Here is a 57671-nt window from a genome sequence, read left to right on the forward strand (position 1 = left end):
GGGTAGCCGATGCCGTCGCAGATCAGATCGCTCTGCGCCATGATCGGCTCGAACAGCGCGCGCAGCGGCTCCAGCAGCGGTCCGTCATTCGTTGCCCAGGAGGCTTTTTCGGCGGCCAGCACCGGCGCGAGGCGCTGCGCCATCCGCTCGATGTACTCGGCCTTGTTGTCGTAGATCAGGCCCGGCTCGAACGGATGGGTGAGCTCGAGCTCGCGGCCGCGCACGTCGGCGACCGAGCCTGGGATCATCAGGATCCCGCCCTCGTTGCCGTGGATGCGCATCTGCTCCAGGAACACCATCTGGTCCGGGAAGATGTTGCCTTCGTCGCCGCGATCGTCGTTCAGGTAGCGCAGCTCGTCGTCTAGGAACACCGGCGGGCCGGCCGACGGCACCACCCAGGTCGCGCCGACCTGCTCGATGTAACTGCGGCAGCGGTCCATGCCGCGCTGGCGCTTCTGCTTGCCGAAGTTCGCCTTGGTGCGGTTCGGGATGTCGTAGACCATCGGGTACCAGATCGCGCCCGAGTACTGCAGCAGATGGATGTCGATGTGGCCGAACGCGTCGTGCAGCACGTCCATGTCCACCGGGCGGGCGTCGTTCATGTTGAAGCAGGTGGTCTCGCCGTCGGAGACGACCAGCCCGGAGTCGCCGATCGGGCCGTCGGCGGGGGCGCGCAGCGCGATGATCATGATGTCGAGGTCGCCGCCAGGACCGGTGACGGTGTGCTTGACCGAGTCCTCGGTCTCGAAGAACTTGGTGAAGCCCAGCTTCTCCAGCTCCCGCTTCAGATCCGGCACCGGGTAGTCCGGCAGCAGCACGGTCGCGTCCTTGTTGACGTGCTCGGCCAGGTTCTTCGCGTCGAAGTGGTCGCGGTGCAGGTGCGAGACGTAGAGGAAGTCGCAGTTGCCCAGCTCGTCCCAGTCCAGCTGGGTGTTGTCGGGAAAGGGGAACCACGAGCCGAAGTAGGCCGGATTGACCCACGGATCGCAAAGGATCGACCCGGCCGCGGTGCGGATGTGGAATCCGGCGTGTCCGACGCTGGTGATCTGCACGAGCTGCTCCTCCTGAAGCGTTGCCAGCCATCCAGGGTAATGGCTGCGCCGAGCGGCCCGTCCGGCGGCGTACCGGCGTGGTCACGCCGCATCGGGTGACCACGCCGGTACGCGCGCTAGGACGTCACGTCGCCGATGCAATAGCCCTGCGCCCCCGCGAGCACCGTGAAGGTGCGTGTCTGGGTCACACCGGACGAATTCGTCACCGGCGCTTCGACGGTGAGGTAGTTCCCGCGCAGCGGCTCGGAGCTGATCTCCTGGTCCGCGAACTCGGTCACGCCGGTGAGCTTGCCCGGGTTGTTCGCCAGCGGCGCGGCGACCGGCTTGCCGGTGCCCCGGGGATCCCAGGCCGCGGGTGTGGCCTTGCACACCAGGGGATAGGTGCCTTCCTTGTCGGCCGGGTCCAACGGCTTGCCGACGAATCGGGCCAGGTAGCGGCGCACGGTGTGCCTGGCATCGGCGTCGTTGTACTCGATCTCCGCGCCGCCGCTCGACACCCGGGGACAGGCGTAGCCGGTCTCCAGCGCCGCGCGCTCGACGGTGACCGTGGTGCCGCGATTACGCCAGGTGATGCCGTTCGGGGTGGCCGTGCCCGGCTGCGCGAGCGCGGCGAGCACGGCCTGCTCGTTGCCGTACATCTCGGCGACGTTGCGTGGCGCGACCGTCCAGCACTTGGCCTTCAGCTGCTCGACGGTGCTCGTCGGTAGATCCTCGGCCCAGCGCCGCACGGCCTGCGGTAGTTCCCGCACGGTGCCCGAAGTCGGCACGAGCATCGCGGGCGTGGTCGACGGCGGCACGCTCGGCGTCGCGGCGGCAGGCGTTGTGGTGGCCGCGGCGACCGCGCTCGGTACGTCGTCCTGGGGAATGCCGACCGTGGAGTCGCAGCCCACCAGGGCGAAAGCGCTGGTCACGGCCAAAACGCCGAGCACGGCACGGCGCACGCCCGCCACCCGATGTCCATCCCCCGCTGATTTCTGTTCGCGTCCACACGGTTTCGGTTGGGCGCAGTGCACTTCGACGATCCTCTTCTCTGCCTCCGGCGGCGGGCCGATCAGTCTGTCCCTTGCCGGGCGCGACGCACATGACGAAGGCGCACTGCCGGATGGGACAGTCTGCGACTACGCTAGCGGAATTGTGGAACCCGTCTACCGCACGATCATCGGCCTGGCCCGAACCGTCTTCTTCGTCGAGGGGCTGAAGTTCACCGTCAAAGGCGATGAACATATCCCCGCGCAGGGTGGTGCCGTGCTCGCGGTCAACCACACCGGCTATATGGACTTCACCTACGCGGGGCTGCCGGTGCGCACGCCCAAGCGCTATATCCGGTTCATGGCCAAGAAAGAGGTCTTCGACGACAAGATCTCCGGCCCGATCATGCGTGCGCTCAAGCACATTCCGGTGGACCGGAGCGCGGGGGCCGACTCCTACAAGGCCGCCGTGGCGTATCTGCGCCGCGGTGAGTTGGTCGGCGTCTATCCCGAGGCCACGATCAGCCGCAGCTTCGAGATCAAGGAGTTCAAGTCCGGGGCCGCGCGCATGGCGCTCGAGGCGGACGTGCCGATCATCCCGATCGTCATCTGGGGCGCGCAGCGGGTATGGACCAAGGGCTTCCCGAAGCGTCTGGGTCGCACCAACACACCCATCTCGATCGCGGTCGGCGCGCCCATCGCGCCGTTCGAGCCCGCGTCGGAGCTGACCGCCACGCTGCGCGCGACCATGCAGGAAATGCTGCTCGACCTGCAACAGGACTACGTGCACGAGCCGGGCGCCTACTGGGTGCCCGCTCGCCTCGGCGGTAGCGCTCCTACCCTGGAGGAGGCCGACGCGCTCGACGCCGCCGAGGCCGCGGAGAAGGCCGCACGCAAGAAGTCGGCCACGTAGGCAGCGGAGAGTTCGGATGGCGCGGGAACCGGTTTACGACGTACTCACCGGCCTGGTCCGCACCATATTCCTGGTGCAGGGCCTGCGGATCGATATCGCCGGGCAGGAGCACATCCCGCGCACCGGCGGCGCCGTGCTGGCCGTGAACCACACCGCGTACCTGGATTTCATGGAGGTCGGGCTGGTCGGGCGCAAGTCCGGCCGCAACGTCCGCTACATGATGAAGGCCGAGCTCGAGCACGGCATCGTCGGTTTCTTGATGAAGCACTGCAAGGCGATCGGGGTGGATCGCAGCGCGGGCGCCGAGTCCTACGGCCGTGCGGTGCGGGCGCTGCGCGACGGCGAGCTGGTCGTGGTCTATCCCGAGGCCACCATCAGCCGCAGTTTCGAGCTGAAGGAGTTCAAGTCCGGGGCCGCGCGCATGGCGCTCGAGGCGGACGTGCCGATCATCCCGCTGGTGATCTGGGGCGCGCATCGGGTGTGGACCAAGGACATCCCGAAACGGCTGGGCCGCCACAACTTTCCGATCAACATCCGGATCGGCGCACCCATCCCCGCCACCGAGCCCGCCGAAACCCTCACCGCCACACTGCGTACCGAGATGGGTGAGCTGCTCACCCAGGCTCAGCGTGACTATGCGATGGAGCCCGGCGCCCGCTGGGTACCCGCCCGGCTCGGCGGCACCGCGCCGACCCCCGACCGAGCCGCCGTCCTGGAAGAGGAAGAAATGGCTCGTCGGCGCGCCGCGCGTGAGCACTGACCCTCGAATCACGCAGCCGTGAAACGCCGGACGGGGGCGGCACCTTTCGGTACCGCCCCCGTCCTGGTTCCGGTAGATCACGCGGCGGTGGAACGGAAGCCACGTAGCCGCAGGCTGTTGCTGACGACGAAGACCGACGAGAACGCCATCGCCGCACCGGCCAGCATCGGGTTCAGCAGCCCGGCCATGGCCAGCGGGATCGCGGCCACGTTGTAGGCGAAGGCCCAGAACAGGTTGCCCTTGATGGTGCCGAGTGTCCTGCGGGACAACCGGATCGCGTCGGCGGCGGCACGCAGGTCACCCCGGACCAGGGTGAGGTCGCTCGCCTCGATGGCGACGTCGGTGCCGGTGCCCATGGCCAGGCCGAGGTCGGCCTGTGCCAGCGCCGCGGCATCGTTGACGCCGTCGCCGACCATCGCGACGACCTTGCCCTCGGCTTGCAGCCGCTTGACGGTGTCGACCTTGTCCTGCGGCAGCACCTCCGCGATCACCTCGTCGATGCCGACCTGTGCCGCGATGGCCGCCGCGGCCGCCGTGTTGTCGCCGGTCAGCATGATCGGCGTCAAACCGAGCGCACGCAGCTGCGAAATCGCCTCGGCCGAGGTCGGTTTCACGGCGTCGGCGACGACGAGCACGCCGCGCGCCTTACCGTCCCAGCCCACCGCGACCGCGGTCTTGCCCTCGGCCTCGGCAGCGCGCATGGCCTGTTCGAGGTCGGCATCCAACCGCTGGGACCAGTCCGCGAGCAGCCGGGTCCGCCCGACGAGCACCGCGTGCCCGTCGACCACGCCCTGCACGCCTAGGCCCTCGACGTTCTCGAAGCCCTCGACCGCGGCGAGCGCACCACGTTCTTTGGCGCCCTTCGCAATCGCCTGTGCGATCGGGTGTTCGGACGAATCCTCCAGCGCCCCGGCCAGAGCCAGCACCTCGTCGCTGTCCTCGCCCGCCGCGGCGACCACGTCGAGCAGGGTCATCCGGCCGGTGGTGACGGTGCCGGTCTTGTCCAGCACGATGGTGTCCACCCGCTTGGTTGATTCCAGCACCTCGGGGCCCTTGATCAGGATGCCGAGCTGCGCGCCGCGACCGGTGCCCACGAGCAGTGCGGTCGGCGTGGCCAGCCCGAGCGCGCACGGGCAGGCGATGATCAGCACCGCGACCGCCGCGGTGAAGGCCGCCGCCACGGAACCGCCGGTGCCGAGCCAGAATCCGAGCGTCGCCACCGCCAGGGCCAGCACGATCGGCACGAAGATCCCGGAGATCCGATCGGCCAGCCGTTGCGCCTGCGCCTTGCCGGTCTGCGCGTCCTCGACCAGCTTCGCCATCTGGGCCAGCTGGGTGTCCGAGCCGATCCGGGTGGCGCGCACCACGATTCGGCCGCCGACATTCACCGTCGCGCCGACCACGGTGTCCTCGGGGCCCACCTCGACCGGCACCGATTCGCCGGTCAGCATCGCGGCGTCGACCGCGGACGAACCCTCGACCACCACGCCGTCGGTGGCGATCTTCTCGCCGGGCCGGACCACGAACCGATCGCCGACGACCAACTGCTCCACCGGAATCCGCTGCTCCGTCGCGCCCCGGAGCACCGAGACCTCCTTGGCGCCGAGTTCCAGCAGCGCGCGCAACGCGGCACCGGCCTGTCTCTTGGAACGGGCCTCGAAGTAGCGCCCGGCCAGGATGAAGGTGGTGACGCCCGCCGCGGCCTCCAGGTAGATGCTGCCCGAACCGTCCATCCGGGAGATGGTGAACTCGAACGGGTGCTTCATGCCCGCGGTCCCGGCCGTGCCCCAGAACAGCGCGTACAGCGACCAGCCGAGGGCGGCGAGGGTGCCCATGGACACCAGCGTGTCCATGGTCGCCGTGCCGTGGCGCAGGTTGGCCAACGCCGCCCGGTGGAACGGCAGCGCGCCCCACACCACGACCGGCGCGGCCAGCGTGAGCGAGAGCCACTGCCAATTGGTGAACTGCAGCGCGGGAACCATCGCCATCGCGATCACCGGCACCGTGAGCGCCAGCGAGACCAGCAGTCTGGTGCGCAGTGCGCTGGTCGGATCAGCTTCCGCGGCAGCGGGTTCCGGCTCGGTGGCGGGCAGGGACGCGCGGTAGCCCGCCTGCTCGACGGTGGCGATCAGGTCGGCGGGCGAGACGTCACCGGTGACGTCGACCCGCGCCTTCTCGGTCGCGTAGTTCACCGTCGCCGTGACACCGTCGAGCTTGTTCAGCTTCTTCTCGATGCGGTTGGCGCAGGACGCGCAGGTCATGCCGCCGATCACGAGTTCGACCTGCCCGGTGCCCGGCGGTTGCGTCGCGGTGGTCATTGTGTGCTCCATTCTCTGCGGCACAGTGGTGGATCGGCAGGTCAGTGGCCGTGGCCGGCGGTCTCGTGCGCGCCGTGGCCGTTGGTCGCGGCGGTTTCGTGCCCGTTGGTGGCTGTGCCCGGGGCGACGGTCAGCGTGAATTCCGCGGTGCGGACCACGCCGTTGTGCTGGAAGTCCAGGAACAACCGGTAGTCGCCTGCGGTCGGTGCGGTCACGTAGAACGTGATACCCGGTCCGGCCGGGGTGACGCCGTCGCCGGGTGCGCCCTCCGGGTGCACGTGCAGATAGCCGAGGTCGGTGCTGCGCAGCGCGACCAGGTGACCGTAGGCGCCGAGGTAGGGCTGCAGGTCGGTGACGGGCTTGCCGTCCTTGCCGACGGTCAGCGTGACCTTCGACGCCTGGCCGGGCACGACCGTGCCGTCGAGCGTCGCGGTGTAACCGTCGACCGTGCTGGTCGGCGCGGGCGCGGGCAGCGGCCGCGGGTCGTAGTCGCCCGCGACGCGCAGATCGGTGCCGAGGGTCAGGTTCGCGCCGCCCTCCGGCGTGAAATCGGCGAAGACCCGGTAGTCGCCGGCGCGGGTCAGGTTCAGCGGGACGCTCCAGGTGCCGTCGCCGCCGAGCACCGGGTGCACGTGCTGGAAGCCGGCCATGTCGCGGCGGACCACGATCAGGTGCAGATCCTTGTCGTGTGCGCGGGTGTAGCGGGTGAGCGGCGTGCCGTCCTGGTTCAGAATGCGGAACCGCAGCGGGACCTCCCGTGCCGCGGTGGTGATCGCGGTGTCGAGCCGTAGCGTGTAGCCGTTCTCGGTGTTCATCATTCCTCCAGGTGCTTGGTCGGCGGGGGCAGCGGGCCCGGCCTCGTGCGTCGAATCGGTGGTGGCCGCGTCGGGGCCGAACGCCGCGCCGGTCGCCAGAGCGATACCGAAGACGGCGGCCAGGCCGAGGGCGAAGCCGGCGAACTTGGTGGACGTGTTCATTCGGATGCTCCGTTTCCGGTGTCCAGGTCAGTCGGCGCAGGGGCGGCGCTCGCGGCTCGGGCCGGGAGCGGTCACGGTGGTCGCGGTGCTCATCGGTTTCCTCCTGCGCTGTCGGCTCTCGCCGCTCTCTTCGATGGTTACCATACCCCCCTAGGGTACTAAGTCAAGTCCCGCGCACGACAAAAGACCGCCGCGCGGCACTGCGTGGCGGTCTTTTCGATCGAGGGGGAACTGGTGGCGTGGCCTACTCGGGCGATGCCGCCACCAGTTCCCCCTCGGCGCTACCTGGCGTGGAGGTTGCGGGCCGTCGGGGAGGTCTCGGTGGTCGCGGGGTCGGGGTGGGTGCCGAAGAGGCGATCCGCGGTGCCGGAGGTGGTAACCGTGAACCAGTAGTGCTCGTTCTTGTAGTGGTGGTGCCGATGATTGCGCCAAACCGCCCGATACAGTGCGCCTTTCGGCTTGTAGTCGGTGTGGATCAGGTAGTGGGTCCACTCGTAGCCCAGGCCGAGCACCGTGATGGTCAGCAGGAAGGTCAGCCCGAGCCCGAGGCGCGGAAAAGCGAACAGCGCCAGCGCGATCAGGACCACCACCAGCACCGAGAGGGTCTTGGTCGGGATGAAGATCAGCGGGATGTCGCGCGGATCCACATGATGTTCCCGGTGTTTGCGCGCCAGCTCGCTGTCGATCGCGATCGGGCCGAGCCGGCGCGGCCGCCAATGCAAGACGGTGACGTGCACGACCCACTCGAAAGCGGGGAACACCGCCAGCATCACCACGGGCACCATGGCGTCGCTCACCTGCCAGTCACCGACCAGAATGCGGCCGATCAGCGCCGCGACCAGCGTGCTCCCGATCAGCCACGGCGAGGGATGGCGGAGGAACTCGCGCCACGCCGCGGCGAGCGTGAGGCCCCGGCGCAACGCTCGTTCGTCCCTGCGCACGCGGGCGCGCGGGCTCGTCTCGACCGGATCGCGCTCGGTCGCCGAATCCTGGTCGACGGCGCAATCCGGATGGGGCGGCGTGGGTTTCGTCATGGTTCTTCCTCGATGAAGCGTGATCAGTGGCCGCCGAGGACCTCGATCAGAGCGGTGGTCGCCGGCTCGAGCAGTGCCCGAGCGATATCGGCGGCCTCTTGCGGCCTGCCCGCCGTGATGGCGTCGGCCAATTCGCGATACGCCCCGACATTGCCCACCTCGGCGGACATGATCGGAGCCAACGCCGCGAGCGCGGGTTCATACGCGGCGCGCAACATGTTGAACATCAACCGAAAAACGATCGAATCCGCCGCATCAACCACGTGATCCCAGAAATCCAGCGCCACCCGCTGCCGAGCCACCGGATCCTCTTCCCCCGCAAGCACTTCCACACTCGCCACGAGCGCGTCGAAGGGCGTGGAAGGCGCGCCGTCGGATGTGGTCGGACGAGCGGTGCGCCTTGCGGGCGAAGTTCCCGTGGTGGGTGCGTGTTGGGTCGTGGACCCGGTCGGTGCGGTGGAGGTGGTGGTGACCGAGGCGGCGCGGGCGGCAGGCCCGACGGGTGCGGCTGTGGTGCGGTAGGTCGTGATCCCTTCAGTAGGTGGGGCGGAAGTGGCGCGCACGGTGGGTGCTGTGGTGTCAGCGGTCCCAGTCGATTCGGTAAGTGGGGCCGAGGTGTCGTTACTTGGGGCGGGTTCGGTTGGGGAGGCTGAGGTATCGATGGCTGCGGCGGCACCGTCGACCCCGGGTTCAGTGTGTGCGGGTGAGGTGCCATCGGCTGCGGTGGACAGTGTTGCGGCGTCGGTGGCCGCGGTGGAATCGCTGGCGGTTGGTTCGCCTAGTGCGGTGGGGGTGTCGGAGGCGGAGGGTCCGACGGGTGCGGCGGCACCGTCGACCGCAGGTTCGGTGTGTGCGGGTGAGGTGCCATCGGCTGCGGTGGACAGTGTTGCGGCGTCGGTGGCCGCGGTGGAATCGCTGGCGGTTGGTTCAGCGAGCGTGGGCGAAGCGCCACTGGCGGCGGCGCGGGCGGCGGCCAGCTCAGCGACCTTGGGCCCGTTGTGCAGTCGCGCCTCCAGGATGCTGCGCGCCACGGCGGGGTCCAGCTCACCGGCCTGCACCAGCAGCCGCGGCAACACCTCCAGCCCGGCGCCGCGCCGATAGTCCAGCACGGTCGTCGCATCCCCTTGCCGCACCGACACCAGCCCCGCCGCCGCCAGCCGCTGCAACGCCTCCCGCACCGCTGGTCGTGACACCCCCAATGCCTCTGCCAACTGCCGCTCACTGGGCAGCGTCGCCCCCGGAGCCAGCTCCCCACTCAACACATCCGCCACGATCTGCTCGAAGACATCCCCCGACACCGACCGCTTGACCACAGGTTGCAACGCCATACCCCCACTCTCCGCCAAAGAGGTAAGGAGGTCAAGTGGTCAGACCAATTCACTTCTACCCGCGTCCTCCGTCACCCCGAGGAGGCTCAAAGCGCCTGCACCAGCACAGCCGCAGCTCGACACCACATCGCGACGCCGGAGACCACAAGGGAATTTCGCGGCAGGCAAGGCGCAGGTTTGATCACCGGCTGGCGTTTCGACGCCTCCACCGAGCCGACCACACCGCCGGATCTACCGTGGGTGCGTCCGGTCATCGATCGGGTGAACGTCGAGAGCATCAGCCAACGGACCAGAAATCGCCCCGACCCCCGAAGCCCCAAGCGCATGCGCCCACACGCAGCCCACGGGCGCGCCATCTGTTGGTCAGCTGATCACCAGGTAATGGTGGCGCAGGCTACTCGCACGTTGCCGCCACCATTACCTGGTGATCAATTGTCCAGCAACGCATTCGAGCCCCGACGGTACCCACCGGCCTGGATAGACGCATACCGGCTCACGGACGGATTCAGTGGCTGGCATCCACCGTTCGAGGGCAGGCATGGTCGACCTAGGACGCGTGTGCGTCGGTTCGCCAGGGGAGAAGCACCGCGCTGGTGAGAAGGATGACGGCGGCGCAGGCCAGGGCCGTGCGAACGCTGGTGGCGGCGGCCAGGAGACCGCCGAGCGCGATGAAGAGGGGCTGGCAGGCGCGGGCGCTGATCGACCATGCGAGGCCCACCCGGGACATGTACTGGTCGGCGGTGGCGCGCATGCGGAAGGTGGTGAACACCGGGTTGAAGACACCCGCGCAGAACAGCAGCATTGTTTCCGCGCCGATGATGACGATCAGTCCGACCGGACCGGGTTCGGCGAGCAACAGCAATCCCATCCAGCAGGTGCGCAGTACACCGAAGCCGAGCAGTACCGCGCGCGCACCGAGACGGGTCACAAAGGCGTTGGTCAGCAGCGAGCCGAGCACACCGCCGAAGGTGGGCAGACCGAGTGCCAGACCGTATTGCCATGGCGCAAGGTGCAGTTCACGCAGCATGAGCAGCGCCAGCAGGGGGCCGCTGAGCCGGATCGCCCCGCCGAAGACCATGGCGTTCCAGAACAACGCGTGCAATGTGCGGTGCCGGAAGATGTAGGACCAGCTGCCACCGAGCTCAGCAGTCCATCGGCGTTCGACCGGCGCCACCGGTGGCTCGGGCTCGGGTGCGCGCAGGGAGCGAATCCCCAACGCGGACAACAGGAAGCTGACCGCGTCGAGCAAGACCGCGGCGCCGGCACCGAACACCCCGATGAGTACACCGCCGAGCGGTGCGCCGAGTCCGCCCACCGTCCACGCGGTCGTTTCGAATCTGCTGTTCGCCGTGGTGAGCAGCGAGGTGGGCACCAGAGCCTTGAGGTGGGCGCCGCTGGCCGCACTGAAGACCATGGCGCCCAGTACCTGTGCTGTGGCCACGAAACACAGCTGTCCGTAACTCAATACACCGAACAACATCGCCGCGGGCACCGTCGCGAGCGCGCCGAAGCTCAGCAGATCCGCACCGATCATGATCGGCCGCTTTCGGCGGAACTCGACGAACGGCCCCAGTGGCAGGGCGACCACGGCCCCCACCACTGCCGATAACGCCGCAAGCAGCGCGACCCGAAAGTTCGACACCTCCAACACCGAGATCGCGATCAACGGCAAAGCGCCCATGCTGAGCGCACTTCCGAGCTGGCTGACCGCGAACGCACCCCACAACCGCCGAAAGTCGGTGGACAGTCTCGGTTCCACGCTCGCATCCGACCGCACCACCGAGCCCCCGATCCACTACCGAAACGCGTCAACACGCCACGCTGCCGTCCAGCGGGGACTGTACTGGTGGCGCTGCCTCCGAATCGGCACGCGGCGTGGGGCGCCGCCGTCGAATCGACTTTCCCGCGAAGGACGGCTCAGCACCGGCACGCAGCGTAAGAGCGTGGCAACCGAATCGACTTTCCGCGCGCGCCGCTCAGTCCGACAGCAATGCGCACGTAGGACGCTCGCCGCATGGCGCGCGTGGGCAACAGCCGTGGCGCGCGGGCGGCGCGAGTTCGGCCCCGGACGGGCCGCACCCGCCTGGTTCGAGCGGGAAGAAGTATCGCGGTAGTCCACCGGTAGCGGCGGGGTCAGCTGGGGTCGGAGCCTTGGATGGCGGACAGCCAGAGGGCGGCGGAGGCGGCGACGGTGGTGGCGGCGAAGAAGGTGAGTAGGTCGCCGCCGTCGAGGTAGATCCAGAGGAGGGCGGCGAAGGGGGCGGCGACGGTGGGTTGGGCGTCGAAGAGCAGGCGGCGGCGCAGGCGGGTGGCGGTGTGGACCGGGGCGTCGGGGTCGGGGCGGGACGGGTTGTCGATGAGTCGTCCGGGCGGTTCGGTGGCGCGGATGCGGCCCGAGGGGTACAGGCGGTGGCCGGCGAGATACACGGTGCGGTCGGTGATTTCGGCCCGGCCCTCGGTGCACGTCATGAGTCGCGGGTCGAAGTAGACGGGAAGCCAACGGGGCCTGCCGGTTCCGCTGATCTCCAACCAGGACCGGCTGACCAGCCGATACTGCTGCCGGATCCGCGAAACGCCGACCGTGCGCGCGGTTGCGGCGGGCCAGAAGGCGAAAACCCCACGCGCGACCCCGATCCGGTAGCCGGAGTAGCCGATGATCCCGAGCGCCACCGCCGCGAGCGCCGCCACCTGGTCCGGATCGCCGAACGGCGCCCAGGCGAAGCAAACCGCCAGGGCGCCGATCGTCACTGCGAGGGGATAGGCCAGGGGGTGGCCTGATCCGAATTTCACTTCAAGAAGCCGACTTTCGTGTAGTCGACCGAGGCGAGGCCGAACGCGCCGTAGTTGGCGAGGTTGTCGCGCACCGCGACGGCGCCCGGCGACTGGACGATCGGCAGCGAGAAGCCTTCCTCGAAGATCATCCGGTCGGCCTTGTTCGCCAGTTCCACGGCCTTCTGCGGGTCGAGTTCCGAAATGACCTCTTCGATCAGCGCGTTCAGTTCCGGCGTGCCGATCTTGCCCTTGTTGCTTTGCGGGAGCGCGGGATCATAGGCGTAGATCTGCGGCAGCGCGCCGAGCGGGAAGATGCTTCCGGACCAGGTGAACTGAACGATATCGAAGTTGCCGGGGTCGACGACGTCGGTGAACAAGCCGTTGCCGGGAACCGTCTGAATGACGAGCTTGACGCCGACCTTCGCCAGGTTCTGCTGGGCGATCTGCGCGATCTGCACCCAGGCATCCTGCTGGTACATCACATCGCGGATCTCGAGCTTGCGGCCATCCTTTTCCCGGACGTCTCCGTTGAGTTTCCAGCCCAGCTCGTCGAGCATCCGCGCGGCGGCATCGGGGTCATAGCTCACCGCGGCGGAATTGTCCTGGTAGCCCTTCTGGCCTTCCATGAAGATGTGGTTGTTCAGTGGCTTCGGATCCTGCACCACACCGTTCTGCGTCGCGGTCGCGATGCCCTGCCGGTCGATCGCCTTCGAGATCGCCACGCGCAGTTTCGGATCCTCGAGGATCGAGCCGGGCGCGCCGTTGAAGGTGAAGTGGGAGAAGGTCGGCCGCGGCGCCCGGCGCACCTTGATGCCCGGCGAGTTGGTCGCGGTCTTGACCTCATCGATGCCGGACACGGTGGCGTAGTCGAGCTCGTTGTTCTGCAACGCGCTCATCCGCGCGGAGTAGTCGAGCACGCTGAAGGTGACGGTATCGAGTTTGGGGGTGTCGCCCCACCATTTCGGGTTCCGGCTCAGCACGATTCGCTGCTGCGCCTTGTCGATCGAGGTGATGATGAACGGGCCGGACGACACCGGAAGGCTGTTGCGGTCGACGTCGTTGAACGCCTGCGGCGTCGCCATCGACGCTTTCGGGTAGAGCGGATTGAACAGGCCCTGCCATTCCGCGTAGTGCTTCGCGAAGGTGACGATGGCCTGCCGGTCGTCGACGCCGCGTTCCACCTTCTCGACTCGGCTGTAGCCCTGGGTCGCCGCCACCTGGAATTCGTTGTTGCGTCCGCTCAGCGCCTCGGCTTGCGCCCGCATGTCTTCCCAGGTGATCGGCGACCCGTCCGACCAGATCGCCTTGGGGTTGATGGTGTAGGTGATCTGCTGCGGTTCGGTGCCGGTCAGCTTCACGTCGGTGAAATAGTTGTGGTCGACCGAGATTTCACCGGCCGCGTTCGAGGTGACCGTGCCCGGCAGCGTCCACGAGACCAGATCCGAGGCCTCACCAGTGGAATCGACGTGATGGGCGTTGAACGTCGCCGGGAAACTGGTGAGGGTGAGCCGCAGATTGCCGCCGTCGCGCAGCTCGCTCGCGTCCTTCGGATTGATGTCGTTGACCTGGCCGATGCCGACCGAACTCGTTTCCGGCTCATCGCCCGAACCACAGCCGGCGACGATCAGCGCCAAGGCGATGGCAGGTGCGGCGCACCGCACGCCGATCGAACGGATACTGCGAGACTTTCGTGCGGGTGAATTCATTTCACGAATCCGATCTCCGAGCGGTCGTAGGGGCAAGTCATTTCACGAATCCGATCTTGGTGTAGTCGTAGGACGCCAGCCCGGCAGCCCCATAGTTGGCGAGGTCGGCGCGCACGCCGACGTTGCCCGGGGTTTGGTAGAGCGGCAGCGAGTGTCCTTCTTCGAAGATCTTGCGGTCGACCTCGTTGGCGAGTTCGATCACCTTCTGCGGATCGAGTTCGGACACGGTGCGTTCGATGAGCGCGTTGAGTTCCGGTGAACCGATGCGGCCGTAGTTGCCTTGCAGATCGTCGGGGTTGTAGGCGAAGACCTGCGCCAGGTCGCCGATCGGGAACGCGTCGCCGACCAGCGAGAACTGGGCGACGTCGAAGTTGCCCGGCCGGATGACATCGGTGAAAAGGCCTTGCGCGGGCCGGGTGTCGATGATGAGCTTGACGCCGACCTGGGCCAGGTTCTGCTGCATGATCTGCGCCATCTGAATCCAGCCCTGGCTGTTGAGCATGACGTCGCGGATCTCGAGCTTGCGCCCGTCTTTCTCCCGGACGTCGCCGTTGAGCTTCCAGCCGAGTTCGTCGAGCATCCGCGCGGCCGCCGCGGGGTCGTAGGCGACGGGCGCCGAATTGTCTTGGTAGCCGACCTGTCCGGCGAGGAAGACGTGACTGTTCAGCGGCTTCGGATCTTCCACCATGCCGTTGTGGATGGCGGTGACGATGCCCTGCCGGTCGATGGCCTTCGAGATCGCCACGCGCAGTTGGCGATCGGCGAGGATGGCGCCGGGCGCCCCGTTGAAGCGAAGGTGGCCCCAGAAGTTGCTGGTCGCCCGGCGGATCGCGATGCCGGGGGTGTTCTTCGCGGTGCGCACGTCGTCGATGGTGCCGAGGCCGACGGCATCGATCTCGTTGTTCTGCAGCGCGGGCACCATCGCGGCGGGGTCGAGCACGCTGAAGGTGATGGTGTCGAGCTTCGGCTCGGCACCCCACCATTTCGGATTGTGGCCGAGCACCACCCGTCGCTGGGTCCGGTCGACCGACTGCACGACGAACGGCCCTGCGGTCAGGGTGATTCCGTTGATCAGGCTCTTGTTGAACGCCTCGGGATCCGCGGTCACCGACCGGTGGAACAGGAACGCTTCCCCGGCGAACTGCCCCTGCCATTCGGCGTAGGGCTGCTTGAAGGTGATGACGGCCTGCCGGTCGTCGACGCCGCGTTCGACTTTGGCCACTCGATCGAAGCCGAACGACTGCGCGACCAGGAACCGTTTGTCGGCGCCGTTCAACGCCGCACCCTGAGCACGCATGTCCTCCCAGGTGATCGGCGAGCCGTCGGACCATACCGCCTTCGGGTTGATCGTGTAGGTGACGACCTGCGGGTCGGTGCTGGTGAGCTGGATATCGGTGAAGTAGTCGGTGTCGATGCTGAGCTTGCCTGCGGCATCGGTCCGGTACGCGCGTGGCATGGTCGGCCGCAGGATGCTGCTGATCGTGGCGTCGTTGCCGTCGATGGACAGCGTGTTCCAATTCTCCGGAATCGCCGAGATCGCCAGCCGCAGGTTGCCGCCGTCGCGTAACTCGTCGCGCTCCTTGGGATTGATGTCGTTGGTCGTGCTCAACGCGCCCGTCTCGCCCTGCGCATGACCGGTGTCGTCGGAACTCGCGCAACCGCTGACGAGCAGACCGAGCGCGACCATCGGAACGGCGAATCGGGTTGCGGCCGAACGTCGCCACAGGGACGTCCGACCGCGGGCTATGGTATGGCTCACTGCACGAATCCGATCTTGGTGTAGTCGTAGGACGCCAGCCCCGGCGAGCCGAAGTTGGCGATATCGGCGCGCACGCCCCAGTTGCCTTCGGACTGGGTCAGTGGCAGCGAATGTCCCTCCTCGAACACCTTCCGGTCCACCTCGTTGGCGAGTGCGATCGCCTTCTGCGGATCCAGTTCGGACAGGGTGCGATCGATGAGGTCGTTGAGTTCCGGTGAGCCGATCTGACCGAAGTTGTTCTGCCAGTCGCCGGGATGGAACCCGTAGGTCTGCGGGATGCTGCTGAACGGGAACGCGTCACCGACGTAGATGAACTGCGCGGCGTCGAAGTTGCCCGGGATGATCACGTCGGTGAAGTAGCCCGCGCCCGGTTTGGTGTCGATGATGAGCTTGACGCCGATCTGGGCGAGGTTCTGCTGGATGATCTGCGCGATCTGCACCCAGACGTCGTCCTTGTACATGACGTCGCGGATCTCGAGCTTGCGGCCGTCCTTTTCCCTGGTGTCGCCGTTGAGCTTCCAGCCGAGCGCGTCGAGTTCCTTTGCCGCGGCGGCGGGGTCGTAGCCGAGGCTGTTGTCCTGGTAGCCCTTCTGCCCTTCCAGGAAGACGTGGTTGTTCAGCGGCTTCGGCTGCTCAACCAGGCCGTTCTGCACAGCGCTCGCGATGCCCTGCCGGTCGATCGCCTTCGAGATCGCCACGCGCAGCGCGGGATCGGCGAGGATGGAGCCGGGGGCGCCGTTGAAGGTGATGTGGCGCCAGCGATTACCCGGCGCGCGCCGGATGGCGACGTCCTTGGACCGCCGCAGCGTCGTCACGTCGTCGAGGGTGCGCAGCTGCGCGGCATCGAGCTCGTTGTTCTGCACGGCCTGTACCCAGGCGGTGCTGTCGAGCACGCTGTAGGTGATGGTGTCGAGCCTGGGTTTGTCGCCCCACCAGTTCGGGTTGCGGCCCAGCACGATTCGGCCCTGCCCGCGATCGGTCGACTGGACCAGGAACGGGCCCGCGGTCGGCCCCATGGTGTCGATCAGGCCCTTGTTGAAGGTCTCCGGATCGGCGGTGACCGACTTGGGGAACAGCGACATGTTCCCGGCGAACTGTCCGCGCCACTCGGTGAACGGCTGTTTGAACGTGATGACCGCCTGCCGGTCGTCCACCCCGCGCTCCACCTTCGCCACCCGGTCGAAGCCGACCGTGATGGCGATCAGGTAGCGCTTGTCGGTGCCGTCGAGTGCCTTCGCCTGGGACGCGATGTCTTCCCAGGTGATCGGGTTGCCGTCGGACCACACGGCTTTCGGGTTGATCGTGTAGGTGACCACCTGCGGGTCGGTACTGGTGAGCTGCACGTCGGTGAAATAGTCGGTGTCGACGGTGAACTCGCCCGCGGCGTTCGTGCGGAACGCCCTCGGCATCAGCGGCCGTTCGATGTCGGCGATTTCGGCGTCGTTGCCGTCCACCGACAGCGTGTTCCAGTTCGCCGGGAACGCCGTGGTCGGCAGCCGCAGGTTGCCGCCGTCGCGCAGCTGCGCGGGGTCCTTCGGGTTGATGTCGCTGGTGCTGCCGATCGCGCTGGTCACACCGCTGGCCGAGTCGGCGTCGTCGGTGCCGCAACCCGTCACGACAAGGGCCAGCGCGACCAGCGGTATCGCGCAGCGCAGTGCTAACTCTCGGCTCGATCGGACCCTCATCGCGCTCCCCTTACTATCGGCTGACGGCGGGCACGGGCACCGCGTCGATCAGCTCGCGGGTGTAATCGTGCTGTGGCGCCGCGAAAATCTGTTCCGCGGTACCGGATTCGACGATCTCCCCGTGGAACATCACCGCGATGTCGTGCGCCAGATTGCGCACCACGGACAGATCGTGCGAGACGAACAGATAGGACAGACCGCGCTCGATCTGCAACTCGCGCAACAGGTTCAGCACACCGGCCTGAATGGAGACATCCAGCGAGGACACCGGCTCGTCCAGCACGAGCAGCTCCGGATCCAGCGCCAGTGCGCGGGCGATGCTGATGCGCTGCTTCTGACCGCCGGAGAAGTCGGCGGGGTAGCGCTCGGCGTGCTCGCGCCGCAGCCCGACCTGTTCGAGCAGTTCGGGCACGCGCCGCTCGATCTCGGCCCGCGGACGCCCGTCGATGCGCATCGGCTCGGCCACCGCGTCGAAGATCGGCAGGCGCGGGTCCAGCGACGCGGTCGGGTCCTGGAAGACGATCTGCATCTTCCTGCGGATCTCGCGGCGCTGCGCCTTGGTCAGGGACGCGACATCGCTGCCCATGATCTCGATGGTGCCCGATTCCGGGCTGACCAGGTCCAGAATCTGGGTGAGCGTCGTCGATTTGCCGGAACCGGACTCGCCGACCAGCGCGAGCGTGCGGCCCTGCCGGACCTCGAAGCTGATCCCGTCCACCGCCCGGATCTCGCCCTTGCGGCGCCGGAACACGATGCCGGAGGTGATCGGGAAGGTTTTCACCAGGTTCGAGACCCGCAGCACCACCTGCTCGCTCGCCGCGGCCTCGGTGCGCGGCGTGGCAACCTCCTGCCGGTAGGCCTCGAACAGCGCGTCGGTGCCGACCTCCGCGGTGCGGATGCAGGCGGCGGCGTGGCCCGGGTTGGTCTTCTCCAAAGGCGGCTCGGCGACCCGGCACTCGTCGATCGCGATCGGGCAGCGCGGCGCGAACGAGCAGCCCGGGGGCAGATCGTGCATGGCGGGCGGCGAGCCGGCGATCGGGATCAGCGGCGCCCTGGCCGGGCCGTCCATCCGCGGGATGGAACCGAGCAGGCCCACCGTGTACGGCATCCGGGGTGCGCTGAAAAGCTCTGCGGTGGTGGCAGTTTCGACGATCTTTCCGGCGTACATCACCGCGACCCGGTCGGCCAGCGTCGCCGCGATACCCATGTCGTGGGTGATCATGATGACGCCCGCGCCGGTGATATCGCGCGCCTTGCGCAGCAGGTTGAGGATCTGCTTCTGCACCGTGACGTCCAGCGCGGTGGTCGGCTCGTCGCAGATGATCAGCGCCGGGTCGTTCGCGATCGCCATCGCGATGACGACGCGCTGGCGCATGCCGCCGGAGAACTCGTGCGGAAACGCCTTGGCGCGCACCTCGGGTTCCTTGATGCCGACCAGCTTCAGCAGTTCCACTGCCTTGGCCGCGGCCTCGGCCTTGCTCAGTTTGCCGTGTGCCAGTAGCGCTTCGGCGATCTGCTCGCCGACCCGGTACACCGGGGTCAGCGCAGAGAGCGGATCCTGGAACACCATGCTGATGGCACTGCCGCGCAGCCTGGACAATTCGCGGTCGCCGAGGCCGAGCAGTTCCCGCCCGCGCAACCGGATCGAGCCGCCGATGCGGGCCTGGTCCGGCAGCAGGCCCATCACCGCGAGCGAGGACACCGACTTGCCGGAGCCGGACTCGCCGACGATGGCGAGCACTTCGCCGTCGGACACCGTGTAGTTGACCCCGCGCACCGCCTCGATGCGTCCCTCTTCGCTGGGGAAGGAGACGCGCAGATCGGTCACCTCCAGCAGCGGCGCGGTGAAGTTGCCGGTCATGATTTCGCCTTCTTCTTCGAGCGCGCCCGCTTGGCACCGGGGTCGAACGCGTCCCGCAGTCCGTCGCCGACCAGGTTGGCGCACAACACGATGGTGATCAACAGGCCACCGGCGAACAGGAACAGCCACGGATAGGTCAGTGCCGATTTGGTGCCTGCCGCGATGAGCGAGCCGAGCGAGACGTCCGGCGGTTGCACGCCGAAACCGAGGAAGCTGAGCCCGGTTTCGGCCATGATCGCCGCGCCGACCGCCAGCGTGGTGTCGATGATCAGGATCGAGGCGATGTTCGGCAGGATGTGGCTGAGGATGACCGTGCGCGTCGGTGCGCCCATATACCGTGCGGCCCTGACGAATTCGCGGTCACGCAGGCTCAGCGTGAGGCCGCGCACGATGCGCGCGCTGATCATCCAGCCGAACACGCTGAGCAGCAGGATCAGCAGCAGGATCGACCCGCTGCCCTTCGTGCGCGGCGCGAACAGCGCGACGATGATGAAGCTGGGCACCACGAGCAGCAGATCGACCAGCCACATGATCGCGCGGTCGGTCCAGCCGCCGAGCAGCCCGGCCAGCGCGCCCGCGGTCGCCGCGATGATGGTGGAGAACACCGCCACGCACAGGCCGATCACCAGCGACTTCTGCATGCCGCGCAGCGTCTGGGCGAGCACGTCCTGCCCGATCTGCGTGGTGCCGAACGGATGCTTGGCACTCGGCGGCTTGAGCAGCGCGGTGTAATCCAGCTGCTGGTAGTCGTATTTCAGCAGCGGGGGCAGGGCGAAGCTCGCGATGAAGAGCAGGATCAGGATCACGCCACCGATCACGGCGGGCTTGTTGCGCAGGAATCGGCGCCACACCAGTTTGCGCCGGCCGGTCGCGGCAGGCTCCGGCGCCCCTTGCACGATGATCTCGGCTTCGGTCACGACTGCACCTCGCTCGCGCTCGGCTGCGGCGCGACCGAGATCGCGCCCGCGTTGGTTCGTTCGCTGTGCGGCCTCATGACACACGCACCCGCGGATCGAGCAGGGCCAGCACGATATCGGAGAGCAGGCCCGACACCAGCACCACCAATCCGGCGAACGCGGTCACCGTGACCACCGGGTACAGGTCCTGGGCGTTGATCGAATCGACGAGCCACTCGCCGACCCCGTGCCAGCCGAAGATCTTCTCGGTGAACGTCGCGCCGGTGATCAGGCCGAGCAGGCTGTAGGCGAACAGCGTCGCCATCGGGATCAGCGCGGTCCGCAGACCGTGCTTGTAGAGCGCCTTGCTGCGGGTGAGGCCCTTCGCGCGGGCGGTGCGGATGAAATCGCTCTGCAGCACGTCGAGCATGGCGTTGCGCTGATAGCGGCTGTAGCCCGCCATGCCGCCGAGCGCCAGGCCCGCCGTCGGCAGCACGAGATGCTGCACCCGGTCGAGCAGCTGCGGCCAGAATCCGTCGATCCGGTTCGCCGAGGTTTCCCCGGTATAGAGGAATATCTGCGTGCCGGTCAGCGAATTTATTTCCAGCGCACCGTATTTCAGCAATGTCGCGAGTAGGAACACCGGTGTGCTGAGCACCAGTAGTGAGATGACCGTGGTGAAGTAGTCGCTGAATTTGTATTGCCGGATCGCGCCCGCCGCACCGATCAAGACGCCGAGTATCGTGCCGACCACCGAACCGATGATCAGCAGCCGCAGGCTCACCGCGACCCGGCGCGGCAGCTCCTCGCTCACCGGCTGACCGGCCAGGGTCTTCCCGAAATCGCCTTGCGGAATCCCTTTGAGCCAGGTGAGATAGCGCTGCGGGATCGGGTCGTTGAGATGTAACTCCTCGGCCTTGGCGTCGATCACCGCCTGCGGCGGGCGCGGATTGCGTTGTTCCAGACTGTCCAGCGGCCGGAACGTCAACGACGCCAGGCTGAAGGTCAGGAACGACGCCAGCAGCAACAGCACGACATAGTGAAGCGCGCGTCGTAGCAGGAAGCCGGTCATCAGTCCTCGTGTGTCTTTCGGCTGGATGGCCCCAGCGACGAGTATTAGCCCCTGATCATAAGGACGTAGACCCGAACGCGCGTGGCACGTGGCGTTCGGGCATGTCCTTTATTCTGTCCACACAGACAGGTGCGGGGATTCCCGCGAAGGGGGGAACCATGACATCACCGCAATATCCCGGCGGCTACCAACCGTATTCCGGGTATCCGGGCGTTGTGCCTGCGCCGAGCGGCGCCACGGCGATCACCGCGGGTGTGCTCGCCTGTGTCGGTGCGGTCGGGCAATTACTCGGCGGCGTGGTGAACCTGGTGTTCGGGATCGTCGATATCGGACATGAACTCAGCGAATACGATTCGACCGGTCTGCTCGGCCAGAGTTGGTATCGGGGTTTCGCTCTCGTCACCGGGGCGGCGGCACTGGTGACCGGGGTGGTGCTCGGGCTCGGCGCGATCGCGCTGCTGCGCAGGAAACAGTCCGGCCGGACCCTCGTTGTCGCTGGTTGTGCCGGCGTCCTCGGGATCGGCATCATCTCGTACGCCCTGGTTCAATCCGCAGGCGGTTCGTGGGACACTGCCATCGGCCTGACCAGCGGCATCAGTGGCCTCGTCGGCCTGATGTTCCCTATCTGCACCGTGGTCCTCGCCCTCGTGCCCGCCACCACCCGCTGGCTCGCACACACGCCGCCCGCCTATCCATATGCCCCGGCGCAGGGTGCTCCCTGGCCGCAACAGCCGCAGACGCAAGGCCCCGCCCAACCGAATTGGCAGGCCCCGCCGCAAGTTCCCGGCGGCCAACCCACCTGGGGCGCACCCGGTGTCGCCCCCCAGGCCGCGTGGCCCGAGCCGAGCGCCTCGACCCCGCCTGCCGCGTGGGGCCCTGCCGAATCACCAGGCACGCGGCCCGAGGATTCGGCTGTGCCACCGCCCGCCGCACCGGCACCGCCCAGCCCCGACGACGTGGTCAAGCGCCCGCCCTCCGCGTAGCGGCACCTGTGCCGGTACCCGAGGGTGACTCGCGCCCGTGCGTCATTCGGCGGTCGCGGGTCCGACTCCGGGGGCGTCCTTGCCGGTCTGCTCCCAGGTCACCCGGTGCTCTACCGGAGGGACCGGTCCACCTGTAACTCAGTTGTCCGGCAGGATGGAATAGGTGACCCTCTTGCACCTGCCGAAGCCGAAGATGGTGGCCACCGATGTGGACGGCACCCTCATCGATCACGACGAGCGGGTCACCGCGCGCACGAAGGCCGCGGTGGACGCGCTGATCGGGGACGGTGTGCCGTTCGTGCTCGCCACCGGACGCCCGCCGCGCTGGATCGACCCGGTGGTGGACGGCCTCGGTTACGCGCCGCTGTGCGTGTGCGGCAACGGCGCGGTGATCTACGACAGCGCGTCCGATCGGGTGCTGAGCAGCATGACACTGGACGTGCCGACGCTGTCTTGGATCGCCGACCTGGCCGAGCAGGCGCTGCCGGGCTGCGGCCTGGCGGCCGAGCGGGTCGGTGCGAGCGCGCACGACGCGGTGACCCCGCAGTTCGTCAGTTCGCCGCTGTACGAACACGCCTGGCTGAACCCCGACGACACCTCGGTGGCCAGGCACGAGGTGATCGACTCGCCCGCGATCAAGATGCTGATCCGACTACCCGGCGCGCGCAGCTCCGACATGCGCACCGTGCTCGCCCCGTTGATCGGCGCGCGCGCCGACATCACCTACTCCACCGAACACGGACTGATCGAACTGTCCGCACCGGGCGTCACCAAGGCCTCCGGTCTCGCGGTCGTCGCGCAGCGCCTCGGCGTCGAGGCCGCCAACATCATCGCGTTCGGCGACATGCCCAATGATGTCCCGATGCTCACCATGGCGGGCCACGGTGTCGCCATGGCCAACGCGCACGCCGAAACCATCGCCGCCGCAAACGAAGTCGCCCAATCCAATCGCGACGACGGCGTCGCGCGCGTGCTCGAACGCTGGTGGGTCTGAGCCCTGATACGACCGGAGCCCGCCGCCGGTGATCAGCTCACGGGTGGCGGGCTCCGCGGGGTGTGGGCCGGGTCAGCCGGCCGGCGCGGGTTCCGGCGGCAGGAAGTCGGCCGGGGCCGGGAATCGCAGTCCGTCTTCCTCGGCAGGCGCGGGTGCCGGTGCGGCCGCGGGTGCCGGTGCCGGTATGTCCGCGGGCGCGGCGCCCGGCGGCGGAACGTTGCGACCGGCCTCCTGCTGATAGGTGTCGTTGAACGTCTTCCACACCGTGGTGACGATCCCGGTCGCCTGGTTCAGGATCAGCGAGCCGTGCTCGAAGTCCGAGCGCAGGCCGTTCGGCACGGCGTAGGCGTCGCTCTGCGGGACGCCGAGCACGCCCGCGTCGCCGCCGAGTTGCAGGAAGCGGTCGAGGATCTTGCCGAGCACCTCGATGACCTTGCCGTCCGGCCCGGCGTAGACATACCCGTTGGCGAACTTGGCATACTGCCGCCCTTCGGCCGCGGTCATCGGCTCGGATTGCGGCTCGCCGAGCGGTCCGCCCGCGCCGCCCTTGTCGGCCCAGTGCTTGGCGATGGGGTTCTGGTCGACCATCGCGAGCAGCTTCTTGGTGAGCGCGGCCAGCGCGGCGAGGTCGGGCTTGCTGCGCGGCGCGGCCTGGGGTGCGGCCTGCGCCTGGCCTTGGCCGGTGCCGTCGGTTCCCGTGCCGTTGTTCGCGTAGCTGTCGGTGCTGTTTCCGCTGTCGGCGAGCCCGCTGCCGCCCGCGACACGCGCGGCGATCTGCCGGATTTCATCCATCATCGCGTAGCCGGCGTCGCCGGGGCACGTGGTGTTTCCGACGTCGCGATGGGCGAACACGACCGGCAGCCGCACCTCTTGACCGAGGGCGTAGGGGGTGAAGTCGGTGCCTTCGGAGTACATCGTGGTGTACCCGACCGGGTCGAGGTGGGCGATCTTCGAGCGCCAGCCGATGAAGTTGCCGATGGCGTTGATCGCCGCCTGACTGGGCTGCTCGGACTCGTAGTTGCCCATCAGCGCGACACCCGCGGTGTTCTCGTTGAAGCCGCCCGCGTGCGCGCCCTGCACCGCCCGGGTCAGACCGCCCGCGCGGCCCTCGAAGATCTGGCCGTACTTGTCGACCAGGGCGTTGTAGCCGATGTCGCACCAGCCCAGGGTTTGGGCGTGATAGGTGTAGATCGCGCGGACAATGCCCGCGGATTCTTCGGGGGAGTAGTCGTTGCGTCCCGCGGTGTGGTGCACGGTGATGCCGCCGAGACCGTCCCCGCCGGGACCGTCGTCGTAGGTGGGTTCCTCGCAGCGGATGTTCTCGTCCGCGCCCCAGCCCGCGCGGCTGATCACGGCGGGGCCGCCGCTGGGCAGCGTCTCGGCGACCTTGTGCAGCGCGCCGTCGATGGCGCCGCGGCCCGGATCGATGAGGACGGCGGTGAGGTCGAGCGCGGACATCTGCGCCGGATCGTCCGAGCGGGGCGCGGGCGGGACGGTGTCGTCGGGGGCCGTCGCCACGGCGGGCTTGCGGGTGACCAGCATCTGCACGGCGTTCGTGGTGCCGACGTAGAGCGGTTCGGTCCCGGTCTTGCCGCCGGGCGCGGTGCGATCGGTGCGGCGGGTGTCGACCTCTTCGGTGTTGAACCACGGACCCCAGCTGCCGTCGGCTTGGCGCGCCCGGATCAGCGCCTTGGTGTTCGCCAGGTCTGTCGAGGTGAGCGCGACGACGCTGAACGGGGTATCCCTGGATACCTCTTTCACCTGGGCGCCGACCTGGTCGGCGAGGTCCGGCGGGATCGCGCCCGGGGCGAGCGCGGGCGTGTCGGGTGAGGTGCCCGGTGGCAGGTGACCGGGATCGGCGATGAAGCGGGTTCCCGTGGCCGCGGGCGCCTGGGCGGGCAGCGGAGTCTGTCCCGCGGCGACCTGGCCCGGCAGCGGGGTTTGCCCCGGCGCGGCCTGCATGGGAAGCGGAGTTTGCCCCGGGGTCGCGGCTTGCGCGGGAAGCTGGGTTTGGCCGGGCGTGGCGGCCTGGCCGGGAAGGGGGGTCTGGCCCGGTGCGGCGGCCTGTCCCGGGACGGGGTTCTGGCCAGGTGCTGCGGCCGGTCCGGAGGGTGGAACGACGGGCTGACCAGGCGCGTTCTGCGCGCCCGGAGCACTCGGGCCGTTCAGCTTGGGTAGGGGTATTTCCTTGGGTAGCTGCACGCCCGGCGGCAGGGGTAGGCCCTGGGGAATCGGAATCGAGGCGGGCAGCGGCAGCATCCGAAGATCGGACAGCCGCAGGTCAGGCAGATCGAGTCCGGTCAGCTCGCGCAGCGGCAGCACGATATCGGGCGCCGAATTCAGCACCACCTCGGCCATTCGGGCCGGCACGGCGGCGAGTTCGGTGTCGGTGGTCTGGCGATACTCGGACGAGTCGCTCATCGTGAGCACCGCGAGCGGGGCCGCTACCGCGAGGGTGGTGACAACCGGGAGGACGTAGGACCGTTTCGGTTTGCGGTACGGCACGAGCTTCTCCATTCAGGTCGAACCAGTTGATCGTGTCGAACAGGGTTGCTTCCTGATGTATCAACGATCACAATAGTCACAACTTTCACATATCTAAACCTCTGGTTGAGGATTATGTGATTGCTCGAATGTAGCTCTCGGAGTGTGGCCGGATGAAACGACATGCCGACAGGCAGCCGATCCCACCCGGCCCTGGAAAACCGTGGGAGTGAACGGATGCGACGCGACACGGCACCGGAACGGCAACGCACGGGGGGAGCGCTGACGCGGGCAAAATCCGCGCGCAGACCGCGGGCCGGTTTCGCGCGCCGACGAACGGGTCTCTCACCTGCGGTAAACCTGCGTCGCGTGCTCGTGACGGGCGTGGCGGGCGTGGCCGCGGGCACGCTGCTGGTGCTCTGGTCCGCGCCGGGGGAGTCGCCCTATCGCACGGTGGCCGGACCCGGCCACGGCCGCGGCATGAGTCAGCTCGGTGCGCTGGCGAACGCCCAGGAGGGCTGGACCGCCGAGCGCATCCTCGATTACTACTACCCGGGCGCGCGGCTCGGCACCATCGCGGCAACCACCGTCGGCATCCGGCTCACCGCACAGGACGACTCCACCCTCGACGCCTTCTCGGGCGCGGGTCTGCGCGTCGCCGACCGGCTCGTCGAGCCGGGACAGGCCGCGCACCTCACCCTGCTGCCGGGTGGCGGCGCGAACGTGGTCGTGACGGTCGGTTGTGACGGCGAGGTGCTGTGGCAGGGCGTGACCGATGAGCCGTGGCTCTATCCGGTCGATCCCGGCCCGAATCGTCCTGCCGCCGAACATCTCACGCTGTGCGGCGGCTCGGCGTACCGGGGCGCGCTCGGTCTGGCCGAGGAGAACGGGGTGGCCCGCACCGTGAACCGGGTCGATGTGGAGGACTATCTGCTCGGCGTCGTCCCGGCCGAGGTGCAGGCCAACTGGGCGGACAAGGGCGCCGCCGAGGCGCTGCGCGCGCAGGCGATCGCCGCGCGCTCGTATGTGCTTGCCGAGCACCGTTTTCCGTACGCGCAGAGCTGCGACACCACCGACTGCCAGGTGTATCCCGGTACCGACAAAGAGGATCCGCGCGCGGCCGCCGCGATCGCCACGACGGCGGGCATGGTCCTGACCCGGGACGGGCGAATCCTGCGGTCGGAGTATTCCGCCGCGCCCGGTGGGGGCGAGCCCGCTGACATCTACGCCTTCGAGGTCGGCCCCGCGCTGACCGAGCTCGCGCCGAATAACCCTGTGCCGCCGATAGATCCACGCACCCAGACGAACACCGGGGTGTCGGCGATCGAGGCCGAGTACCGGCGGATCGGCGGTGCGGCGAGCGCGGTGGGCACGCCGATCGGCCCGGAGATGGTGCTGCCGGAGAACGCGGGCACCTATCGCATGTTCACCAATGGCGTCATCATCGCGACCGAGACGCTTGGCGCGCAGGTCGTCGACTTCACCACGCTGTTGCAACTGGTGCCGGACCCGATCGCGCACGACTCCGCGCCGACCGGCGGCACCCCGCCCTCGGCGCAGGCGGCCTGGCCGGGCGGCACCGCCGCGCCGACCACCGCATCGACGCCGACCCCGCGCCCGACCTCGAGCCTGCCGACCCCGAATGCCCCCGCAGCGGGTGACCGCTGAGCTGTTCTACCGCGAATAGCGTTGCGCGGCAATCACTCGGGGGCGCCGTCGCCGAGCGACTCGGTCAGCGTGCGCAGCAGGCCCGCGAGCTGTTCGCGCGATTCCAGGTCAAGGGCGGCGAGCATGCGCTGTTCGTTGGCCATGTGCTTGGGCAGTAGCTCGTCGATCGTCCGGCGACCCTCCGGGGTGAGCCGGACCCGGATCACCCTGCGGTCCTCCGGGCAGGGCAGTCGTTCGACCCAGCCCTTGGCGGCCAGCCGGTCGATCCGGTTGGTGATGGCGCCCGAGGTCACCATCGCCACCTTGATCAGCGCGCCCGCGGTGAGCCCCTCATCGCCGCCGGAGCGGCGCAGTGTGGCGAGCACGTCGAACTCCCAGAACTCCATGTCGAAGCCGCCGAAGAACCGCTTGAGCTCCTGCTCGAACAGCCGCGACAGCCGCTGAACCCGGCCGATCACGGCCATCGGCGAGACATCGACCTCCGGCCGCTCCCGGTTCCAGTGCTGTGTGAACAGGTCAATCGCGTCTGCCATCGCCCTTCCCCTCACCTTCAAGAATCTTAATGTCAAATAACTTGACGTTGAGACATGTCGTGGAGTAGATATTTCAACGTTGAGATTATCAATGAGGAGCGAACGACATGACAATAGGCCCCACCCCGCGCGGCGGCACCTCATACGTGGGCACCCTGGCGCAGGCGACTCCGCCTCGCTGGCGCTCGGCTGCGTCGCGCGCCAAGCGCACTGTGTCGATTGGTTCGCTCGCAGGCTCGCTCACGGCCCTCACCCCCATCATCTGGGGTTCCACCTACGCCGTCACCACCGAATTCCTGCCGCCGGACCGTCCGCTGTTCACCGCGCTCATGCGGGCGCTGCCCGCCGGACTGGTGTTGCTCGCCTTCACCAGGATGCTGCCCCGCGGCATCTGGATCGGCCGTGCCATCGCGCTCGGCATCCTCAACATCGGGGCGTTCTTCCCGCTGCTGTTCCTGGCCGCCTACCGGTTGCCCGGCGGCGTCGCCGGCGTGCTCGGCGCGGTCGCGCCGATGTTCGCCCTCGGTTTCGCGACCGTCGTGCTCGCGGAAAAGCCCAACGGGCGCAAGGTGATCGCCGGTGTGATCGGTGTCTTCGGCGTCGCGCTCGTGGTGCTGAAGGCCAACGCACAGCTGGACACCGTCGGCGTGATCGCCGGACTGGCCGGTGCCGCCGCGATGGCGGCGGGCACCGTCTTCACCCAGCGCTGGGGTCGTCCCGAGGGGGTGGGCCCGCTGGTGCTCACCGGCTGGCAGTTGAGCGCGGGTGGTCTGTTCATCCTGCCGCTGGCCCTGCTCATCGAGGGCGCGCCGCCCGCGTTGGACGGCCGGGCCATCGGGGGCTACCTCTACCTCGCCGTGATCGGTACCGCCGTCGCCTACTGGCTGTGGATCCGCGGCATCGCCAAGGTGCCCGCGACCTCGGTCGCCTTCCTCGGGCTGCTGAGCCCGGTGTCGGCGGCGCTGATCGGGTGGATCGCGCTGGGGCAGTCGCTCGGTCCGCTGCAGGTGGCCGGCTTGCTCATCGCACTGGCAGGCACCTTGTACGGCCAGCTCGCCGGGCGGCCGAAGCCCGCTGCGGTCGCGGGGGCGCCCGAAATGGTCGAGGCGCGCTGAATCGCCGAAAAACAGGGTTGACCTTGACGTAACGTCAACTTGCATGCTGGACGCACCGACACGAAAGAAGGGAGAAGGTCATGCGCGCCGAATGGTCCATCCAGGATCTGGCCAAGGCGGCCGGTACCACCAGCCGCACGCTGCGTCACTACGGGCAGCTGGGGCTGTTGCCGCCGAGCCGGATCGGCACCAACGGTTACCGCTACTACGACCAGAACTCCCTGGTGCGGCTGCAACGCATCCTGCTGCTGCGTGAGCTCGGCCTCGGCCTTCCGGTCATCGCCGAAGTGCTCGCCGGCGAACGGGACACCGGTGCCGCGCTGCGCACACACCTGGAACTGCTTCGGCAGGAACAGGATCGGATCCGGCGCCAGATCGAGTCGGTGCAAACCACGCTGCACAAGACGGAAAGAGGTGAACAACTCATGGCCGCAGAGGTTTTCGACGGCTTCGACCATACGCAATACAAGGACGAGGTGATCGAGCGCTGGGGCAGGGATGCCTACGAAAGCGGTGACAAGTGGTGGCGCGCGCTCACCGCGGAGCAGAAGCAAGCCCACATGCAGACCGCCAAGGACATCGCCGCCGACTACGGCAGGGCACACGCCGCCGGGCTCACCCCCGACAGCGCCGAGGCCCAGGCCATCACCGCCCGCCACCGCGCCTGGATCGGTGACGGCTGGCAGGGCCGGCCCGTGCCGAAGGAGGCCTTCATCGGGCTCGGCGAGATGTATGTCGCCGATCCGCGCTTCGGCGCGAACTACGACGTGCACGGCGCGGGGACGGCGGAGTTCGTCCGCGACGCCATGCGGGTCTACGCGGAGACCCAGCTGTAGGTGACGCTCGACCGACGGCCGGTGCGCATAATGATGCGTGCCGGCCGTTTTGCGGTGCGGTCGACCGAGAGGGGCGCAGACATGACCGATGCCGGGCCGCAGGCGCGCCCCGCGGAGCCGAGCGGTGTGCTCGCGACCGTCGCCGGGGTGCTGGCGATCGGTATCGCGCTGTTCAATCTCTGGGGCGCGCGCACGGTGCTCAACGCCCAGCTGCACCAGTCGCCGCACATCGACAACGCACTGGCCGTGTTCTCGCTGCTCGGTGCGGTACTCGCCGCGCTCGCCCTGGGCTACGGCGCGTTGCTGCTGTTGCGTCGCGACGAAACCGGCCGCCACATCCTCGTCGTCACCTCGGGCGTGCTGACCGTGGCAGCCCTTGCCGCCCTGGTGGTTTCGCTCACCGGCTACCAGCCCGACTACGCCCTCGACTGGCTGCCCACGCAAAGCCGGGTATTCGAAACCGTCGATGCCCTGTTCGGCGGCCTCGTCGGCAGCATGACCGCACTGGTGCACCGCGAATGGCCCGCCGCCCTCGCCGCCACCGCCCTGCCACTGGCGCTCTTCCTCCTCGCCTCCGCCCGCCACACCACCAACTGGGTCGAACACACCCCCTCCCGCCCCGCCCCGCGCACCGAAGCACTCGACGCCTGACCCGCACCTCGCGGGGGTGCCGCGCTTACGTTTCGCCGCGAGTGGAGCGTCTGCGAAGGGACGCCATCAGCTGGGATTCGGTGATCGGGGGACGGGGAGGGGATGGGCCGCCGCGGCGCGCAGTCCGTCGAGGATCAGGGCGAGATTGCGGCGCCAGGCGTCGGGGGCGACGGCCGCGGTGGCCTCCAGGGTCCTGGTGTGCGACCAGGTGATGAAGGCGATGTCCTCGAGTACCCAGTCGCGGCGCAGCACGCCGGATTCCTGTGCGCGGGTGACGATTCGGCGCATCACCGCGTGGCCGTGTTCCTGCGCGCTCGCGATCGAGCTGCTGGGCGCGGTGCGGACGGCGAGCTCGCTGAGCAGCCGGTCGGCGGCCTGTAGTTCGCAGATCTTCTCGACAAGATAGACAAACGAATCCCACGGATCGTCGATCGCGAGTGCTTGCTCGGCGATGCGCCCGCCCGCCTCGATGCGGTCTTCGACGGCCGCCGCGATGAGGTCGTCGCGGGTGGGGAAGCGGTTGTAGAGGGTGCCGATGGCCACGCCCGCCCGTGCGGCGATCTCTTTCAGCGGCGCGTCGAGGCCGCGTTCCTCGAACAGCGCACGGGCCGCGGTGACGAGCGCGTCGCGGTTGCGCCGGGCATCGCTGCGCAGCGGCTTGTCCTCGGGCATTCGCCGATCCTACAAATCGGGACACGTCCTTATGTTGAGCATCGGTTCAAGTTGATGCTACCGTCGATGTAACTTGAACCAATGCTCAACTTAGTGAGGCGACATGTCCGAAACCATCGCGATATTCGGTGCGGGCCCGGGGCTCGGTATGGGGACCGCCCGGCGGTTCGGGCGCGCGGGCTTTCGGGTGGCGGTGATCGGCCGTGACCCGGACCGGGCGCGGCGGCACGCGGACCAGCTCGCGGCGGAGGGCGTGGTCGCGGCGGCGTTTCCCGCGGATGTCACCGATGAGCGGCAGGTCACGGACGTGGTCGAGCAGGTCGAGGCGAAGTTCGGCCCGATCGAGGTCGCGATGCACGGCGCGGCCGCGGACATGGCCGATCGCAGCGCATCGACTCTCGCGACCGATGTCGCGTCCCTGCGGGTGCCCTTCGCGCTGAAGCTCTACTCGCCCATGCTGATGGCACGCGCCCTGGCGCCCGCGATGATCGAGCGCGGGCGTGGCGCTCTGCTGTTCACTTCGGGCCTGTCCGAACGCACGCCGATGCCCTATCTGGCGAACTTCGGTGTCGCCCTGGCCGCCCAGCGCGGCTATCTGCGCCAACTCGGTGCCGAACTCCGCGACACCGGCGTCTACGTCGGTCTGCTCGACATCGGCGCGCTGATCGGCGACAGCAGAGCCGAACAGCTCGTCGACGCACACCCCGAACTGATTCCCCCCGGTCTGGAACTCACTCGAATCGGCAGCGCCGAACTGGGCGAACGATTCTGGCGGATGTACACCGAGCGCGGCGAGCTCGAGGTCGAAGTGGGGTTCCCGGACTGACCAGGGTCACCGTGCGCATCGAAGCGGAACTGTCTTACCGGTGCGGCCATGAGCGGCGAATTTCGGGCGAAATTCCGATGGCTCGGACGCGAAACCGGGCCGGGACAAGGGCCGGTTCACCGCTCCTCGCGACTGCACCCGGACCGCGCGCGGACTTCGGATACTCTGGGCTCCCGTGACCGTCGCATCGTCCCCGGGTAACTCCGCCAACTCCGCACAGTTCGACTTGATCGTCGTCGGATCCGGCTTCTTCGGCCTGACCGTCGCCGAACGCGCCGCCTCGGTGCTCGGCAAACGCGTGCTAGTGCTCGACCGTCGCTATCACCTGGGCGGTAATGCCTATTCCGAACCCGATCCGGAAACCGGCATCGAGATCCACAAGTACGGCGCGCACCTGTTCCACACCTCGAACAAGCGCGTGTGGGACTACGTCACCCAGTTCACCGAGTTCACCGGTTACCAGCACCGCGTCTTCGCGATGCACAAGGGCCAGGCGTTCCAGTTCCCCATGGGCCTCGGCCTGATCTCGCAGTTCTTCGGCCGGTACTTCACGCCGGAAGAGGCGCGCAAGCTGATCGCCGAGCAGTCCTCGGAGATCGAGACCAAGGACGCGCAGAATCTCGAGGAGAAGGCGATCTCGCTGATCGGCCGCCCGCTGTACGAGGCGTTCATCCGCGACTACACCGCCAAGCAGTGGCAGACCGATCCGAAGGAACTGCCCGCGGGCAACATCACCCGCCTGCCGGTGCGCTACACCTTCGACAACCGCTACTTCAACGACACCTACGAGGGCCTGCCCAAAGAGGGTTACACGAAGTGGCTGGAGAACATGGCCGCCTCCGAGCTCATCGAGGTGCGGGTGAACACCGACTGGTTCGAGGTGCGCGAGGAGATTCGCGCGGCGAACCCGCACGCCCCGGTCGTCTACACCGGCCCGCTGGATCGCTACTTCGACTACCAGGAGGGCGAACTCGGCTGGCGCACCATCGATTTCGAGACCGAGGTGCTCGAAACCGGTGACTACCAGGGCACCTCGGTGATGAACTACAACGACGCGGACGTGCCGTTCACCCGGATCATCGAGCCGCGCCACTTCCACCCGGAGCGTGATTACCCGAAGGACAAGACGGTGATCATGCGCGAGTTCTCCCGTTTCGCGCAGACCGGCGACGAGCCGTACTACCCGATCAACACCCCGGAGGACCGGGCCAAGCTGGCCGCCTACCGCGCGCTCGCGAAGAAGGAAACCGCAACGGAGAAGGTGCTTTTCGGTGGCCGCCTCGGCACGTACCAGTACCTGGACATGCACATGGCCATCGGCAGTGCGCTGAGCATGTTCGACAATGTGCTGCGGCCCCACCTCGAGACCGGCGCCCCGCTCAATGCTGAGAGTGCAGAATGAACTCGCAATCCACCCTGGCGGAAACGGCCACCGAGACCCGCGCGAAATCGCTGCTGCAGCGCATCATCCTGCCCCGCCCCGGTGAACCGCTGGACGTGCGCACCCTCTATGTCGAGGAAGCGGCGACCAACGCCCGGCGCGCGCACGCCGCCACCCGCACCTCGCTGTCGATCGGCGCGGAGTCCGAGGTGTCGTTCTGCACCTACTTCAACGCGCTGCCCGCCAGCTACTGGCGCCGCTGGAGCATCCTGTCCTCGGTGGTGCTGCGGCTCGAGCTGGCCGGGCACGGCCGCGTCGATGTGTACCGCTCGAAGGCGGACGGTTCGCGAATCCACGTGCAGGGCAAGGAGTTCGCCGTCGCGTCCGGTGCCGAATCGGTGTCGGTGGAGTTCGAGACCGATCTCGGTCCGTTCGAGGACGGCGGCTGGATCTGGTTCGACATCACCTCCGACACCGCGGTCACCCTGCTGGCGGGCGGCTGGTACGCGCCGATCGACGCGCCGGGCGATGGCACCATCGCGTGCGGCATGCCGACCTTCAACCGGCCGACCGATCTGGTGAAGACGCTCGCCGCGCTCGGCTCCGATCCGCTGGTGCTCGACCAGGTCGTCGCGGTGATCGTCGCCGACCAGGGCAACCGCAAGGTGGTCGACGAGCCCGGCTTCGCCGAGGCGGCCGCCGTGCTCGGTGAGCGCCTGGTGATCCGGGATCAGCCGAACCTCGGCGGCTCCGGCGGTTACAGCCGGGTGATGTACGAGGCGCTGCGCACCACCGACGCCCAGTACATCGTCTACATGGACGACGACATCGAGATCGAGCCCGACTCGATCCTGCGCGCGCTCGCCTTCGCCCGCTTCGCCAAGTCGCCGATGCTGGTCGGCGGGCAGATGCTGAACCTGCAGGAGCGTTCACACCTGCACAGCATGGGCGAGGTGGTGGACCGCGGCATCTTCATGTGGTCCTCCGCGCCGAACGTCGAATATGACCACGACTTCGCCAAGTACCCGCTCAAGGACCGCGACAATTCCAAGCTGCTGCACCGGCGCATCGACGTCGACTTCAACGGCTGGTGGACCTGCGTGATCCCGCGGCAGGTCGCCGAGCGGATCGGCCAGCCGCTGCCGCTGTTCCTGAAGTGGGACGATGTCGAATACGGTCTGCGCGCGCGCGACCACGGCTACCCCACGGTCACCCTGCCCGGTGCTGCGGTCTGGCACATGGCCTGGAGCGACAAGGACGACGCGATCGACTGGCAGGCCTACTTCCACCTGCGCAATCGCCTGGTCGTCGCCTCGCTGCACCTGCCGGGCAACGGCAGGGCGATGGTGGTCAACACGGTCAAGGCGACCCTGAAACACCTGCTCTGCCTGGAGTATTCGACGGTCGCCATCCAGAATCTGGCCATCCGCGACTTCCTCGCCGGGCCCGAGCGGCTGTTCCAGCTGCTGCCGAGTGCGCTGGGTGCCGTGCACGCGCTGCGTAAGCAGTACCCGGACGCGGTGATCCTGCCCTCGTCCACCGAGCTGCCGCTGGCCAGCCACCTCGAGGTGGGCGCGGTCGCCGAGCCGGCCAACCCGATCGCCAAGGTGGTCCGGCTGGCCAAGGGCGTGGTGCACAACCTGCGTCCCGCGCACACCCAGCACCACGAGACCCCGCAGCTGAACGTGCCGACGCTGGACGCGCGGTGGTTCTTGCTGTCGCAGGTCGACGGGGTTACCGTCACCACCGCGGACGGACGTGGCGTGGTCTACCGCAAGCGCGACCCGCGCCAGGCCCTGGGCCTGTTCAAGGAAGCGATGCGCCTGCGCAAGGAACTGGCCGCGCGTTTCCCCGAGATGCAGCAGCGCTACCGCGCCGCGCATCCGCAGCTGACCAGCACCGCCGCCTGGGAGAAAGCCTTCGGCATCGGTGCAGACACGAAGGGCGAGAAGTCTTGAGTTTGGGCGCAGCCGACAACACGGCGGTGAATCAGCCGCCGCAGAGTTCGAACGGGCACGGCGGGCCGGTCTCGGCCATGCCGTCGACCACGCAGGCACCGCCCGAGGTGAAGATCATCAACGCGGTGCAGGCCAGGATCGCCACCCCCGAGGTGATCAAGGCCGCTCGCGCGATGTCGCACTTCGGCGAGCACGCGCTCGGCTGGGTCGGCATCGCCGCCGCGGGCTGGGTGGTGGACAAGCCGCGGCGCAGGCAGTGGGCCGGTGTCGCGGTGGGCGCGGTGGGCGCGCACGCGGCCTCGATCGTGATCAAGCGGGTGGTCCGCCGCCCGCGGCCCAACGATCCTTCGGTGCAGGTCAACGTGTCGACGCCGAGCAAGCTGAGCTTCCCTTCCTCGCACGCCACCTCGACCACCGCGGCGGCGGTGTTGCTCGGCAAACTGACCGGGCTACCCTTGCCTGCGGTGCTCGTGCCGCCGATGCTGCTGTCCCGGGTCGTCCTCGGGGTGCACTACCCCTCCGACGTGCTCGCCGGTTCCGCGCTCGGTGCGGCGTCCGCCGCCGTTGTGCTCGCCGCCGAAAAGAGACTCGATGACCGCACGAGAAAGAGCGTTGGTTGACCATGAGGGAGCGCAGCGGGGTGCGGTCATGAGCGAACGAAGAGAGCGAATCGTGACACAGCGTGCATCGCACATGGCGGAGCCGAGCGCTAGCGGGGTGCGGCCATGAGCGAAGAGCCTACCGGGACCGATCTAGCCGAAGCGGTCGTCAAGGGCCCGCCGAAGACGTTGGTCGGCGGGCTGTTCAAGGCGATCCGGCCGCGGCAGTGGGTCAAGAACGTCCTGGTGCTCGCGGCCCCCCTGGCCGCGGGCACGGCGAACGAGGTCGATGTGCTCGCGCACGTCGGCATCGCGTTCGTGGTGTTCTGCATGGCGGCCTCGGGCATCTACCTGGTCAACGACGCCCTCGACGTGGAGGCCGACCGGGCGCACCCGACCAAGCGCTTCCGGCCCATCGCGGCGGGCGTGGTGCCGGTCAACCTGGCCTACGCGCTGTCGCTGGTACTGCTGGTCGGCTCGATCGCAGGCTCGTTCCTGGCCTCGTGGCACCTGGCCGTGGTGATGGCGGTCTACATCGGCATCCAGCTGGCCTACTGCTTCGGCCTCAAGCACCAGGCGGTGCTGGACATCTGCATCGTGTCCTCGGGCTTCCTGCTGCGTGCCGTCGCCGGTGGCGCCGCCGCGAACATTATTCTGTCGCAATGGTTCCTGCTGATCATGGCGTTCGGCTCGCTGTTCATGGCGGCGGGCAAGCGCTACGCGGAGCTGCAGATCGCACTTGGAACCGGCGCGAAGATCCGTAAGTCGCTCGAGTACTACACGCCGACCTACCTGCGGTTCATCTGGACCCTGGCGGCAACTGCGGTCGTGGTGTTCTACGGTCTGTGGGCGTTCCAGCAGGACAGTCTGAAAGACACCAATTGGTTCTCTCTTTCTATGATTCCGTTTACCATCGCAATCCTGCGTTACGCGGTCGACGTCGATGGCGGCGAGGCCGGTGAACCCGAAGAGATCGCGCTGGGGGACCGCGTCCTCCAGTTCCTCGCAATCGCCTGGATCGGAGCGGTAGGTGTCGCTGTCTATCTCACCTGACGAGATGTTGGTAGCGGGAATGCGGCGTTCGGAGAACGCGAACGACGGGCCGGCCGAGCAGCCGGCCCGCTCGGCGTCGCGGTTCGCTGTGCTATCCCGAGCCACGTTCGTCGGTGGGATCGTGCTCACCGTGGTCCTTTTCGCCATCGGTGGCTGGCAGCGTCGCTGGATCGCCGACGACGGACTCATCGTGCTGCGCACGGTGCGCAACCTGCTGGCAGGCAACGGCCCCGTCTTCAACATGGACGAGCGGGTCGAGACCAACACCAGCACCGCGTGGACCTACATCGTCTGGTTCTTCAGCTGGCTCACCCAGGCCCGGCTCGAATACGTCGTGCTCGGTGTGGCTTTGACGCTCTCGCTCGCGGCGATGGTGTTCGCCATGCTCGGCACTGGCCGGCTGTGGGGCGGTACCAAGTCGGGGCTGTTACTGCCCGCGGGCGTGCTCGTCTACATCGCGTTGCCGCCCGCGCGCGACTACGTCACCTCGGGCCTGGAGAGCTGCCTGGTGATCTGCTGGCTCGGCCTGCTGTGGTGGCAGCTGGTGCGCTGGAGCCAGGCCGAGCGGGTGCGCCTGCCCGGACTCTTCGGCCTGGTGTTCCTCGCCGGGCTCGCGCCGCTGATCCGACCGGAGATGACCCTGGTCGGCGGCCTGGCGCTGCTGATGATCTTCCTCGCCCCGATGCCCGAGTCGAAGCTGCGCCCGATCGTATTGCGCGCCTTGATCGTTGCCGTCGCGGGCGTGGTGCCGCTCGGCTACCAGGTCTGGCGGATGGGCTACTACGGCCTGCCCTATCCGAACACCGCGGTGGCCAAGGACGCGGGCGGCGCGAAGTGGGCGCAGGGCTTCACCTACCTCTGGGACCTGGTCGGTCCGTACTACCTGTGGGTGCCGCTGCTGGTGCTGCTCGCCGCCGGTGTGGTGGCGGCCCGCGCCGTGGCCGCGGCCGAGACTCGGCCCGCTACCGGCGAACCGCGCCCCGGCGTGCGCCGGATGCGCGAGTGGTTACGCTCGCCTGCCGCCGTGGTCACCCTGGTGCTGTTCAGCGGATTCCTGCTCACCGTGTACGCGCTGCGCGTCGGCGGTGACTTCATGCACGGCCGAATGTTGTTGGCGCAGTTGTTCTTGCTGCTGCTGCCGGTCGCGGTGGTGCCGATCCGGCTGCCCGCGGGCGGCCTGCGCGCGGCGCGCGCGGCCGACTGGTCCTTCGCCGTTGTGCTGTTCGCGCTCATCGGTACCGCGGGGTGGGCGCTGTTCGCGGCCAACACCACGGCCATCAAGACGGGCACCAAGATCAGCGCGTCCGGCATCGTGGACGAGCGGGTCTACTACGTGCTCAACACCGGCCACGACCACCCGATCCTGGCCGAGGACTACCTCGACTACCCGCGCATCCGGCCGATGGTCACCGGCATCGCCGACACCCCGAACGGTGGCCTGCTGCTGAACTCGCCGTCGTTCATGTTCTGGTACATCGCGCCGCCGCCGCAGCCGATCCCGGCTGGCGGCGCCGGGCACACGGTCTACTTCCTCAACCTCGGCATGACCAGCATGAACGTGCCGTTGAACGTGCGCGTCATCGATCAGATGGGCTTGGCGTATCCGCTCGCGGCGCATACCGAACGGCTCGTCGACGGCCGCATCGGCCACGACAAGAACCTGTATTCGGACTGGGTGGTCGTGGACAGCGGCATGGTCGACCGGCACCCGTGGATGCCCTGGTACATGGATGAGAAGTGGGTGACCCAGGCGCGCACCGCGATGTCGTGCCCGGACACCCAGGCGCTGCTCATCTCCTCCCGCGAGCCGCTCACCTTCGAGCGCTTCCGGCACAACTTCAAGAACGCGCTGCGCTTCGCCGAGTACCGGATCGATCGGGTGCCGAAGTACGAGATCGAGCGCTGCGGTCTGGTCGATCCGTTCCCCAGGCCGCCCCAGCCGCCGCGCTGACCCGATTCCGCCACGGTGGCACATCGGGGCCACCGCGGCGGGTATCCGCTGGGCTCGGCGTGCACAGCGGGCCCGGCGGTCGCATTGGTGAGGCCCTACAACTCGGCGTCCACCGCTTAGTCTCGTTTCGATAACGCCCAGGCAACGATGAAGCGCTACGCTGCGAAAGTACGCCCGTCGTGCCGTCAACTTGGTGTGGGCTGCGGCGGGTCATCGTGAGACACGGCCGATGCCGTGGCAGGAACGAGAGGTCGAAACTGATGCGAGGCGTGTTCGGGCGTCGGAATACTCGAAGAGCCGGAGCGTGGCTGAAGCGTTCGGTGCTGGTGTCGATGGCGGCTCTGCTCCCGCTCGGGGTGTCGGTGGCAGGACCGGCCCCCTCCGCGTCGGCCGCGTTCAACCCGGACGGCTTCGATTTCTGGGTCGACTCGGAGATGGGGCCGATCAAGAGCCGGGTCTTCCGCGCCGCCGACGGCAACACCCGGCGCGTGGTCTACGCGCTCGACGGTATGCGGGCCCGCCCCGATCTGAGTGGGTGGGAAGTCGACACCGAGGTCGCGCGTGAGCTGACCAAATGGAACATGAACGTCGTCATGCCGGTCGGCGGTCCGTCGAGCTTCTATGCCGACTGGAACGGCCCGAGCAACTTCTTCGGTCTGGGTAGCGCGGGCTCGTCGTCCACCGGGTCGGCCAACAGCGGTTCGGGTAATTCCGGTTCCGGTCTGCTGTCGGGTTCCGCGGGGATGGGCAAGTCGAACACCTACAAGTGGGAGACCTTCCTCACCCAGCACCTGCGCAACGCGCTGCGCGATCGGCTCGGCTTCAACCCGAACAACAACGCGGTCTTCGGCCTGTCCATGGGCGGCAGCGCCGCGCTCACCCTGGCGGCCTACCATCCGGACCAGTTCCGTTACGCCGGTTCGTATTCCGGCTACCTGAACATCTCAGCGCCGGGTATGCGCGAGGCGCTGCGGGTGGCCATGCTGGACGCCGGTGGCTTCAACATCGATGCGATGGCGCCGCCGTGGGGCCCGCAGTGGCTGCGGATGGACCCGTTCGTCTTCGCGCCGCGACTGAAGGCCAACAACACCCGCCTGTGGATCTCCGCGGGCAGCGGCCTGCCCAGCGCCGCCGACGGGCTGAGCTTCAACACCGTCAGCGCGATGGGCCTCGAGGCGCTCGCCCTCGCCAACACCCGCGCGTTCCAGGTCCGGATGCTCACGCTGGGCGCCGACAACGCCACCTACGACTTCCCCGCCGTCGGCGTGCACAACTGGACCTATTGGGCCGATGAGGTTTACCGGATGATTCCGGACATGTCCGCCAATATCGGCTGATTCGGCGCGTAGCCGACTCGACGCGAACCGCCCGGTGCCTGCGCACCGGGCGGTTTTCTTTGTCCGTGCGGTCGTCCGGCGCGTGTTTTGTAACGAATGAGAAGGGTAAGGGTGCGAAAGTTGTGGCTTGGGTCACTATCCAGCAACATGGAAGCATCCGAAAACGATTGATACACGGAGAACATGTGCTGAGGTCGATTCGTCCGTTTTGCGGGGACGGGGGCTCTTGGTGTCCAATACGGGGCCCGGTGTAGATTGCCAATTATTTGCTACTTCGGCTGCCTGAACGAAAGGTCGAGTTGATGCGATTTGCCCGCTGGAGACGTGGCACCGGAGAGTCCGGCGCGACCGGTGCGTGGGTCAAGCGATCCGCGCTGGGGATAGCTACGGCACTGCTGGTGCCGTTCGGCCTCGCGGCGGCCGGGAACGGCGCCATCGCCTCGGCGGCGTTCAACCCCGCGGCATTCGACTTCTGGGTCGACTCGGGCATGGGCCCGATCAAGACCCGCATCATCCCGGCCCGCGACGGCAACACCAACCGGGTCGCCTACGTGCTCGACGGCATGCGCGCGCCCGAGCACCTCAACGGCTGGGAGATCGAGACCAACGTCCCCCAGCAGCTGGCGGACTGGAACATCAACGTCGTCATGCCGGTCGGCGGCATGTCCAGCTTCTACGCGGACTGGAACGCGCCGAGCGAGCTGCTCGGCATCCCGGCGGGCACCGGCTCGTCCTCCGGTTCCGGCGCGCTGAACATCCTGGCCGCGGGCCCCGGCAAGAGCTACCGGTACCAGTGGGAGACCTTCCTGACCCGCGACCTGCGCAACGCGCTGCGCGACCGGCTCGGCTTCAACCCGAACCGCAACGGTGTGTTCGGCCTGTCCATGGGCGGCAGCGCCGCGCTGACCCTGGCCGCCTACCACCCGGACCAGTTCAGCTTCGCTGGTTCGTACTCGGGCTACCTGAACATCTCCGCGCCCGGCATGCGTGAGGCGATCCGCATCGCCATGCTCGACGCGGGCGGCTACAACGTCGACTCCATGGCGCCGCCGTGGGGCCCGCAGTGGCTGCGGATGGACCCGTTCGTGTTCGCGCCCAACCTGGTCCGCAACGGCACCAGGCTGTGGATCGCGGCGGCGAGCGGCCTGCCGACGGCGCAGGACGGTCCGAGCTTCAACACATTGAACGGTATGGGCCTCGAAGCGCTGGCACTGGCGAACACGCGCGCCTTCGAGGTCAGGATGGCCACCCTGGGCGGCGGCAACGCCGTCTACTCCTACCCGGCGTTCGGTATCCACGCCTGGAACAACTGGATCGACGAGGCCAACCGCATGATCCCGGATATGTCCGCCAACATCGGCTGACACCCGACCCGAACGGACCGCCCGGCACCGCACAGTGCCGGGCGGTCCGTCGTTTGCGCGCCGGTTGTCTGATCGGTCGCTGTCACGAGAATGGCGGCGCGGGCAAATCATCGCGTCCGATGTCATTTCACTTGTCGGCAAATCTCTGGCTTTGTCACGATCGCGCATCGCGCTGCGTTCTCGAACCCGTATTCCGTGCATAACCGCTTATAGAAGAGCGATAAAATCGATAGCTTCGTATGGAAGTCTTCGGTCCTGAAGTATCGATCTCTATGCACGGCAGTTGCGGTCAATGGCGAGCGCGCGGGTGAAAGGGTGGATCGATGCGAGCATGCGGGGTACGCGGGACGGTTGCCGGAGGGTCCACCGCGGCGCGGGGGCGCTGGTTGCGGCGCACGCTGCTCGGCCTCGCCGCGGCGCTGGCCCTGCCGTTCGGCGTCGCCGTCGGCGGGCTCGCCCCGGCCGCGCAAGCCGGTTTCGATCCGGCCGGCTTCGATTTCTGGGTCGACTCCAGCATGGGCCCGATCAAGACCAGGATCTTCCGGGCCGCCGATGGCAACACCCGCCGGGTGGTCTACGCGCTCGACGGTCTGCGCGCCCGCAATGATCTGAGCGGCTGGGAAATCGACACCGACATCTCGCGGGTGCTGCCGAGCTGGAACATCAACGTGGTGATGCCGGTGGGCGGGCAGTCCAGCTTCTATTCGGATTGGGTCGCGCCGAGCAATACCAACGGTCAACAGCGGCCGTACGCGTGGGAGAGCTTCCTGTCGAACAATCTGCGCTGGGCGCTGCGCGACCGGCTCGGTTTCAACCCGAACGGCAACGGCGTGTTCGGCCTGTCCATGGGCGGTAGCGCCGCGCTCGCGCTGGCCGCTTATCACCCGGACCAGTTTCGCTATGCCGCTTCCTATTCCGGCTATCTGAACATTTCGGCGCCGGCGATGAAAGAGGGCTTGCGTCTGGCCATGCTCGACGCGGGCGGGTTCAACATCGACGCGATGTGGGGTCCGCCATGGGATCCGCGCTGGTTGCGCAACGATCCGTTCATGTTCGCGCCGCTGTTGCGTGCCAACGGAACTCGGCTCTGGATCGCCACCGGCAACGGTCTCAACGGACCGCGGGACGTGATCAACGCGCCGATCGACGTCTACCACCTCGGTAATGCGATGGCACTGGAAACGATCGCCTTGGCCAACACCCGTGCCTTTGAAGCGCGGCTTAACAGCCTCGGCCCGAGCAACGCGACTTTCGTCTACACGCCGGTGGGCGTGCACAGCTGGAACTACTGGCAGGACCAGGTGTTCCAGATGCTGCCCGACCTCAGTGCGAATTTGGGATGAGCTGACACTTCCGGCCATCAGGTGAAAATTTGGTGCTCCGGCACGACAATCGCCTCGGTAACGCGATAGGGTCACCGCACCATCACAGATTGTGTACGGGCGGATTTCGGCCACCTGGTTGCCTCGGCCTTGCTAAGGCTTCGAGCGTCGAATATCGTCCAGCGAGCGCAAGTGTGACCAGATCGTTGTAGCGCGGTCGCCCGTGCCGGAAAGTCGGGGTCCGGTGTGGCGCGGCGTGCGTCTCGTTGGCAGCACTGGTGTGGTTGCGCCCCTCGGGTCGCCGACCGCACCACAACAGGCAGAAAAGCAGAAAGAGAGCAGGATTCATGCGTTTCGGCAGGGCGGCCGCGCCGATGAGAACCGAGTCGGGCCGGCGCGGTGCACCTCGTAGTTGGCGCCAACGAATTCTGGCCATCGGTGCCGCCGCGCTGGCGCTACCGATCGCCGCCGGTGTGGCGGCCCCGATCGCCACGGCGGCGCCGGCGCACGCACCGGTATTGCGTGCCCCCGCAGGCGGCTTCGAAGATCTGATGGTCCCGTCCAGCATGGGCCCGATCAAGGTCCAGGTGCAGTGGGCCGCGCGCGGCGGCAACGCGGCGCTCTACCTGCTCGACGGACTCCGGGCGCGCGACGATCGCAACGCCTGGTCGTTCGAGACGAACGCGCTGCAGCAGTTCGCCAACGACAACATCACCCTGGTCATGCCGGTCGGCGGCCAGTCCAGCTTCTACACGGACTGGTACGCGCCGAGCAACACCAACGGCCAGAAGACCACCTACAAGTGGGAAACCTTCCTGACCAAGGAACTGCCCGCCTTCCTCGAGGGCTACGGCGTCTCGCGCACCAACAACGCGGTGGCCGGCCTGTCGATGGGTGGCAGTGGCGCGCTGGCGCTGGCCGCCTACCACCGCGACCAGTTCAAGTTCGCCGCCTCCTACTCGGGCTACCTGAACATCTCCGCGCCCGGCATGCGTGAGGCGATCCGCATCGCGATGCTCGACGCGGGCCGGTTCAACGTCGACTCGATGGCCGCGCCGTGGAGCCCCGCGTGGCTGCGGATGGACCCGTTCGTGTTCGCGCCGCAGCTCAAGGGCCTGCCGATGTACATCTCGGCGGCCAGCGGCCTGCCGGGCCAGTACGACAACCCGAACTCCGCGGTCGGCGTGTTCAACACCGGTAACGCGATGGCGCTCGAGGCGCTGTCACTGGTGAACACCCGTGCGTTCCAGGCTCGCCTGGCCTCGCTCGGCATCCCGGCCCGGTTCGACTTCCCGGCCACCGGCACCCACTCGTGGAAGTACTGGGAGGGCCAGCTGTTCGCCTCCCGCAACCAGATCCTGGACGCCACCGGCGCCTGGTGACCTGTTGACCGACCACTCGGGCCGCACCTTCGGGTGCGGCCCGAGTTGCTTTTCGGGACAGGTGGTTTCGCCGCGGGCACGGCGAGGTATCTAGGTACTCACACCAACAGTTGTCCCGGTAGACCGCTCCGGCGCTGTCACTTTCGTCGCGGAAAGTGGCAGCGCCTGATGCGGTTCGGCAGTGTCGTCCTGCGCGTGTCTCCCCGAAACCTGGCCGCTACGGGGGTAGAAAGCTTTTGTGGCAGGGATTCGGCGCGGCAGATGGGGACGACGCGAGCGTCGCGGCACGCGTCCGGCGCGCGTGCGGTCGGTGCTGCTCGCCACCGCCATGGTCATCCCGCTCGCCGCGGGCGCCGCGCCCGCGGTCGCCCAGCCCGCGCCCGCCCCCGCGGTGGACCCCGCGCCCGCGGCCACCGTGCAGCAGGTGATCTGGCTGACCGACCGCCGGGTCGCGTTATGGGTCAACTCGCCGTCGATGGCCGCCCCCATTCAGGTGCAATTGCTGCTGGCCCGGGACTGGGCCACCCGCCCCGACGCACGGTTCCCGGTGCTGTACATGCTCGATGGCCTGCGCGCCACCGACGACGAGAGCGGCTGGACCAAGGATGCGGGCGCCGTCGATTTCTTCTCGGACAAGAACGTCACCGTCGTGCTGCCGATCGGTGGCCAGTCCAGCTTCTACTCGGACTGGTTGCAGCCCAACAACGGTAAGACCTACAAGTGGGAAACCTTCCTGACCAAGGAATTGCCCCCGCTGCTCGAGGGTCAGTGGCGGGCCACGGACGTCCGTGGCATGGAAGGACTTTCGATGGGTGGCACCGCGGCGATGTTCCTGGCCGCGCGCAACCCGGGCTTCGTCAAGTACGCCGCCTCCTACTCCGGCTTCCTCACCACGACCACCATCGGCATGCCGCAGGCCATCCAGTTCGCCATGCGCGACGCGGGCGGCTACGACGTCGGCGCCATGTGGGGGCCGCCGAGCAGCCCGGAGTGGGCCGCGCACGACCCGTACACCCAGGCCGAAAAGCTGAAGGGCATCTCGCTTTACGTCTCCAGCGGCAGCGGTGCCACCGGTCCGTTCGATCAGGCATCGGCCATCCCCGGCGTGAGCACCAACTACGCGGGCATGGGTCTGGAGATCCTGTCCCGGCTCACCTCGCAGAACTTCGTCACCAAGCTGGGCAGGCTGGCGATTCCCGCGCAGGTGAATTACCGCGCGTCCGGCACACATTCGTGGCCCTACTGGGATTTCGAGATGCGTCAGTCCTGGGCGCAGGCCGCCAACGCGCTCGGCGTCGACGCGGGCAAGGCCGCGTGCGGTGTCGGTGGCTCGATCGCGCCGGTGGCCGCGGCGAACGCCTGGCTCGGCGAGTGCCAGTCCCCGGAGTATCCGGTGGCAGGCGGTGTGGCACAGGACTTCCGGTCCGGCCGCGTCTACTTCTCCCCGGCCGACGGCGCGCATCCGGTCGGCGGCATGATCGGCGGCGGTTACCAGGCCGCGCAGGGGCCGGCCGGTCCGCTCGGCCTGCCGACCGGTGACGAACGCGGGCTCCCGGACGGCCGGGGCCGGATGCAGTCGTTCCAGCACGGCGCGCTCTACTGGACCCCGCAGACCGGCGCCCAGGTGGTGCGCGGCGCGATCCTCGACGAGTGGGGCAGGCAGGGTTACGAGGGTGGCCCAGCGGGTTACCCGATCGCGCCGGAGGTCAAGACGCCGAACCGGGACGGCGCGGTGCAGGCCTTCGAGCACGGCCCGTTCTACTACAGCGCCAAGACCGGAGTGCACCGGGTGCAGGGCCTGATCTTGGACAAGTTCGCCCAAATGGGTTACGAGAACAGCTGGCTCGGCTTCCCGGCCACCGAGGAGCAGCCGTTGAAGGATCTCGGCCGCTACACCCGGTTCGAGGGCGGCAACATCTACTGGAGCCCGCTCTCCGGTGCCTGGGCCGTGAAGAACGGTCCGCTCATGGACGCCTGGCAGGTGCTCGGCTACGAGAACGGCAAACTCGGGTATCCGATCAGCGACGAGTTCCCCGTCCCCGGCGGCGTGCAGCAGAATTTCCAGGCCGGATACATCGTCGTGAAGGACGGCAAGCCGGAGGTGCACGGCCTTTAGTGCAGACCGGTCTGTTTGTTGACTGTCCGCGCTTCTCGCCGACTTTCCTTTAGCCTGGTGGGCGACCTCCCCCGTTTGCGAACAGATCGAGGACAGAATTCATGCAGAGGACCCGTGGCAAGGTATTCGGCGTTGTCGTGGCGATCGCCGCGACCGGCTTGCTCGCCGCCTGTGGTGGCAACGATTCCACCGCGTCGAGCACGCCGACGCTGACCCGCACCACGGCGGCAACGCAGCCGCCCGCCTCGTCCACCCCCGGTGACAACGCGTCGCAGGCGCCGGCTCCCGCCCCGGCCCCGGCGCCCGAACCCGAGCAGGCACCCGCTCCCTCGGTCGCCCCAGAGCGGCCGGAGCCGATCGAGTCCGCGCCGCCCGCGGACACCTCGAAGCTCACCGACAAGGACAAGAAGTACCTCGACGCGCTCAAGCAGCAGGGCGTGACGCCGTCCACCCCGGACATCGCGCTCAGCGTCGCGGGCTACGTCTGCCAGGGCATCGCCTCCGGCGCGTCCGACCAAGACCTCATGACCTTCGTGACCGCGATGGCCGGTTCCGATCCGTCCTTCGATCCGGCCAAGATGCCGGTGGAGAAGGCCGGGCAGATCTACGTCAACGCCGCTAAGCAGTCGTACTGCCAGTGAGTCCCCGCCGCGCGACGACATCCCGCCGGTCTCGGCCTGCGGGATGCCTGCTGCTGATCGCGATCCCGGTGCTGATCATCATCGTGGTGCTGCTGCTGTGGTACCTGCTCGCCGGACCGCTGCGGCCGCCCAAGCCGGGGCCCAAGCCGCCGGAGGAACCCACCTCCCAGCCGGCCGACTGCCCGGACGTGCAGATGATCTCGGTGCCCGGTACCTGGGAGTCCAGCAGCAACGATGACCCGTACAACCCGACGGCGAACCCGAACTCGTTGATGCTCAACATCTCCGCGCCGGTGGCGCAGCGGTTCCCGAAGGAGCGGCTCGACGTCTACACCGTCCCCTACGTCGCGCAGTTCTCCAATCCAATCGCGATTCCGCCGGACGGGCAGCAGTCCTACAACAACAGCCGGACCGAGGGCACGCAGAACATGATCTCGGCGATGCGGGCGACCGCGAGCCGGTGTCCGCTGACCTCCTACGTGATCGCCGGGTTCTCCCAGGGCGCGGTCATCGCCGGCGATGTCGCCAACCAGATCGCCGCGGGCAATGGCCCGGTCCCGGCGAAGCGGGTGCTCGGTGTCACGCTGATCTCCGACGGCCGCCGCACCGGCGACACCGGGCCGGGCCAGGCGGTGCAGATCGGCGCGGTGCCCGCCGGCGTCGGCGCCGAGGTCGCGTTGAAGGGACTGAATGTGCCCGGTATCACGATGACCGGTCCGCGCCCCGGTGGCTTCGGCGAGCTGGCCGAGCGGACGTTCACCATCTGCGCGCAGGGCGATCTGATCTGTGACGCACCGCGAGAGGCGTTGAGCCCGTGGAACATCATGGGCAGCGTCGGCGCGCTGGTGCGCGCGGCGGGCAATCCGGTGCACGCGCTGTACAACGGATTCGTCGTCGACGACAACGGCACCACCTCCACCCAGTGGACCGTGAACTGGGCGAACGGTCTCATCGATGGCGCACCGCACCCGCCGCACTCGTGAGATCTCACAGGGCTTGCTCCGGCGCATGCCCAGTACACCCAGTAGTGCCGGAGCAAGCGCGCGTCCGGCCCGCCGCGACGCTGTAAAGTGCGCTGGTGATCGCGACGCGGGTAACCCTTACCGAGTGTTAGGTATGGATAGTCCCGCACTGTCGCGCCCGGATTTCCTTACAGCCAGGAGCATGAGTTCATGACAGAAGCCGCCGCCCCGGCCGCTGAGTTGACCGCGCTGGGTACGCCGCCGCGCAGCTTCCGCTTCGCGGCAGCTGGTGAGGGAAACAAACAAGAAGGTGGCGCGCGCAAGTTCATCCAGACGGCGCAGCAGGCCGAGGAGTACGGCTTCGACAGTTTCGTCGTGCCCGACCACCTCGGCGACCAGATCGGCCCGATCGCCGCGCTCGGCGCGCTGACCCAGGCCACCGAACGGATCCGGCTCGGAACCTCGGTGCTGGCCAACGGCTTCCGCAACCCGGTGGTGCTGGCCAAGGATCTGGCCACCATCGACGTGCTGTCCAAGGGTCGGCTCGAGGTCGGCCTCGGCGCCGGCTGGAAGCAGGACGAGTTCGCCGCCGCGGGCATTCCGTACGAGACGCCCGGCGTCCGCCTCGAGAAGCTGGACGAGGCGCTGACCATTCTCGACGTGCTGCTGCGCGGGCAGGAGTGCACCTTCGAGGGCAAGCACTACCAGGTGCACGGCATCAAGGGCACGCCGCGGCCGCGTCAGGGCCCGCGCCCGCCGATCTGTACCGGCGGCGGTGGCCCGAAGATGTTGCGCCTGGCCGCCAAGCACGCCGACATCATCTCCGTCGTCCCGGTGACCACCAAGCACGGTAAAGGCCTCTTGTCGGGCATCACCATGGCGAAGACGATCGAGAAGGTGAACCTGATCCGCGAGGCCGCCGGTGATCGGTTCGCCGATATCGAGCTGAACTGGGCCATCACCGCGATCGTCATCACCGACGATCGCGAGAAGACCGCGGAGATGGCACTTTCCGCGATCGACCGGGGCCTGCACCCGGATCTCGAGGTGGACGTGAAGCTTTCGGTCGAGGAGATCCTCGAGTCGCCCTACGTCGCCATCGGGACGTTCGAGGAAATCGCCGAGCAGATCCGGCGTGTGCGCCAACTCACCTCGATGTCGTATGTCGGGGTGTTTCCCACCCAAATGGACGCATTCGCCCCCGTCATTCCCTTGCTGCGGGACGAGTGACCGGGCGTTCTCTGTAACATAACCCTGGTTTGAGTACATCTAGCCGATAGCGGTCACCGCGCAGACCGCCCAGAATCTGCGGGCTGGTTCGCCACACACGTGGGAGCAGTCGGCGGGCGAAAGCGAGTCGGGGCCTCACAGGTAACAGCGGCGTAGTCGCCGTCTTGCTGCGTGTGCCTCGGAGGAGAAGAAGGAATGGAAGAGACTTTCGACGACTACCTGGACGAGACCGGGAACATCCGAATTCCCGAGGATCACACCCTGGTCGATCACGTCGAGAAGCACACCCGGAACGACGCGAACACTCTGGCGTACCGCTACATCGATTACTCGCGTGAGCGTGATGGTGAGGCCCAGGAACTGACGTGGCGTGAGTTCGGCATTCGGCTGCGCGCGGTGGCCGCTCGACTGCAGCAGGTGACCAACCCGGGTGACCGGGTCGCGATCCTGGCGCCGCAGGGCCTGGATTACGTGGTCTCCTTCTTCGCCGCGATCTACGCGGGCACCATCTCGGTGCCGCTGTTCGACCCGGACGAGCCCGGTCACACCGACCGCCTGCACGCCGTGCTCGGCGACTGCGAGCCCGCCGCCATCCTCACCGCGAGCTCCTCCGCGGCGGGTGTGCGGCAGTTCTTCCGTTCGCTGCCCGCCGCCCAGCGCCCGCGCATCATCGCGGTGGACGCGATTCCGGACAGCGTCGGCGAGGGCTGGGTGCGCCCGGACATCGCCATCGACGACATCGCCTACCTGCAGTACACCTCGGGTTCGACCCGGACCCCCGCCGGTGTGGAGATCACCCACCGCGCGGTCGGCACCAACCTGCTGCAGATGGTCAATTCGATCAACCTGGACTGGAACTCGCGCGGTGTCACCTGGCTGCCCCTGTTCCACGACATGGGCCTGCTCACGGTGATCCTGCCCGCGGTCGGCGGCAAGTTCATCACCATCATGTCGCCGAGCGCGTTCGTGCGACGCCCGTACCGCTGGATCAAGGAACTCGCCGCGCAGTCCGACGGCGCCGGAACCTTCGCCGCGGCACCGAATTTCGCGTTCGAGCACGCCGCGGCGCGTGGCCTGCCGAAGAATGGCGAGTCGCTGGATCTGTCCAACGTGATCGGCCTGATCAACGGCAGCGAGCCGGTGACCACCTCCTCGATGAAGAAGTTCAACGAGGCCTTCGCGCCCTACGGCCTACCCAAGACGGCGATCAAGCCGTGCTACGGCATGGCCGAGGCGACGCTGTTCGTCTCGGCGACCAAGGCCGAGGACGAGGCCAAGGTCACCTGGGTCGATCGCAACGAGCTCAACGCGGGCCGCATGGTCAAGGTCGATCCGGCCGCGGACAACGCCATCGCGCAGGTCTCCTGCGGGTACGTCGCGCTGTCGCAGTGGGCGGTGATCGTCGATCCGGAAACCGTCGAGGCCGACGGCGGCCGGGAACTGCCCGACGGCCGGGTCGGTGAGATCTGGTTGCACGGCAACAACATGGGCATCGGCTACTGGGGACGCCCGGACGAGACCGCGGCCACCTTCCAGAACAAGGTGCCCCACCGCCTCGCCGAGGGCAGCCACGCCGAGGGCACCGAGCCCGACGCCAACTGGATGCGCACCGGCGACTACGGCGTGTACCTCGACGGCGAGCTCTACATCACCGGCCGGGTCAAGGACCTGGTGATCGTCGACGGACGCAACCACTACCCGCAGGACCTCGAGTTCTCCGCGCAGGAGGCATCCAAGGCGCTGCGCCCCGGTTTCGTCGCCGCGTTCTCGGTGCCCGCGAACCAGCTGCCCGCCCTCGTCTTCGACCAGGGCAGCCACTCGGGCCTGAAGTTCGACGCCGACGACGGCTCCGAGCAGCTGGTGATCGTCGCCGAACGCGGCCCAGGGGCGGGCAAGGCCGATCCGCTGCCGATCGCCGACGAGGTGCGGGCCGCGGTGGCCGCGCGCCACGGTGTCACCGTTCGTGACGTACTGCTGGTTCCCGCGGGCTCGATCCCGCGTACCTCCAGCGGCAAGATCGCCCGGCGCGCCTGCAAGGCCGCCTATCTGGAGGGAACACTGCGGGGTGGTTACACCCAGCAGGCATTCCCCGATGCACCCGAGGAAGAATGACGGTAGTTCCCGCCTCGATCAGGTCGGAACAGTGGTTGTCTGGCTCGCCACTCGGTTCCGGCCTGTGCCGGAACGACACCGAGTGATCCGGGCCGTCAATCCCCGCCGCGCAACCGCACGCAGACAGGTAGCTTGAGGAATTGATGGCCGACAACGAGTCCACCCAGACGACCGATCTCTCGCCAGCCGACCCGGCGGCCGACCAGGCCCCGGCGACGGTGCACGCTGCCGCCACCGCGGCAACCGGTGCCGATCGGTCCGACATGACGGTTGCCGAACTGCGCGACTGGCTGCGCAACTGGGTCGCCGACGCCACCGGGCAGCCGGTCGAGCAGATCAGCGTCGACCGGCCGATGGAGGAGTTCGGGCTGGCCTCGCGTGACGCCATCGCGCTCGTCGGCGACATCGAGGAACTGACCGGCGTCGTGCTCACCGCGACCGCCTACTTCCAGCACCCGACCATCGCCTCGCTGGCCGAGCTGGTCATCTACGGCGAGCCGGAACCGGCCGAGGAGGAGTCCAGCGACGCCTTCTATACCTCGGGTGGCACCACCGGCGAGGCGCACGACATCGCCATCATCGGCCTGTCGACGCGGCTGCCAGGTGCGGGCGACACCCCGGAGTCGACCTGGGAGTTCCTCATCGGCCGCGGCGACGCGATCCGGGAACTGCCGCAGGGCCGGTGGGAGGAGTTCACCAGCAACCCCGCGGCCGCCAAGGCGATCGCGGAGGGCAACACCCTCGGCGGCTATCTCGACCAGGACGTGATCAAGGGCTTCGACGCGGAGTTCTTCGCGATGTCGCCGATCGAGGTGGAGCGGGTCGACCCGCAGCAGCGCCTGATGATGGAGCTGACCTGGGAAGCGTTGGAGCACGCCAGGATTCCCGCGAGCGAGCTCAAGGGCGCGCCCGTCGGCATGTTCATCGGCTCGTCCACCAGCGACTTCATGCTGATCGCCGCCCTCGGCCTCGGCGTGGACCAGGGACCGAACGTGCCGGCCACCGCGCAGGCCTACGGCATCAGCGGCAGCTCGAACGGCATCATCGCGAACCGGGTCTCCTACTTCTACGACTTCCGCGGCCCCTCGGTCACGGTCGACACCGCGTGCTCGTCCACCATCGTCGCGGTGCACCAGGCCGTGCGCGCGCTGCGTACGGGCGAGGCCGACGTCGCCCTGGCCGGCGGCGTGAACATGATCCTGGCGCCGATGGCGACCCTCGGCTTCGACATGGGCGGCGGCGTCGCGAAGAACGGGCGCGTCAAGGCGTTCTCCTCCGATGCCGACGGCATGGTCCGCTCGGAGGGCGCGGGGCTGTTCGTGCTCAAGCGCCTGGCCGACGCCGAGCGCGACGGCGACCGAATCATGGCCGTCATCAAGGGATCCGCGGTCAACAGCGACGGACGGTCCAACGGCCTCTACGCGCCGAACCCCGACGCCCAGGCCGACGTGCTGCGGCGCGCGTACCGGGACGCGGGCATCGTGCCGTCCACTGTCGACTACATCGAGGCGCACGGCACCGGCACCCCGCTCGGCGATCCGATCGAGGCCGACGCGCTGGGCAAGGTCGTCGGCCGCGGCCGCGACGAGGACAAGCCGGTTCTGCTCGGTTCGGCCAAGACCAACTTCGGCCACCTGGAGTCCGCCGCGGGTGCGGCGAGCCTGGCCAAGGTCCTGATGGCGCTGCAGCACAACGTGGTGCCGCCCAACATCAACTACGCGGGCCCGAACCCGTACATCCCGTTCGATCAGGCGCGGTTGAAGGTGGTCGAGGAGCCGACCGAATTCCCGCGCTACAGCGGCAAGGCCACCATCGGCATCTCCGGCTTCGGCTTCGGCGGCACCAACGCCCATGTCGTGGTGCAGGAATACGTCCCGGCCGCCGCCGAGGAGGCCGCGGTACCCGAGGCCGAGACCCCCGCCGCCGCGATCGATACCGCGGCCGCGGCACAGGACGCCGAGCTCGCGGACGAGTCGACCGATGTGATCGCGGAGGCGGACGCGGTGCTCGCCGACGCCGAGCCGGTCGCCGAACCTGTTGCGCCCGTTGCGGAATGGACCGAAGCGCGGACCGAACCGCTGCCGGTGATCCTGCCGATCTCCGGCTACCTGCCCTCGCGCCGCCGCCGGGCCGCCGCCGAGCTGGCCGACTGGCTGGAATCCGAAGCGGGACGCGATGTTTCGCTGACGGACGTGGGGCGGTCGCTGGCCAAGCGCAGCCACTGGCGTTCGCGCGGTGTGGTGCTCGCCAAGACCCACGAGGAGGCCGTCGCCGGCCTGCGCGCCATCGCCGCGGGCAAGCCGGGCAACGGTGTGTTCACCGCCGACGCGCCCGCCACCATGGGTGCGGTCTGGGTGCTCTCCGGCTTCGGCGCGCAGCACCGGAAGATGGGCAAGGCGCTCTACCTGGAGAACTCGATCTTCGCCAAGGCCGTCGACGAGGTCGACGAGCTGGTGCAGGACGAGGCCGGGTACTCGATCCGGGACATGTTCCTCGACGACAGCCAGGACTACAACGTCGGCACCTCGCAGGTCGGCATCTTCACCATTCAGATCGGCCTGGCCGCGCTGCTGCGCGCGCACGGCGCCGAGCCCGACGCGGTGGTCGGCCATTCGATGGGCGAGGTCGCCGAGGCCTACATCGCCGGCGGCCTGCCGCTCGAGGACGCGGTCCGGGTGATCTGCGCGCGCTCGCGCCTGATGCTCGAGGGCGAGCAGATGCTCACCGACGACGACGTGCGCAACATGGCGCTGATCGAATACAGCGCCGAGGACGTCGAGCAGCTGCTCACCGAATTCCCCGACGTCGAGGTCGGCGTGTACGCCGCCCCGACGAACACGGTGATCGGCGGCCCGCGCGAGCAGGTCGAGGCGATCGTGGCGCGGGTCGAGGCGGCGGGCAAGTTCGCCAGGATCCTGCAGACCCGCGGCGCGGGCCACACCTCGCAGATGGACCCGCTGCTCGGCGAGCTGGCCGCGGAGCTGGCCGGCATCGAGCCGACCAAGCTGAAGACCGGCCTCTACTCCACGGTGCACAAGGGCGAGTTCTACCGGCCCGGCAACGACCCGATCCACACCGAGGACTACTGGGTCAAGAACATGCGCGGCAGCGTGTACTTCACCAACGCGGTGCGGCTCGCGGTCGACGCGGGGCACACCACGTTCCTGGAGCTCGCGCCGAACTCCGTCGCGTTGATGCAGGTGCTCGGCACCACCTTCGCGGCGGGCCTGCACGACGCCCAGCTCATCCCGACGCTCAAGCGCAAGGAAGACGAGGCGGCGGGCGTGCTCGGCGCCATCGCCCAGCTGTACGTGCACGGGCACAAGGTCGACCTGCCGTCGCTGCTGCCGCGTGGCGAGTACGCCGACATTCCGCGAACCACGTTCGTGCGCAAGGAATTCTGGCCGAAGGTCTCGCTGGCCGCGACCGGTGCCGCCGGCGCGCCCGGTGCGCACGTTGCGCTGCCGGACGGCAGGCACGCCTGGGAGGTCCAGGCGGGCTCCGCCGGTGACCTCACCGAGCTGGTGCGGGCCGCCGCGGCCCAGGTGCTCAGCGATGTGACGCTCGGCGCCTCGATCGTGCACGCGAGCGCACCCGCCGCGGGCACCATCACCACGACGCTGACCCCGCATCCCGGCGGCGCGTCGGTGCAGGTGCACGCCAAGGAGGGCGCGAGCTTCCGGCTGCTGCTCGACGCCGTGGTCACCTCCGGTGCACCGCTGCCCGAATCCGTTGTGGCCGAGCCGGTTCCGGCCACCACGGCGGTGCAGCCCGCGGCGGGCGCCGAGCTCGAGGTGGTCGAGACCTTCGGTGACCGCTGGGATCCCGAGGGCAACCAGAAGCTCGAGGATCGGCTGGCGCTCATCGTCGCCGAGTCCATGGGCTACGCGGTCGAGGATCTCCCGATGGAGATCCCGCTGATGGAGCTCGGCCTGGACTCGCTGATGGCGATGCGCATCAAGAACCGCGTCGAATACGAATTCGACATCCCGCAGCTGCAGATCCAGGCGGTGCGCGATGCCAACCTCAACGAGGTCGGCAAGGTGCTGCGCTACGCGGTCGAGCACCGCGAGGAGATGCAGGCGGTCGCCGCGAAACAGGCCGCTGGCGAAGAGATCACCGTCGACGCCGGCTTCATCGAGGCCGCGCGTGCCGCCGTCGCCGCGGGCGAGGACCCGGCCGCGATCGCCGCTGCCGCCGCGAATACCGCCGCCCCCGAGGATGTTTCGGCGGATGCGGAGGCTGTCGTCGAGACCGCTGCCGCGCCTACCGAAGCCGCCGCGCCGGTCGACGCGGCCCCTGCCGCACCGGCGGAACCCGCGGTGGCCGAACCGGTTTCGCCTGCCGCCGCGCCCGCGCCTGCCGCCGCGCCCGCGCCTGCCGCCGCGCCCGCGCCTGCTGCCGCCGCGGTCTTCGGCGGACAGCAGAGTGCCGACGAGGACGACGTGCCGCCGCGCGACGCCGCCGAGCGACTGACCTTCGCCACCTGGGCGGTCGTCACCGGCAAGTCCGCGGGAGGCATCTTCAACACCCTGCCGATCCTCGAGGAAGAGGTCGCCGAGAAGCTGGCGGCCCGGCTCACCGAGCGGGTCAAGGCCGAGGTCACCGTCGACGATGTGCTCGACTGCGAGACCATCGAGCAGCTGGCGGACATCGTGCGCAATCTGCAGGACAGCGGCGCGGACGTGGACGGGTTCATCCGGCCGCTGCGAGCGCGGCCCGAGAGCTCGAATGCGGTGCCGGTCTTCGTGTTCCACCCCGCCGGTGGCAATACGCTGGTGTACGAACCGCTGTTGAAGCGGCTGCCCGCCGACACCCCGATGTACGGCTTCGAGCGAGTCGAGGGCTCGATCGAGGAACGCGCTCGGCAGTACGCCCCGGAACTCCGCAAGCTGCAGGGTGACGGACCGTTCGTGCTCTACGGCTGGTCGCTTGGCGCGGTGCTGGCGATGGCCTGCGCGCAGCTCCTGCGCGCCGACGGCGCGGACGTGCGGGTGGTCGGTTTGATCGACCTCGCGATTCCGGCCGAGCCCGAGGACAACAGCCCCGAGGAGCGGGTGCGGCGGATCGAGCGTTACCAGGCCTTCGCGAAGAAGACCTATGGCGTCGACGGGGAGCTCCCGCCCGAGCAGGTGCAGGAGCTGGCCGCGGCCTCCGATGAAGAGCAGTTCAAGATGATCTCGGAACTGGTCAAGTTCAGCGGAGCAAAGATCCCCGGTGGCGTGCTCGAACACCAGAAGACCTCATGGATCGAAAACCGTGCGCTGCAACAGGTCCAGCCGACACACTACGACGGTGACGTCGTGCTCTACCTCGCCGACCGCTACCACGACGGCGCGATCGAGTTGGAGCCGCGCTACGCCGACCGTAAGCCGAACGGCGGGTGGGACGAATACCTGTCGCACCTGGAGATCGTGCACATTCCCGGTGACCACCTGCAGATCATCGACGAGCCCCGGATCGGAAAGATCGGAGCCGACCTCGCCGCAAAGCTCGCCGCGATCGATGTGAAAGGGGCTCAGTGACTACAACTGCCGAGAAGCTCGCCGACCTGCGCCAAAGGCTTGACCTAGCGCAGGAACCGGCGGGTGAAGCGGGGGTGGCCAAGCGGGCGAAGAAGGGAATTCCCAGCGCCCGCGAACGGATCAACATGCTGCTCGATCCGGGCACCTTCGTGGAAATCGGTGCGCTGGTGCGTAAGCCGGGTGATCCGACGGCGCTGTACGGCGACGGCGTTGTCACCGGGCACGGTTTGGTCGATGGCAGGCCGGTGGCGGTGTTCTCCCATGATCAGACCGTTTACGGCGGGTCGGTCGGCGAGATGTTCGGCCGCAAGGTCGCCGGGATCATGGAGTACGCGGCCAAGGTGGGCTGTCCGGTGGTCGGCATCAACGACTCCGGTGGCGCCCGGGTGCAGGAGGCGGTGACCTCGCTGGCCTGGTACGCGGAGCTGGGGCGCAGGCAGGAGCCGCTATCGGGGCTGGTGCCGCAGATCTCGATGATCCTCGGCAAGTGCGCGGGCGGCGCGGTGTACGCCCCGATCAACACCGACGTGGTGGTGGCGACCGAAGAGGCGTACATGTTCGTCACCGGTCCCAAGGTGATTCGTGAGGTCACCGGCGAGGACGTGAGCCTCGAGGAACTCGGCGGCGCGCAGAGCCAGGCCGAGTACGGCAACATCCACCATGTCGCGCCGGACGAGAAGGCCGCCTTCGCGTGGGTGCGCGAGTATCTGAGCTTCCTGCCGACGAGTTGTCAGGAGCTCGCGCCGATCGTGAATCCGGGCCTGGAACCGGAAGTCACCGACACCGACCTGGAACTGAATTCCCTTGTGCCGGACTCGGATAACGCCGCGTACGACATGCACGAGGTGCTGCTGCGGATCTTCGACGACGGCGCG

Annotated in this window: 41 protein-coding genes and 2 pseudogenes (2 of these 43 cut by a window edge); 25 read left to right on the forward strand and 18 right to left on the reverse strand. The window is 68.1% G+C overall.

The annotated features are described in order from the left end of the window. Together F5X71_RS00865 and F5X71_RS00870 are read right to left on the reverse strand one after the other, a co-directional pair. Positions 1 to 1052: the 5' portion of a Rieske 2Fe-2S domain-containing protein gene (locus tag F5X71_RS00865; RefSeq protein WP_167460226.1), read on the reverse strand. The gene continues 484 nt to the left of window position 1, outside the view; only the first 1052 of its 1536 coding nucleotides appear in the window; its start codon is at positions 1050 to 1052; the stop codon falls past the left edge of the window. 116 nt (positions 1053 to 1168) lie between these two features. Then, positions 1169 to 2002, reverse strand: coding sequence for a hypothetical protein (locus F5X71_RS00870; protein ID WP_238815659.1), 834 nt, complete (start codon positions 2000 to 2002; stop codon positions 1169 to 1171). A 184-nt stretch (positions 2003 to 2186) separates the two neighbouring features. On the opposite strand from F5X71_RS00870, the gene F5X71_RS00875 reads away from it, so the two are divergent. Continuing rightward, positions 2187 to 2933, forward strand: coding sequence for a lysophospholipid acyltransferase family protein (locus F5X71_RS00875; protein WP_167460227.1), 747 nt, complete (start codon positions 2187 to 2189; stop codon positions 2931 to 2933). A gap of 16 nt (positions 2934 to 2949) precedes the next feature. Beyond that, complete coding sequence (locus tag F5X71_RS00880; protein ID WP_167460228.1) at positions 2950 to 3693, forward strand: lysophospholipid acyltransferase family protein; 744 nt, start codon at positions 2950 to 2952, stop codon at positions 3691 to 3693. A 77-nt stretch (positions 3694 to 3770) separates the two neighbouring features. Here the strand turns inward: F5X71_RS00880 and F5X71_RS00885 are convergent, their stop codons facing one another. The 13 genes and pseudogenes from F5X71_RS00885 to F5X71_RS00945 all read right to left on the reverse strand — a co-directional run bounded on the left by F5X71_RS00885 (position 3771) and on the right by F5X71_RS00945 (position 21101). After that, positions 3771 to 6011: a heavy metal translocating P-type ATPase gene (locus tag F5X71_RS00885; RefSeq protein ID WP_167460229.1), complete on the reverse strand. Its 2241-nt coding sequence runs from the start codon at positions 6009 to 6011 to the stop codon at positions 3771 to 3773. Positions 6012 to 6052: 41 nt separating this feature from the next. Further along, a complete protein-coding gene (locus F5X71_RS00890) occupies positions 6053 to 6988 on the reverse strand; it encodes a hypothetical protein (protein ID WP_167460230.1) in 936 nt (311 codons plus the stop codon). A gap of 281 nt (positions 6989 to 7269) precedes the next feature. Further along, the gene (locus F5X71_RS00895; RefSeq protein ID WP_428981431.1) at positions 7270 to 8022 is read right to left on the reverse strand and encodes a sterol desaturase family protein; all 753 of its coding nucleotides are present in this window, start codon (positions 8020 to 8022) and stop codon (positions 7270 to 7272) included. A 23-nt stretch (positions 8023 to 8045) separates the two neighbouring features. Continuing rightward, positions 8046 to 8366 (reverse strand): annotated as a pseudogene (locus F5X71_RS36760) (FCD domain-containing protein); the annotation flags it as partial. Positions 8367 to 8984: 618 nt separating this feature from the next. Next, positions 8985 to 9350 (reverse strand): annotated as a pseudogene (locus F5X71_RS00905) (FadR/GntR family transcriptional regulator); the annotation flags it as partial. 547 nt (positions 9351 to 9897) lie between these two features. Continuing rightward, positions 9898 to 11109, reverse strand: coding sequence for an MFS transporter (locus tag F5X71_RS00910; RefSeq protein WP_238815660.1), 1212 nt, complete (start codon positions 11107 to 11109; stop codon positions 9898 to 9900). 374 nt (positions 11110 to 11483) lie between these two features. After that, on the reverse strand, positions 11484 to 12098 hold the full coding sequence (locus F5X71_RS00915; protein WP_238815661.1) for a hypothetical protein: 615 nt from the start codon (positions 12096 to 12098) through the stop codon (positions 11484 to 11486). A 38-nt stretch (positions 12099 to 12136) separates the two neighbouring features. Next, positions 12137 to 13828, reverse strand: coding sequence for an ABC transporter family substrate-binding protein (locus F5X71_RS00920; RefSeq protein WP_238815662.1), 1692 nt, complete (start codon positions 13826 to 13828; stop codon positions 12137 to 12139). A gap of 37 nt (positions 13829 to 13865) precedes the next feature. After that, positions 13866 to 15515 (reverse strand): ABC transporter family substrate-binding protein, encoded by a 1650-nt coding sequence (locus F5X71_RS00925; RefSeq protein WP_428981432.1) that lies wholly within the window; start codon positions 15513 to 15515, stop codon positions 13866 to 13868. A 68-nt stretch (positions 15516 to 15583) separates the two neighbouring features. Beyond that, positions 15584 to 17272, reverse strand: a complete 1689-nt coding sequence (locus F5X71_RS00930; RefSeq protein ID WP_167460232.1) for an ABC transporter family substrate-binding protein — start codon at positions 17270 to 17272, stop codon at positions 15584 to 15586. Between the two features lie 13 nt (positions 17273 to 17285). Next, the gene (locus F5X71_RS00935; protein WP_167460233.1) at positions 17286 to 19133 is read right to left on the reverse strand and encodes an ABC transporter ATP-binding protein; all 1848 of its coding nucleotides are present in this window, start codon (positions 19131 to 19133) and stop codon (positions 17286 to 17288) included. Continuing rightward, a complete protein-coding gene (locus tag F5X71_RS00940) occupies positions 19130 to 20050 on the reverse strand; it encodes an ABC transporter permease (protein WP_167460234.1) in 921 nt (306 codons plus the stop codon). Before F5X71_RS00940 ends, F5X71_RS00935 begins: the two co-directional genes overlap by 4 nt. Before the next feature lie 73 nt (positions 20051 to 20123). Further along, positions 20124 to 21101, reverse strand: a complete 978-nt coding sequence (locus F5X71_RS00945; RefSeq protein ID WP_167460235.1) for an ABC transporter permease — start codon at positions 21099 to 21101, stop codon at positions 20124 to 20126. A gap of 158 nt (positions 21102 to 21259) precedes the next feature. On the opposite strand from F5X71_RS00945, the gene F5X71_RS00950 reads away from it, so the two are divergent. After that, complete coding sequence (locus F5X71_RS00950; RefSeq protein ID WP_167460236.1) at positions 21260 to 22084, forward strand: hypothetical protein; 825 nt, start codon at positions 21260 to 21262, stop codon at positions 22082 to 22084. A 193-nt stretch (positions 22085 to 22277) separates the two neighbouring features. After that, a complete protein-coding gene (locus F5X71_RS00955) occupies positions 22278 to 23078 on the forward strand; it encodes an HAD family hydrolase (RefSeq protein WP_428981517.1) in 801 nt (266 codons plus the stop codon). Positions 23079 to 23150: 72 nt separating this feature from the next. Here the strand turns inward: F5X71_RS00955 and F5X71_RS37355 are convergent, their stop codons facing one another. After that, complete coding sequence (locus tag F5X71_RS37355) at positions 23151 to 25595, reverse strand: N-acetylmuramoyl-L-alanine amidase (protein WP_167460237.1); 2445 nt, start codon at positions 25593 to 25595, stop codon at positions 23151 to 23153. Between the two features lie 336 nt (positions 25596 to 25931). Between F5X71_RS37355 and F5X71_RS00965 the strand changes: the two genes are divergently transcribed. Then, complete coding sequence (locus tag F5X71_RS00965; protein WP_238815663.1) at positions 25932 to 27230, forward strand: SpoIID/LytB domain-containing protein; 1299 nt, start codon at positions 25932 to 25934, stop codon at positions 27228 to 27230. Positions 27231 to 27262: 32 nt separating this feature from the next. On the opposite strand, the gene F5X71_RS00970 is transcribed toward F5X71_RS00965, so the two are convergent. Next, positions 27263 to 27763, reverse strand: coding sequence for a MarR family winged helix-turn-helix transcriptional regulator (locus F5X71_RS00970; protein ID WP_167460238.1), 501 nt, complete (start codon positions 27761 to 27763; stop codon positions 27263 to 27265). Positions 27764 to 27870: 107 nt separating this feature from the next. Between F5X71_RS00970 and F5X71_RS00975 the strand changes: the two genes are divergently transcribed. The 3 genes from F5X71_RS00975 (at position 27871) to F5X71_RS00985 (ending at position 30365) form a co-directional block, all read left to right on the forward strand. Continuing rightward, a complete protein-coding gene (locus F5X71_RS00975; protein WP_167460239.1) occupies positions 27871 to 28878 on the forward strand; it encodes a DMT family transporter in 1008 nt (335 codons plus the stop codon). 80 nt (positions 28879 to 28958) lie between these two features. Beyond that, on the forward strand, positions 28959 to 29714 hold the full coding sequence (locus F5X71_RS00980; protein ID WP_167460240.1) for a MerR family transcriptional regulator: 756 nt from the start codon (positions 28959 to 28961) through the stop codon (positions 29712 to 29714). Positions 29715 to 29795: 81 nt separating this feature from the next. Beyond that, complete coding sequence (locus F5X71_RS00985) at positions 29796 to 30365, forward strand: hypothetical protein (RefSeq protein WP_167460241.1); 570 nt, start codon at positions 29796 to 29798, stop codon at positions 30363 to 30365. Between the two features lie 66 nt (positions 30366 to 30431). Here F5X71_RS00985 and F5X71_RS00990 read toward each other — a convergent pair whose 3' ends face one another. Continuing rightward, positions 30432 to 31037, reverse strand: coding sequence for a TetR/AcrR family transcriptional regulator (locus F5X71_RS00990; protein ID WP_167460242.1), 606 nt, complete (start codon positions 31035 to 31037; stop codon positions 30432 to 30434). 103 nt (positions 31038 to 31140) lie between these two features. Between F5X71_RS00990 and F5X71_RS00995 the strand changes: the two genes are divergently transcribed. The 17 genes from F5X71_RS00995 to F5X71_RS01075 all read left to right on the forward strand — a co-directional run. Then, the gene (locus F5X71_RS00995; RefSeq protein WP_167460243.1) at positions 31141 to 31863 is read left to right on the forward strand and encodes an SDR family NAD(P)-dependent oxidoreductase; all 723 of its coding nucleotides are present in this window, start codon (positions 31141 to 31143) and stop codon (positions 31861 to 31863) included. 175 nt (positions 31864 to 32038) lie between these two features. After that, on the forward strand, positions 32039 to 33265 hold the full coding sequence (glf, locus tag F5X71_RS01000) for a UDP-galactopyranose mutase (RefSeq protein WP_167460244.1): 1227 nt from the start codon (positions 32039 to 32041) through the stop codon (positions 33263 to 33265). After that, the gene (locus tag F5X71_RS01005; protein ID WP_167460245.1) at positions 33262 to 35202 is read left to right on the forward strand and encodes a glycosyltransferase; all 1941 of its coding nucleotides are present in this window, start codon (positions 33262 to 33264) and stop codon (positions 35200 to 35202) included. Before glf ends, F5X71_RS01005 begins: the two co-directional genes overlap by 4 nt. A 77-nt stretch (positions 35203 to 35279) precedes the next feature. Then, positions 35280 to 35822 carry a phosphatase PAP2 family protein gene (locus F5X71_RS01010; RefSeq protein ID WP_167466089.1) on the forward strand — a complete coding sequence of 181 codons (543 nt, stop codon included), beginning with the start codon at positions 35280 to 35282 and terminating at the stop codon, positions 35820 to 35822. Positions 35823 to 35927: 105 nt separating this feature from the next. Continuing rightward, complete coding sequence (locus F5X71_RS01015) at positions 35928 to 36854, forward strand: decaprenyl-phosphate phosphoribosyltransferase (protein ID WP_167460246.1); 927 nt, start codon at positions 35928 to 35930, stop codon at positions 36852 to 36854. Positions 36855 to 36858: 4 nt separating this feature from the next. Further along, positions 36859 to 38805 (forward strand): flagellar motor control protein ZomB, encoded by a 1947-nt coding sequence (zomB, locus tag F5X71_RS01020; protein WP_428981433.1) that lies wholly within the window; start codon positions 36859 to 36861, stop codon positions 38803 to 38805. 260 nt (positions 38806 to 39065) lie between these two features. Continuing rightward, positions 39066 to 40142: an alpha/beta hydrolase gene (locus F5X71_RS01025; RefSeq protein WP_167460247.1), complete on the forward strand. Its 1077-nt coding sequence runs from the start codon at positions 39066 to 39068 to the stop codon at positions 40140 to 40142. 302 nt (positions 40143 to 40444) lie between these two features. Next, a complete protein-coding gene (locus F5X71_RS01030; protein WP_167460248.1) occupies positions 40445 to 41506 on the forward strand; it encodes an alpha/beta hydrolase in 1062 nt (353 codons plus the stop codon). A 323-nt stretch (positions 41507 to 41829) separates the two neighbouring features. Beyond that, a complete protein-coding gene (locus tag F5X71_RS01035; RefSeq protein WP_174816997.1) occupies positions 41830 to 42849 on the forward strand; it encodes an alpha/beta hydrolase in 1020 nt (339 codons plus the stop codon). Positions 42850 to 43202: 353 nt separating this feature from the next. Further along, positions 43203 to 44210, forward strand: coding sequence for an alpha/beta hydrolase (locus F5X71_RS01040; RefSeq protein WP_167460249.1), 1008 nt, complete (start codon positions 43203 to 43205; stop codon positions 44208 to 44210). A 328-nt stretch (positions 44211 to 44538) separates the two neighbouring features. Next, positions 44539 to 46326 carry an alpha/beta hydrolase-fold protein gene (locus tag F5X71_RS01045; protein WP_167466092.1) on the forward strand — a complete coding sequence of 596 codons (1788 nt, stop codon included), beginning with the start codon at positions 44539 to 44541 and terminating at the stop codon, positions 46324 to 46326. Positions 46327 to 46427: 101 nt separating this feature from the next. After that, positions 46428 to 46967: a DUF732 domain-containing protein gene (locus tag F5X71_RS01050; protein WP_238815665.1), complete on the forward strand. Its 540-nt coding sequence runs from the start codon at positions 46428 to 46430 to the stop codon at positions 46965 to 46967. Beyond that, positions 46964 to 47950, forward strand: coding sequence for a cutinase family protein (locus F5X71_RS01055; RefSeq protein ID WP_167460250.1), 987 nt, complete (start codon positions 46964 to 46966; stop codon positions 47948 to 47950). Before F5X71_RS01050 ends, F5X71_RS01055 begins: the two co-directional genes overlap by 4 nt. Positions 47951 to 48139: 189 nt before the next feature. Then, a complete protein-coding gene (locus tag F5X71_RS01060) occupies positions 48140 to 49159 on the forward strand; it encodes an LLM class F420-dependent oxidoreductase (RefSeq protein ID WP_167460251.1) in 1020 nt (339 codons plus the stop codon). 195 nt (positions 49160 to 49354) lie between these two features. After that, positions 49355 to 51271, forward strand: coding sequence for a long-chain-fatty-acid--AMP ligase FadD32 (gene fadD32, locus F5X71_RS01065; protein WP_167460252.1), 1917 nt, complete (start codon positions 49355 to 49357; stop codon positions 51269 to 51271). Positions 51272 to 51414: 143 nt separating this feature from the next. Beyond that, positions 51415 to 56796 (forward strand): polyketide synthase Pks13, encoded by a 5382-nt coding sequence (gene pks13, locus F5X71_RS01070; RefSeq protein WP_167460253.1) that lies wholly within the window; start codon positions 51415 to 51417, stop codon positions 56794 to 56796. Beyond that, positions 56793 to 57671 carry the 5' portion of an acyl-CoA carboxylase subunit beta gene (locus tag F5X71_RS01075; RefSeq protein ID WP_167460254.1) on the forward strand. The gene runs 666 nt beyond the window's last position, so only the first 879 of its 1545 coding nucleotides appear in the window; its start codon is at positions 56793 to 56795; its stop codon lies beyond the right edge, outside the window. The genes pks13 and F5X71_RS01075 overlap by 4 nt, the downstream gene beginning before the upstream one ends.

The sequence above is a fragment of the Nocardia brasiliensis genome (assembly GCF_011801125.1).
In the GTDB taxonomy this organism is placed as follows: domain Bacteria; phylum Actinomycetota; class Actinomycetes; order Mycobacteriales; family Mycobacteriaceae; genus Nocardia; species Nocardia brasiliensis_C.

Coding starts and splice junctions, on each gene's coding strand:
- F5X71_RS00890 (WP_167460230.1), bottom strand. CDS start 6,988: ATGAACACGTCCACCAAGTTCGCCGGCTTCGCCCTCGGCCTGGCCGCC.
- F5X71_RS01040 (WP_167460249.1), top strand. CDS start 43,203: ATGAGAACCGAGTCGGGCCGGCGCGGTGCACCTCGTAGTTGGCGCCAA.
- F5X71_RS01005 (WP_167460245.1), top strand. CDS start 33,262: ATGAACTCGCAATCCACCCTGGCGGAAACGGCCACCGAGACCCGCGCG.
- F5X71_RS01015 (WP_167460246.1), top strand. CDS start 35,928: ATGAGCGAAGAGCCTACCGGGACCGATCTAGCCGAAGCGGTCGTCAAG.
- F5X71_RS01030 (WP_167460248.1), top strand. CDS start 40,445: ATGCGATTTGCCCGCTGGAGACGTGGCACCGGAGAGTCCGGCGCGACC.
- F5X71_RS00945 (WP_167460235.1), bottom strand. CDS start 21,101: ATGACCGGCTTCCTGCTACGACGCGCGCTTCACTATGTCGTGCTGTTG.
- F5X71_RS00955 (WP_428981517.1), top strand. CDS start 22,278: ATGGTGGCCACCGATGTGGACGGCACCCTCATCGATCACGACGAGCGG.
- F5X71_RS00925 (WP_428981432.1), bottom strand. CDS start 15,515: ATGGTCGCGCTCGGTCTGCTCGTCAGCGGTTGCGCGAGTTCCGACGAC.
- F5X71_RS01010 (WP_167466089.1), top strand. CDS start 35,280: ATGCCGTCGACCACGCAGGCACCGCCCGAGGTGAAGATCATCAACGCG.
- F5X71_RS00990 (WP_167460242.1), bottom strand. CDS start 31,037: ATGCCCGAGGACAAGCCGCTGCGCAGCGATGCCCGGCGCAACCGCGAC.
- F5X71_RS00970 (WP_167460238.1), bottom strand. CDS start 27,763: ATGGCAGACGCGATTGACCTGTTCACACAGCACTGGAACCGGGAGCGG.
- F5X71_RS00935 (WP_167460233.1), bottom strand. CDS start 19,133: ATGACCGGCAACTTCACCGCGCCGCTGCTGGAGGTGACCGATCTGCGC.
- F5X71_RS00980 (WP_167460240.1), top strand. CDS start 28,959: ATGCGCGCCGAATGGTCCATCCAGGATCTGGCCAAGGCGGCCGGTACC.
- F5X71_RS00880 (WP_167460228.1), top strand. CDS start 2,950: ATGGCGCGGGAACCGGTTTACGACGTACTCACCGGCCTGGTCCGCACC.
- F5X71_RS37355 (WP_167460237.1), bottom strand. CDS start 25,595: ATGGAGAAGCTCGTGCCGTACCGCAAACCGAAACGGTCCTACGTCCTC.
- F5X71_RS00950 (WP_167460236.1), top strand. CDS start 21,260: ATGACATCACCGCAATATCCCGGCGGCTACCAACCGTATTCCGGGTAT.
- fadD32 (WP_167460252.1), top strand. CDS start 49,355: ATGGAAGAGACTTTCGACGACTACCTGGACGAGACCGGGAACATCCGA.
- F5X71_RS00930 (WP_167460232.1), bottom strand. CDS start 17,272: ATGAGGGTCCGATCGAGCCGAGAGTTAGCACTGCGCTGCGCGATACCG.
- F5X71_RS00885 (WP_167460229.1), bottom strand. CDS start 6,011: ATGACCACCGCGACGCAACCGCCGGGCACCGGGCAGGTCGAACTCGTG.
- F5X71_RS00920 (WP_238815662.1), bottom strand. CDS start 13,828: ATGAATTCACCCGCACGAAAGTCTCGCAGTATCCGTTCGATCGGCGTG.
- F5X71_RS01025 (WP_167460247.1), top strand. CDS start 39,066: ATGCGAGGCGTGTTCGGGCGTCGGAATACTCGAAGAGCCGGAGCGTGG.
- F5X71_RS00895 (WP_428981431.1), bottom strand. CDS start 8,022: ATGACGAAACCCACGCCGCCCCATCCGGATTGCGCCGTCGACCAGGAT.
- F5X71_RS01045 (WP_167466092.1), top strand. CDS start 44,539: ATGGTCATCCCGCTCGCCGCGGGCGCCGCGCCCGCGGTCGCCCAGCCC.
- pks13 (WP_167460253.1), top strand. CDS start 51,415: ATGGCCGACAACGAGTCCACCCAGACGACCGATCTCTCGCCAGCCGAC.
- zomB (WP_428981433.1), top strand. CDS start 36,859: ATGTTGGTAGCGGGAATGCGGCGTTCGGAGAACGCGAACGACGGGCCG.
- F5X71_RS00985 (WP_167460241.1), top strand. CDS start 29,796: ATGACCGATGCCGGGCCGCAGGCGCGCCCCGCGGAGCCGAGCGGTGTG.
- F5X71_RS01035 (WP_174816997.1), top strand. CDS start 41,830: ATGCGAGCATGCGGGGTACGCGGGACGGTTGCCGGAGGGTCCACCGCG.
- F5X71_RS00975 (WP_167460239.1), top strand. CDS start 27,871: ATGACAATAGGCCCCACCCCGCGCGGCGGCACCTCATACGTGGGCACC.
- F5X71_RS01050 (WP_238815665.1), top strand. CDS start 46,428: ATGCAGAGGACCCGTGGCAAGGTATTCGGCGTTGTCGTGGCGATCGCC.
- F5X71_RS00995 (WP_167460243.1), top strand. CDS start 31,141: ATGTCCGAAACCATCGCGATATTCGGTGCGGGCCCGGGGCTCGGTATG.
- F5X71_RS01060 (WP_167460251.1), top strand. CDS start 48,140: ATGACAGAAGCCGCCGCCCCGGCCGCTGAGTTGACCGCGCTGGGTACG.